At 42.1% G+C, this 57,671-nt stretch carries 57 protein-coding genes (1 of these 57 only partly in view); 26 read left to right on the forward strand and 31 right to left on the reverse strand.

Annotated elements, in window-relative coordinates:
* A protein-coding gene (locus PFZ69_RS18935) for a class I SAM-dependent methyltransferase (RefSeq protein ID WP_442865226.1) crosses the window boundary here: on the forward strand, positions 1-94 show its 3' portion. 668 nt of this gene lie to the left of the window's left edge; the window shows 94 of its 762 coding nt (coding positions 669-762); the start codon falls outside the window, past its left edge; it ends in the stop codon at positions 92-94.
* A 427-nt stretch (positions 95-521) separates the two neighbouring features.
* On the opposite strand, the gene PFZ69_RS18940 is transcribed toward PFZ69_RS18935, so the two are convergent.
* Genes PFZ69_RS18940 through PFZ69_RS18950 form a run of 3 tightly spaced genes read right to left on the reverse strand, consistent with a single transcriptional unit; the run spans position 522 to position 2,669 of the window.
* Positions 522-1,301: an ABC transporter permease gene (locus tag PFZ69_RS18940; protein ID WP_270182750.1), complete on the reverse strand. Its 780-nt coding sequence runs from the start codon at positions 1,299-1,301 to the stop codon at positions 522-524.
* Between the two features lie 2 nt (positions 1,302-1,303).
* The gene (locus PFZ69_RS18945; RefSeq protein ID WP_270182667.1) at positions 1,304-2,248 is read right to left on the reverse strand and encodes an ATP-binding cassette domain-containing protein; all 945 of its coding nucleotides are present in this window, start codon (positions 2,246-2,248) and stop codon (positions 1,304-1,306) included.
* Positions 2,249-2,306: 58 nt separating this feature from the next.
* A complete protein-coding gene (locus PFZ69_RS18950) occupies positions 2,307-2,669 on the reverse strand; it encodes a J-domain-containing protein (RefSeq protein ID WP_270182668.1) in 363 nt (120 codons plus the stop codon).
* Positions 2,670-2,859: 190 nt separating this feature from the next.
* Here PFZ69_RS18950 and PFZ69_RS18955 point away from each other — a divergent pair, with 190 nt between their 5' ends.
* Positions 2,860-2,985, forward strand: coding sequence for a DUF2639 domain-containing protein (locus tag PFZ69_RS18955; protein ID WP_270182669.1), 126 nt, complete (start codon positions 2,860-2,862; stop codon positions 2,983-2,985).
* 32 nt (positions 2,986-3,017) lie between these two features.
* On the opposite strand, the gene PFZ69_RS18960 is transcribed toward PFZ69_RS18955, so the two are convergent.
* Positions 3,018-3,710, reverse strand: coding sequence for a VCBS repeat-containing protein (locus PFZ69_RS18960; protein ID WP_270182670.1), 693 nt, complete (start codon positions 3,708-3,710; stop codon positions 3,018-3,020).
* Positions 3,711-3,821: 111 nt separating this feature from the next.
* Here PFZ69_RS18960 and rarD point away from each other — a divergent pair, with 111 nt between their 5' ends.
* On the forward strand, positions 3,822-4,766 hold the full coding sequence (gene rarD, locus PFZ69_RS18965) for an EamA family transporter RarD (protein ID WP_270182671.1): 945 nt from the start codon (positions 3,822-3,824) through the stop codon (positions 4,764-4,766).
* A gap of 28 nt (positions 4,767-4,794) precedes the next feature.
* On the opposite strand, the gene PFZ69_RS18970 is transcribed toward rarD, so the two are convergent.
* Positions 4,795-5,499 (reverse strand): YqjF family protein, encoded by a 705-nt coding sequence (locus PFZ69_RS18970; protein ID WP_270182672.1) that lies wholly within the window; start codon positions 5,497-5,499, stop codon positions 4,795-4,797.
* A 174-nt stretch (positions 5,500-5,673) separates the two neighbouring features.
* On the opposite strand from PFZ69_RS18970, the gene PFZ69_RS18975 reads away from it, so the two are divergent.
* Positions 5,674-6,705, forward strand: coding sequence for an NADP-dependent oxidoreductase (locus PFZ69_RS18975; protein ID WP_270182673.1), 1,032 nt, complete (start codon positions 5,674-5,676; stop codon positions 6,703-6,705).
* A 136-nt stretch (positions 6,706-6,841) separates the two neighbouring features.
* Positions 6,842-7,570 (forward strand): tryptophan-rich sensory protein, encoded by a 729-nt coding sequence (locus PFZ69_RS18980; RefSeq protein WP_270182674.1) that lies wholly within the window; start codon positions 6,842-6,844, stop codon positions 7,568-7,570.
* Between the two features lie 36 nt (positions 7,571-7,606).
* On the opposite strand, the gene PFZ69_RS18985 is transcribed toward PFZ69_RS18980, so the two are convergent.
* Complete coding sequence (locus PFZ69_RS18985; RefSeq protein ID WP_333489752.1) at positions 7,607-8,458, reverse strand: YitT family protein; 852 nt, start codon at positions 8,456-8,458, stop codon at positions 7,607-7,609.
* Positions 8,459-8,783: 325 nt separating this feature from the next.
* Between PFZ69_RS18985 and ytzI the strand changes: the two genes are divergently transcribed.
* Entirely contained in the window at positions 8,784-8,963 is a 180-nt protein-coding gene (gene ytzI, locus PFZ69_RS18990) for a YtzI protein (protein WP_270182675.1), read from the forward strand.
* Positions 8,941-9,132 carry a YwbE family protein gene (locus PFZ69_RS18995; protein WP_270182676.1) on the forward strand — a complete coding sequence of 64 codons (192 nt, stop codon included), beginning with the start codon at positions 8,941-8,943 and terminating at the stop codon, positions 9,130-9,132. Before ytzI ends, PFZ69_RS18995 begins: the two co-directional genes overlap by 23 nt.
* 19 nt (positions 9,133-9,151) lie before the next feature.
* Here PFZ69_RS18995 and PFZ69_RS19000 read toward each other — a convergent pair whose 3' ends face one another.
* From PFZ69_RS19000 to PFZ69_RS19015, 4 genes are all read right to left on the reverse strand, one after another.
* Entirely contained in the window at positions 9,152-11,251 is a 2,100-nt protein-coding gene (locus PFZ69_RS19000) for a HelD family protein (protein ID WP_270182752.1), read from the reverse strand.
* A 192-nt stretch (positions 11,252-11,443) separates the two neighbouring features.
* The gene (locus PFZ69_RS19005) at positions 11,444-12,766 is read right to left on the reverse strand and encodes an aspartate aminotransferase family protein (protein WP_270182677.1); all 1,323 of its coding nucleotides are present in this window, start codon (positions 12,764-12,766) and stop codon (positions 11,444-11,446) included.
* Positions 12,767-12,791: 25 nt separating this feature from the next.
* Complete coding sequence (locus PFZ69_RS19010) at positions 12,792-14,189, reverse strand: YjiH family protein (RefSeq protein WP_270182678.1); 1,398 nt, start codon at positions 14,187-14,189, stop codon at positions 12,792-12,794.
* 110 nt (positions 14,190-14,299) lie between these two features.
* Positions 14,300-15,664 carry a sigma-54 interaction domain-containing protein gene (locus PFZ69_RS19015; protein WP_270182679.1) on the reverse strand — a complete coding sequence of 455 codons (1,365 nt, stop codon included), beginning with the start codon at positions 15,662-15,664 and terminating at the stop codon, positions 14,300-14,302.
* 201 nt (positions 15,665-15,865) lie between these two features.
* On the opposite strand from PFZ69_RS19015, the gene PFZ69_RS19020 reads away from it, so the two are divergent.
* The 3 genes from PFZ69_RS19020 (at position 15,866) to PFZ69_RS19030 (ending at position 17,838) form a co-directional block, all read left to right on the forward strand.
* Positions 15,866-16,582: a 3-ketoacyl-ACP reductase gene (locus PFZ69_RS19020; protein WP_270182680.1), complete on the forward strand. Its 717-nt coding sequence runs from the start codon at positions 15,866-15,868 to the stop codon at positions 16,580-16,582.
* Positions 16,583-16,713: 131 nt separating this feature from the next.
* Positions 16,714-16,929, forward strand: a complete 216-nt coding sequence (locus PFZ69_RS19025) for a YuzF family protein (protein ID WP_270182681.1) — start codon at positions 16,714-16,716, stop codon at positions 16,927-16,929.
* A gap of 18 nt (positions 16,930-16,947) precedes the next feature.
* Positions 16,948-17,838 (forward strand): manganese catalase family protein, encoded by an 891-nt coding sequence (locus tag PFZ69_RS19030; protein WP_270182682.1) that lies wholly within the window; start codon positions 16,948-16,950, stop codon positions 17,836-17,838.
* A gap of 39 nt (positions 17,839-17,877) precedes the next feature.
* Here the strand turns inward: PFZ69_RS19030 and PFZ69_RS19035 are convergent, their stop codons facing one another.
* Complete coding sequence (locus PFZ69_RS19035; protein WP_442865223.1) at positions 17,878-19,050, reverse strand: endonuclease; 1,173 nt, start codon at positions 19,048-19,050, stop codon at positions 17,878-17,880.
* 257 nt (positions 19,051-19,307) lie between these two features.
* Between PFZ69_RS19035 and PFZ69_RS19040 the strand changes: the two genes are divergently transcribed.
* The 5 genes from PFZ69_RS19040 (at position 19,308) to PFZ69_RS19060 (ending at position 25,733) form a co-directional block, all read left to right on the forward strand.
* Complete coding sequence (locus PFZ69_RS19040) at positions 19,308-20,864, forward strand: ABC-F family ATP-binding cassette domain-containing protein (RefSeq protein WP_270182683.1); 1,557 nt, start codon at positions 19,308-19,310, stop codon at positions 20,862-20,864.
* Positions 20,865-20,978: 114 nt separating this feature from the next.
* Entirely contained in the window at positions 20,979-22,514 is a 1,536-nt protein-coding gene (locus PFZ69_RS19045; protein ID WP_270182684.1) for an FAD-dependent oxidoreductase, read from the forward strand.
* 202 nt (positions 22,515-22,716) lie between these two features.
* Positions 22,717-23,148 carry a MarR family winged helix-turn-helix transcriptional regulator gene (locus PFZ69_RS19050; protein WP_270182685.1) on the forward strand — a complete coding sequence of 144 codons (432 nt, stop codon included), beginning with the start codon at positions 22,717-22,719 and terminating at the stop codon, positions 23,146-23,148.
* On the forward strand, positions 23,141-24,325 hold the full coding sequence (locus PFZ69_RS19055; RefSeq protein ID WP_270182686.1) for an MFS transporter: 1,185 nt from the start codon (positions 23,141-23,143) through the stop codon (positions 24,323-24,325). The genes PFZ69_RS19050 and PFZ69_RS19055 overlap by 8 nt, the downstream gene beginning before the upstream one ends.
* A gap of 94 nt (positions 24,326-24,419) precedes the next feature.
* Positions 24,420-25,733: an alanine/glycine:cation symporter family protein gene (locus tag PFZ69_RS19060; protein ID WP_270182687.1), complete on the forward strand. Its 1,314-nt coding sequence runs from the start codon at positions 24,420-24,422 to the stop codon at positions 25,731-25,733.
* A gap of 42 nt (positions 25,734-25,775) precedes the next feature.
* Here the strand turns inward: PFZ69_RS19060 and PFZ69_RS19065 are convergent, their stop codons facing one another.
* The 8 genes from PFZ69_RS19065 to PFZ69_RS19100 form a co-directional block, all read right to left on the reverse strand.
* Complete coding sequence (locus PFZ69_RS19065; protein ID WP_270182688.1) at positions 25,776-26,387, reverse strand: histidine phosphatase family protein; 612 nt, start codon at positions 26,385-26,387, stop codon at positions 25,776-25,778.
* A gap of 417 nt (positions 26,388-26,804) precedes the next feature.
* The gene (locus PFZ69_RS19070) at positions 26,805-28,136 is read right to left on the reverse strand and encodes an FAD-dependent oxidoreductase (protein ID WP_270182689.1); all 1,332 of its coding nucleotides are present in this window, start codon (positions 28,134-28,136) and stop codon (positions 26,805-26,807) included.
* A 166-nt stretch (positions 28,137-28,302) separates the two neighbouring features.
* Positions 28,303-28,749: a DUF4385 domain-containing protein gene (locus PFZ69_RS19075; protein WP_270182690.1), complete on the reverse strand. Its 447-nt coding sequence runs from the start codon at positions 28,747-28,749 to the stop codon at positions 28,303-28,305.
* A gap of 116 nt (positions 28,750-28,865) precedes the next feature.
* Entirely contained in the window at positions 28,866-29,510 is a 645-nt protein-coding gene (locus tag PFZ69_RS19080) for a DsbA family protein (RefSeq protein ID WP_270182691.1), read from the reverse strand.
* A 12-nt stretch (positions 29,511-29,522) separates the two neighbouring features.
* On the reverse strand, positions 29,523-29,954 hold the full coding sequence (locus tag PFZ69_RS19085; RefSeq protein WP_270182692.1) for a DoxX family protein: 432 nt from the start codon (positions 29,952-29,954) through the stop codon (positions 29,523-29,525).
* Positions 29,955-30,043: 89 nt separating this feature from the next.
* On the reverse strand, positions 30,044-30,493 hold the full coding sequence (locus PFZ69_RS19090; RefSeq protein WP_270182754.1) for a threonine/serine exporter family protein: 450 nt from the start codon (positions 30,491-30,493) through the stop codon (positions 30,044-30,046).
* A 15-nt stretch (positions 30,494-30,508) separates the two neighbouring features.
* Entirely contained in the window at positions 30,509-31,270 is a 762-nt protein-coding gene (locus tag PFZ69_RS19095) for a threonine/serine exporter family protein (protein WP_270182693.1), read from the reverse strand.
* A gap of 132 nt (positions 31,271-31,402) precedes the next feature.
* Entirely contained in the window at positions 31,403-32,785 is a 1,383-nt protein-coding gene (locus PFZ69_RS19100) for a tetratricopeptide repeat protein (RefSeq protein WP_270182694.1), read from the reverse strand.
* A 322-nt stretch (positions 32,786-33,107) separates the two neighbouring features.
* Here PFZ69_RS19100 and PFZ69_RS19105 point away from each other — a divergent pair, with 322 nt between their 5' ends.
* Complete coding sequence (locus PFZ69_RS19105) at positions 33,108-34,526, forward strand: alanine/glycine:cation symporter family protein (RefSeq protein WP_270182695.1); 1,419 nt, start codon at positions 33,108-33,110, stop codon at positions 34,524-34,526.
* Positions 34,527-34,622: 96 nt separating this feature from the next.
* Complete coding sequence (locus PFZ69_RS19110) at positions 34,623-34,799, forward strand: CsbD family protein (RefSeq protein ID WP_270182696.1); 177 nt, start codon at positions 34,623-34,625, stop codon at positions 34,797-34,799.
* A gap of 91 nt (positions 34,800-34,890) precedes the next feature.
* Here the strand turns inward: PFZ69_RS19110 and PFZ69_RS19115 are convergent, their stop codons facing one another.
* The 8 genes from PFZ69_RS19115 to PFZ69_RS19150 all read right to left on the reverse strand — a co-directional run bounded on the left by PFZ69_RS19115 (position 34,891) and on the right by PFZ69_RS19150 (position 46,018).
* Positions 34,891-37,947 carry a carbohydrate binding domain-containing protein gene (locus PFZ69_RS19115; protein WP_270182697.1) on the reverse strand — a complete coding sequence of 1,019 codons (3,057 nt, stop codon included), beginning with the start codon at positions 37,945-37,947 and terminating at the stop codon, positions 34,891-34,893.
* A gap of 27 nt (positions 37,948-37,974) precedes the next feature.
* A complete protein-coding gene (locus PFZ69_RS19120) occupies positions 37,975-39,315 on the reverse strand; it encodes a glycoside hydrolase family 30 protein (RefSeq protein ID WP_270182698.1) in 1,341 nt (446 codons plus the stop codon).
* 19 nt (positions 39,316-39,334) lie between these two features.
* On the reverse strand, positions 39,335-40,681 hold the full coding sequence (locus tag PFZ69_RS19125) for a GH1 family beta-glucosidase (protein WP_270182699.1): 1,347 nt from the start codon (positions 40,679-40,681) through the stop codon (positions 39,335-39,337).
* 14 nt (positions 40,682-40,695) lie between these two features.
* Positions 40,696-41,472, reverse strand: a complete 777-nt coding sequence (locus PFZ69_RS19130) for a carbohydrate ABC transporter permease (RefSeq protein ID WP_270182755.1) — start codon at positions 41,470-41,472, stop codon at positions 40,696-40,698.
* 138 nt (positions 41,473-41,610) lie between these two features.
* Complete coding sequence (locus tag PFZ69_RS19135; protein ID WP_270182700.1) at positions 41,611-42,510, reverse strand: carbohydrate ABC transporter permease; 900 nt, start codon at positions 42,508-42,510, stop codon at positions 41,611-41,613.
* A gap of 66 nt (positions 42,511-42,576) precedes the next feature.
* A complete protein-coding gene (locus tag PFZ69_RS19140) occupies positions 42,577-43,893 on the reverse strand; it encodes an ABC transporter substrate-binding protein (RefSeq protein ID WP_270182701.1) in 1,317 nt (438 codons plus the stop codon).
* Between the two features lie 147 nt (positions 43,894-44,040).
* Positions 44,041-45,054, reverse strand: coding sequence for a LacI family DNA-binding transcriptional regulator (locus tag PFZ69_RS19145; protein ID WP_270182702.1), 1,014 nt, complete (start codon positions 45,052-45,054; stop codon positions 44,041-44,043).
* A 157-nt stretch (positions 45,055-45,211) separates the two neighbouring features.
* Positions 45,212-46,018, reverse strand: a complete 807-nt coding sequence (locus PFZ69_RS19150; protein WP_270182703.1) for an alpha/beta fold hydrolase — start codon at positions 46,016-46,018, stop codon at positions 45,212-45,214.
* Positions 46,019-46,169: 151 nt separating this feature from the next.
* On the opposite strand from PFZ69_RS19150, the gene PFZ69_RS19155 reads away from it, so the two are divergent.
* Positions 46,170-46,547, forward strand: a complete 378-nt coding sequence (locus tag PFZ69_RS19155) for a PH domain-containing protein (RefSeq protein ID WP_270182704.1) — start codon at positions 46,170-46,172, stop codon at positions 46,545-46,547.
* A 52-nt stretch (positions 46,548-46,599) separates the two neighbouring features.
* On the opposite strand, the gene PFZ69_RS19160 is transcribed toward PFZ69_RS19155, so the two are convergent.
* Entirely contained in the window at positions 46,600-47,169 is a 570-nt protein-coding gene (locus tag PFZ69_RS19160) for a hypothetical protein (protein ID WP_270182705.1), read from the reverse strand.
* Positions 47,170-47,357: 188 nt separating this feature from the next.
* On the opposite strand from PFZ69_RS19160, the gene PFZ69_RS19165 reads away from it, so the two are divergent.
* The 4 genes from PFZ69_RS19165 (at position 47,358) to PFZ69_RS19180 (ending at position 51,961) form a co-directional block, all read left to right on the forward strand.
* The gene (locus PFZ69_RS19165) at positions 47,358-49,091 is read left to right on the forward strand and encodes a sensor histidine kinase (RefSeq protein ID WP_270182706.1); all 1,734 of its coding nucleotides are present in this window, start codon (positions 47,358-47,360) and stop codon (positions 49,089-49,091) included.
* Between the two features lie 3 nt (positions 49,092-49,094).
* Positions 49,095-49,826 (forward strand): LytR/AlgR family response regulator transcription factor, encoded by a 732-nt coding sequence (locus PFZ69_RS19170; RefSeq protein WP_270182707.1) that lies wholly within the window; start codon positions 49,095-49,097, stop codon positions 49,824-49,826.
* Positions 49,827-49,959: 133 nt separating this feature from the next.
* Positions 49,960-51,411: a carbon starvation CstA family protein gene (locus PFZ69_RS19175; protein ID WP_270182708.1), complete on the forward strand. Its 1,452-nt coding sequence runs from the start codon at positions 49,960-49,962 to the stop codon at positions 51,409-51,411.
* A 307-nt stretch (positions 51,412-51,718) separates the two neighbouring features.
* On the forward strand, positions 51,719-51,961 hold the full coding sequence (locus PFZ69_RS19180; protein WP_270182709.1) for a hypothetical protein: 243 nt from the start codon (positions 51,719-51,721) through the stop codon (positions 51,959-51,961).
* Between the two features lie 35 nt (positions 51,962-51,996).
* On the opposite strand, the gene PFZ69_RS19185 is transcribed toward PFZ69_RS19180, so the two are convergent.
* Positions 51,997-52,545, reverse strand: a complete 549-nt coding sequence (locus tag PFZ69_RS19185) for a GNAT family N-acetyltransferase (RefSeq protein WP_270182710.1) — start codon at positions 52,543-52,545, stop codon at positions 51,997-51,999.
* 121 nt (positions 52,546-52,666) lie between these two features.
* Here PFZ69_RS19185 and PFZ69_RS19190 point away from each other — a divergent pair, with 121 nt between their 5' ends.
* The 4 genes from PFZ69_RS19190 (at position 52,667) to PFZ69_RS19205 (ending at position 54,826) form a co-directional block, all read left to right on the forward strand.
* Positions 52,667-52,846: a spore germination protein gene (locus PFZ69_RS19190; RefSeq protein WP_270182711.1), complete on the forward strand. Its 180-nt coding sequence runs from the start codon at positions 52,667-52,669 to the stop codon at positions 52,844-52,846.
* A gap of 127 nt (positions 52,847-52,973) precedes the next feature.
* Positions 52,974-53,783 (forward strand): alpha/beta hydrolase family protein, encoded by an 810-nt coding sequence (locus PFZ69_RS19195; protein ID WP_270182712.1) that lies wholly within the window; start codon positions 52,974-52,976, stop codon positions 53,781-53,783.
* A gap of 3 nt (positions 53,784-53,786) precedes the next feature.
* Positions 53,787-54,113, forward strand: a complete 327-nt coding sequence (locus tag PFZ69_RS19200; RefSeq protein WP_270182713.1) for a hypothetical protein — start codon at positions 53,787-53,789, stop codon at positions 54,111-54,113.
* A gap of 80 nt (positions 54,114-54,193) precedes the next feature.
* The gene (locus PFZ69_RS19205; RefSeq protein ID WP_270182714.1) at positions 54,194-54,826 is read left to right on the forward strand and encodes a phosphatase PAP2 family protein; all 633 of its coding nucleotides are present in this window, start codon (positions 54,194-54,196) and stop codon (positions 54,824-54,826) included.
* Positions 54,827-54,885: 59 nt separating this feature from the next.
* Here PFZ69_RS19205 and rlmD read toward each other — a convergent pair whose 3' ends face one another.
* The gene (rlmD, locus tag PFZ69_RS19210) at positions 54,886-56,256 is read right to left on the reverse strand and encodes a 23S rRNA (uracil(1939)-C(5))-methyltransferase RlmD (RefSeq protein WP_270182715.1); all 1,371 of its coding nucleotides are present in this window, start codon (positions 56,254-56,256) and stop codon (positions 54,886-54,888) included.
* Positions 56,257-56,358: 102 nt separating this feature from the next.
* Positions 56,359-57,318, reverse strand: coding sequence for a diacylglycerol kinase (locus PFZ69_RS19215; RefSeq protein ID WP_270182716.1), 960 nt, complete (start codon positions 57,316-57,318; stop codon positions 56,359-56,361).
* Positions 57,319-57,671 lie beyond the last annotated feature (353 nt).

The following is a 57,671-nucleotide window of genomic DNA, read 5'->3' on the forward strand; positions in this document are numbered from 1 at the left end:
TGCGCTGTTTAAGATACACCTGAAGATTCAAGAAGAAGGCTATCTTGATATTCCTTCAAGCCGATTTATTATTAAGGCTAGGCTTAAAGGTTAATTTGAACCCGCATACGGCGAGTTCTCAGCTTGTCGAGAAACCTATGTCATTATTCAGTGCTCCCTATGCCGTAGTCGATGACGATCGCATGCTTTCCGCGGACGAACGTCCAAGCCCGAGGTGAAACCCGCACCCCGGTCTCGGCCGCCCGTACGACCGCAGGAGTCCGCGATCGTCTCTCCTACTTGAAGGAATAAATCCAAAGTCAACACTCCGTCCCAATAGTTTAACAGTCGAATATGGCAATTCTGACCTTCTTTTTATCCATCAACGTTATTTGGAAAGAGGAAAGAATCAACTACTCTTTTTGAACACCGAGTACCCTTTAAAAAAACACTCATCCAACCTGGATGAGTGTCAGCTTGTATAGAAACCCCAATTCGTTCCTCTACAAGCTTTAAACCGCATACGGCGGGTTCTTTTTTGATTAATCTGCACTAACAGCTTTCGAGGCACTGATGGCGGAAAATGTAATGGTTACTGCGCATAGCAACGCGATGACAAGGAATCCTTTAGCGAGGGGCCAGAATTCCCATCCGTCAATAAAAACAGAGCGCATCGCCTCAAATAAATACGTTGTAGGGTTTATGACGGTTGCGATTTTTAACCAATTTGCTTCAATAAGTTCGTATGGAACGAATGTGGTACTTAGGAAGATAAGAGGGAAAAAGATGAAGGTCCCGGCCTGAGCTGACTGAGCATTCTTCGTTCGTAGTGCTATTCCAACAGAATAACCAGCAAAAGCCAGCCCCCATCCGAGCGTTAGCAATAACACAATCAAGATCCCACCAAATCCTGCAGCTATTTCAAGACCAAGGAAATAGGCGATGATTAGAATCAGGATGGTTTGAATCAAGAGCTGAAGCATACCAGCTATGATCGGACCAAGTACGATTGCAAGTCGAGAAGACGGAGTTAACAGCAGCCTCGAGAAAAAACCTGTCTCGAGATCATTCACTAACGCCTGTCCAGCACCACCGGCACCCCCGATCGCAGCAGAGACAATCGACACAGGAAGTATGAAAGCTAAGTAATTAGCTCCATCAAATGCTGGAAGCTCTGAAATCCCACTAAGCCCACCTTCATATACCAACAAGAAAAAAAGACTAATAAATAGGTTCGGAATAAATATGAAAGGATTTCTAAGAATCGTAATGATACTTCTCTTGGAGTAGATCAACGTGTCCAGGAAGAAAGAACTCTTCATTTTCACACCCTCTCCTTTTTCTTATGCGTGACATTGATAAATACGTCATCTAAAGATGGAGGCTTTACATTGAGGGTTTTCGGAGACAGATTTTCTTCATCTAAATTCCTTACAAGTTCAGAAAGGAGTTTCGTGCCGTTTTCTGTATAGATCGTTACTTCATGTTTCGTTTGCTCTATGTTTTCACCGAGTCCATCTAAAACCTTGCTCGCATGATCTGCTTCCTCAAGGTTTTCAAATGTCAGCTGGATCGCATCGAACCCAAGCGTTCTTTTCAATTCTTCAGCACTTCCTGAGGCCACGATCTTCCCCTCATTGATAATACTGATTCGATCTGCTAACTGATCGGCTTCTTCAAGGTATTGTGTCGTTAGGAAAATCGTTGTACCTTCCTCTTTGTTCAATCGTTTGATCTCTTTCCAGATCGCCTGTCGGTTCATTGGATCTAAACCTGTTGTCGGCTCATCTAAAAATAAAATTTTTGGATTATGAACGAGCGTCATCGCAAGATCTAACCTTCTGCGCATACCTCCAGAATACTTTCCTGAAGGACGGTCTGCATCCCCAGTTAAGTCAACGAGGTTTAACAACTCAACTGCCCTTGCCTTTGCTTCTTTCTTCGAAAAGCCGAATAATCTTGCTTGCATTTCAATCAGTTCACGACCAGTCAAAACCGAGTCGATCCCTGTTTCCTGAAGCGCAACACCGATGTTCCTTCTCACACTCTCAGGATTCTCTTTAACATTTATACCTCCAACGAGAATTTCGCCTTCTGTTGGCTTAACTAATGTTGTAAGGATTTGAACAGTCGTCGATTTCCCTGCACCATTCGGCCCAAGAAAAGCAAAGAACTCCCCTTCTTTTACTTCAAAGCTTACACCTTGTACAGCTTTAACCTCTCCTTTATACGTTTTTACGAGCTCATTCACCTTTATTGATCCATCCATATCTCAACCCCCTTTTTGATAAAAAAATACACTTATCATGCGCTGCGATAAGTGTTCATCATGTTAGTCTTCTTCTTATTTTTTCCTCGTATTCTGGTGCTTGCTTCGATAACCTTTCCGTCATGAGCTGATCATATTTCAGTTGTTTTGCAGAGATCTTTTGCTTTATATGCAACCTGTCTTCCTTATCATTACAATTTTCTAGAATTTCTTCTAATGTTAAAAGCTCCTTCTTTAATTGTGTTTCCTCAGGAAGATAGCCACTGTTTTTTAGTATTTTGTATGCAATTCGTAACTCCTCAGGAATACTGGATAGATCCTCAAGCTTCTGCCGCTTTCCTTTTCCGGGTAAATCGTTAAACTCCCCATTCTTGATAGCAGTTCTGATTTTATCCTCCGCTATGAGCCAGGCTATATCCAAGATCCATTCCTCCTTTCATTCATTATCTATTTTTTCAGACGTTTTGTCATGAGTAATGCGTTATAAATTTCTCGAATCGAATTTCTAAAAATCCCTTTTCAGATAAAACACATGATGTTACCATAGTCATCGATTGGGATTTGAAAATGACTCCTTAAACGAAATACTATATAGAGAAAGGATGTTTCACATGCATATCGATAGCAAAGGTTGGTACGTTGAACAACTTAAAAAGCAAGATGTACGTTACATCGAAGGACGTAAGATTGAGAAGTACAAGAAGCACATTCTTAGAAGTCGCCTAGAGCAAGAATAGAACAAAACGGGGGACTTCCCCCGTTTTACATACTAATAGATACAAAGGGTTTGATACATAGGTACAAATTGATCACTCCGCCATTGGAGCGGGGTGGAGAGAACCCCTAACCCATCCGCGTTATACCTTCCAACAACTCGTTGATAGACGAGCAATTCATCGATGCCATCCCTTTGGTAATCGATCGGATACACACCACCAGGTGGATTAACATACCCACTGATCGGTTCTTTTAACTTCCCATCCGAATTATAAATTTCTGCTAGATACTCCTGACCTTTATACAATAAGCTTACGATATATGTCTTATCTAACGTTTCATTTCTAATTTCCGCTTGATAGTAGTCTAAATAGTTTACTTTGTAAGTGAAAGCATTCGTAAAACTTTCATTATCAAATAGCAATCTTAAATTCTGTTGGTAATAGGAGTAAAGAAAATCGTACGTAATTCCTCCGCTTCCACCTGAATCCGTTCTTACGAGTATTTCTTTTACATTCTTATCAGTGAATCTGCCAAGGTATAAAGTTGGGTTATACCCACTACTGCCAGGTAACGAAAACGAGACTTCATTGGATGTTTGCCCATCTTTAATCGAGAGCACCACCTGATCAATTAACGGAGAATCCGGATAAGGTTTCGATCCTATCAGACTCACGACATCTGGATACCCATCACCTGTCACGTCTCCTACCTGTTGGTCGATTAACATCCTATTCCTATACACTCGATCCCCTCCCCATCCACCTCATATATATGCAAGCCTTCCAGTTTCTTTTCGTTGTAATCATATGGAAATAGATATAAACTAAATCAATCAAGGGAAGTGGGGGAAGCTATGAAGTCTGATTTTAATAAAGAACAAGCGATAGGTATCATGAGTGGTGCCGGCGCATATCTTCTTTGGGGAATTCTCCCTCTATATTGGAAGCTTGTTTCTGAGGTACCTTCTGAAGTTGTACTCGCCCATCGCATCATTTGGTCATTTGCATTCATGATCGTTATTTTGCTTATGTTAGGAAAAGCCTCTACTTTATGGAAAGACCTCATTACAATCATAAAACAACCCAAAAAGATGACATCGATCACGTTTGCATCCCTCTTTATCTCGATAAATTGGTTTGCATTCATATGGGCGGTAAACCACGATCATGTGATTCAAACAAGCCTTGGATACTATATCAATCCTTTGATAAGTGTACTTTTAGGCATCTTGTTTCTAAAAGAACGCCTATCATTCTGGCAGTTCATCTCCGTTCTACTTGCTACAATAGGGGTATTAAATCTTGTTTTTCAATTTGGAGAAATACCGTGGGTCTCGTTGATCCTGGCGGTGAGTTTTGGTCTTTACGGACTTTTGAAGAAAACGGCTAGACTTGGAGCCATGATAGGGCTCACCATCGAAACGTTGTTGATCACACCTTTTGCGATCGGTTACCTCGTTTTTACTTATAACAGCTTGCCAGAAGCTTTCTATGCAAGTAACACAACAACAATGCTTTTACTTCTAGGTGCCGGGGTCGTTACTGCGATACCGCTCTTATTATTTGCTACTGGGGCAAACCGCATCTCTCTTTCGATGATTGGCTTTCTTCAATACATCGCCCCAACACTGATGCTTATTCAAGGAATCTTCTTATACGGAGAATCATTTACTTCTCACCATGCAGTAAGCTTCACATTAATATGGGTGGCACTATTGATCTTCACGCTTTCTAGAACGAAACTGTTTCGTCGCATACAGCCAGGTGGGCTTCAGCGGAAACATTCATACGAATCATAAAAAGATCCCCCTCACACGAAGGGGGATTTTACGTATCTGAAACCTTTTTGAACGGCCATAAATGTGTTGTAACAGTCTTAGAAAAGTGAGCGAGTACTCTTTCTTCCTTAAAGAAATAATCATCAGAAAGCGTATCTTCTAAAATCATGAACGCTGCTTTTTGCAACGGCCACTTTTCATGCTTGATATCACCCTGAAAGACGTTGCCATTATGAACCACGAAGAGACGCTCTCTTTCCGTTAACCAAAAATCAAGATTTTCCTTTTCTGATTGATACGGTTCACCTATAGGACGGTAGCTGACCTGAAACTTACTTTGTTTGACGCCTCTATGTGTACGAACACCATTAAAGTAAAACGTTCCATCACGCTCACTCTTCGTTAAACGCGCACGAAAATATGGCAGACGAAAAAAATTTCTGGCGATCCACACTCCTAAATTGTGATTAGCATCAAGGCTAAAGAAGTGTACCCCTCTTTTGTCACCAAACTTAACATACGTTCTTACATTTAATTCGAGTAATGTTGAAGCAAAAGGTACAGAAGGCATTCCTCTAAATCGAATTCCACTCATTTCAAACGGGACAATTCCAATCCACGCTTCACCGTCAAATGTATCTACATCCAATTCCTCTGGAAGGAGTGTCTTTAACCAAGATGGGTCCACTGGCCAATGAAGAAATAGTAGGTCGCTCCAGGTTTGCTTCATGATCCAACCGTTACTGTTACTCATGAGATCTCCTCCTGCTCTATTTACTAGCTTACCCCATATGATGTGAAGCTTTCCATTCATAAACAGCCTCCATAACACATCGAAAGCAAAAACGTTGTATTACGATCCAACGATGTGGTAACGTTCAAATAGAATAATGAATGACCATTCAATCAATTTTTGGAGGGATGACTAATGGCGACACAAAAGCAAATTCAACTAGCGAAACGACCTGAAGGTATGCCATCTGATGAGCATTTTAACTTCGTAGAAACAGAGGTTCCATCACCGAACACTGGAGAAGTACTCTTAAAGACCCTTTATCTAACTGTTGACCCATATATGAGAGGAAGGATGACGGATGCTAAATCTTACGTCGCGCCTTTTCAACTTGATGAACCGATCGATGGTGGCGTGATCGCAGAAGTCATTGAAACACAGTCAGAGAAGTTTAACAAAGGGGATATTGTCATCGGGCATCTAGGCTGGCAAGAATACTCTGTTGCAGCAGAGGACAACTTACGTAAGATCGATCCCGAAGCTGCCCCTGTAAGCACCCATCTAGGTGTTCTTGGAATGCCTGGTCTTACTGCTTATTTCGGCTTACTCGACATCGGTCAGCCAAAAGAAGGTGAAACCGTCGTCGTATCTGGAGCAGCTGGAGCAGTAGGTTCTGTCGTAGGACAGATTGCGAAGATCAAAGGCTGTAGAGTTGTCGGAATTGCTGGTTCAGATGAGAAAGTACAGTATCTAACGAATACGTTAGGCTTTGATGAAGGAATCAATTATAAGACATCAAACGTCTATGAAGCTCTAAAAAGCGCATGTCCTGATGGTATCGACGTGTACTACGAAAACGTTGGCGGCGAAATTGGAGATGCAGCGTTCAGTTTACTCAATAAGTTCGCCCGTATTCCGGTTTGTGGTGCAATCTCTTCTTACAATAAAACTGAGAAAGATCTTGGACCACGCGTACAGACGAAGCTCATCAAATCGAGTGCACTTATGCAAGGGTTCGTTGTGAATGATTTTGCAAAACGTTTCCAAGAAGGTGCAGAAGCACTTGGTAAGTGGGTTAAAGAAGGACAGTTAACTTACGAAGAAACGATCGTGGAAGGATTCGAACGCATTCCTGAAGCCTTCATCGGACTCTTCGAAGGGAAGAACCTCGGAAAGCAAATTGTAAAGGTAGCTGAGCCAGACATCGCTGTATTGCCTCATAATTAAGTAAAAGTCGCCCGCTTTCGTAGAGAAAGCGGGCTGATTTTTATTATTCTTTTTGTCCACGAACCTATCATATTGGTTATCTGTCCTTTTTTCGAGGAATAGTATTAACAACAGACTACTATTTAGGAGGACAACGATGATAAAATTACTCCTTAATATTCTTGCCTACCTACTTGTTATCACTGTGAATGCACTAGCAAATATCCTACCGCTCAACGGACAGACTACTGGAGAAATTTCAAACAAGCTTGACGTACTGTTCACTCCAGCAGGGTATGTCTTCAGCATCTGGAGCCTCATCTATCTACTGCTAGGGTTATGGATCCTTCGTCAATTTCCTAAAGATCGTCGCAACTTACCCATCTATCAAGAAACAAGTGGACTGTTTGTTTTAAGCTGCTTATTGAATAGCCTCTGGATCTTCATGTGGCATTATGAGTATTTTGGAGCTTCCGTGCTCGTAATGATCTTATTACTTCTCACGCTCATCCGACTTTATGTGAAGGCAAAAGCGGCAGACGCCTCGTTTCTCGACCTCTTACCTTTCTCTGTTTATCTCGGATGGATCAGTGTTGCCACCATCGCAAACATCAGCTACTTCTTAACGTATATCGATTGGAATGGATTTGGTCTTTCAGCATCATTTTGGACAATTCTACTTATGATCGTCGCTTCGCTTCTGGCTCTTTATTTCCTGAAATACGAAAACGATTGGGTGTATTCGCTTGTGATCGTATGGGCATTGATCGGGATCGGTGTTCGTAATCAAGGCGATGTACCAGCAGTTGTTTTCACAGCTTATAGTCTTGCGATCGTAATCGCACTATTCACGTTTATCTACTTGGTGAGAAAAGTTAGGAAATAAACGAATCCCCTTTCCGTTTTGGAAAGGGGATTTCTTTTATGCTAGAGATTTAAAGTCTTGTCCTAGTATTTCTTTCATACTATGGACGGTAATAAACGCCTTATGATCAACACTGCCTACATGTTTCTTTAGCTTCAGTAGATCTTTTCTTCCTAGGATCGTCGTGATCACTTCTTTTTCATCTGAAGTAAATGCACCGCGTGCCGTATGAATCGTCGCGCCTTTTCCGATTTCATTAACGATGAACGTACGGATTTCTTCACTCTCTTTGCTAATGATCACAATTTCTTTCTTAGCATCAAACATTTGAATTGTATAATCGATCACGAAACCATTCAGAATTACACCAAAGATCGCATACATACCAATTTCAGGACCGAATAGGAAAATGGAAAGCATTGCAATTGAAATGTCCGAGATCAATACACCTTTACCAACATCGATTGAAAAGTACTTGTTGATGATCATCGCAATGATATCTGTACCACCAGTGGAAGCTTTTTGATGAAAAACAAGTCCCATTCCAGCAGCAGCAATACACTGGCCAATGATAAGTTGAATCAGGATATCCTGACTAAATGGTTCCGTTATTGGAATGAATCGTTCAAGCAACCATACTGCTAAAGATAGAGCAAAGCTTGAATAAATCGTTTTTACTCCGAATTTGGGACCGAGAAACAGAATTCCAACTAACAAAAGCACTGCGTTCAAAATAATCATAAACATACCGACGGACAAGTTTGGGAGAAGATGGTTCATCACGATCGACAAACCGCTGACTCCCCCTGTTGCGAGACTGTTTGGAGATAGGAAAAAATGCACATGGGTAGCTACGCCGAGCGCCCCTAGTGTGATAAGCAGATAAGTTTTGATGTGATGAAGCATCATGTATCCCTCCCGTTGTTTTGTTTTCGTTTCATAAGCACAATCGGGATTATAATAGGGATTCATAGGTTTGTAAACAGCTTAAACCTAAGATTTATTAAGCAAGCGTTTCCAGTTTTAAAATAGGTATATATTACTATGATTTTTTGTTGTTTCGACAATAATTTACATATATTATCATAATTATCTAACTATATCGACAATATTTTTCTCCTTCTTTCCTTGTCTATTTTCTTCAATCAAACGTTTGTTTAACCTTCGCTACGTTCTACTATTTCACCGCAAATCGTGGTAAAGTAGATTCAAAAGACGCAAAAGGAGCCATAGGATGGTCATCATTTCGGTTATTATCGTCGTTGTTATTATGACGATTGTTATAGCTGCAGCCTTCGGTCTAGCTGTTTCTAAAGGATATAGCGTTAAACATACTGTAGATCCACTTCCTGAAGATAAACAACGATATTATGGTAAGGAGGAAAGTGAACATGAACGGACAGAATCGAAGTAATATCGAGCCCGGTAAAGAAGTAGAGATTGTTTTGAAGAAGGACCAACGTACCGGTAAATTAACAAAAGGCATCGTGAAAGATATTCTTACTAAATCCGCTAATCACCCCCACGGCATTAAGGTGCGCCTTGAAGATGGACAGGTCGGTAGAGTAAAAAGCATTCTATAGAAAAGAGATCAGGTTCGCTTTACCTGATCTCTTTTCTTATTAATGGTGACAATTCACCTCTATAAAATACCTTTAACTCATGTAATGCACGTGTACAGCCTACATAAAGAAGCTTTGCATCCTGCGTATTCTCTTTATAGTTCTCTTTTGATGCATCCGCTAGTATAACTGCATCGAATTCCAGCCCTTTTGTGAGGTAGATTGGGGTGATCGAAACTCCCCCAGAGTAAGAACGATTCTCCGCAGTTATAAGGTTTACTTCTACGTGCGCTTTCTCTAAAGCTTTATAAAGAACCTGACATTCTTCATCCGTTCTACCGACGATTGCAATCGTATTTATTCCTCGGCCCTGCATCTCCACCGTTGTCTGGACTAAATCTTGCGTATAATTTTCATCAATAACTTGCTCATCGACACGTTTACCACTACGAAATACCGGTACTGCTGGTCTCACAGGTACATTCGCATGAGAGATAATGTGGTTCGCATACTCAATAACCTCCACAGTAGATCGGTAACTTTGCTCAAGTTCTATATAAAGCTCTTTCCCTTTAAATAGTTCACCGAACTCACTCCATTGATGAATACCCTTGTAACCGTGTATCCCCTGTGCTAAATCTCCAAGTATCGTGAAAGATTGACTTCGGTTAACTTTCTGCAAGATTGTAATTTGGAACGGTGAGAAATCCTGCGCTTCATCGATTACAACATGCTGCAATTTGTCGTCGTCTCGTACTCCAAATAACTTAAATTGCAGGTACAGCAAAGGGGCTAGATCTTCAGTCGAAACTGCTTTTTTCCTAAGCCTCTTCTGTGTTTGCTTCACAATATTCTCTGGTAGAATACTGCTGGCATTGTCGGTGAAACCAGGCTTACTCTGAAATAACGTTTTGTAAAACGTGAGAGCAGTATGCTTAGGCCATTGCTTAAAATAATTCTTCAGCTCTGCGTTCGCTTTTTTACGATACTCTTTCTGAAGATGACTTCCCTCTAGTTTCTTCACTTCGTCTTTAATCCAAAGTTTTATACGATTCATCAACATGTCTCGTTGTTTACCTAAGGGATAAACATGGAGGTCCTTCATCCATTGTGTCATCTTTTCAGCTGTTATGATCGCACCTTCCCATGCTTCAAACGGTCCAGGAGTTCCTATCGAATCTGAAAAATGTGTAAGAGCAGAATCTAGCCATTCCTTAAACCTGATCGATCCCTTTAATCTTCCTTCACTCTTATCAAAAGATAGGTCCTCTCCCTCAGGCTCAAACCACTTACTGAGGAGAAGGTCTGACTCTTCTAACTTTACTGTATCCTCAAGCTTCTGGAGCACCCAATCAGTAAATGTAGACTGTTGGATCCCTCCTACTCCAAGTTCAGGAAGAACGCCTGAAATATAATCGAGGAACATTCTGTTTGGTGCAAATATAATCATACGATCTGCTATGACCGTTTCACGATATTCATAAAGAAGATACGCGAGACGGTGAAGTGCCACCGTTGTTTTCCCACTCCCTGCTACTCCTTGAATAATGAGGGGGGTGGTTCGTTCTGCGCGGATAATATCATTTTGCTTCGCTTGGATGGTTGAGACGATATCTCGCAACCTGTTATCCTTTGCTTCACTCAACCTGTACAATAGAAACTCATCAGATCCAGATAAGTCTTCACTACCTTCTACATAAGAATCAACAACTCGTTGGAGCTCTTGATTTCGTATGACGATGTTTCTCTTAAGTTCAATATTTCCTTCCACTATGCCGTCAGGAGAATCATAGTAAGCTTCTTCCTCTCCTCCGGTAAAGGAGTAGAACATACTCGCGACAGGCGCTCTCCAATCGACCACGAGGGTTTCCTGGGTTTCATCGTCTGCCACTCCGACCTTCCCTATGTAATAAGCCTTCGTATCTTTATGATCTTCTTGAAAATCCATACGAGCAAAGTAAGGTTCCTTAGCGGCAATTTGTAACGAGCCTCTATTTTGTTCGCGAATACTTTCGAGTACTTGCTCTGTTACATCATCCCCTGAGTACTTAGGATATCGATTCAATTTTTCTTTCTGCTGATTGATCTCCGCAGCGATTTGTCTGAGTTGCTGCTTCTCTTCACGATAGGCACTTTGAATTTTTTCATCCAATTCAGTTACCTCCTTTAGAGATATATTTTTTAAGAGACAGAAAACTTATCTTACCATAAAACAGCCTAAAGAACAGCATGTTTTCGGAAAATTTAAAATTAAGGTGCATACCGACGAATAAATATGAGAAGACATAATAAAAGCTCCTGCCACACTGTAACGGGCAGGAGCAAAACTCTTCTATACACTTACAGGCTGTGCTTCATTTTCAAACGCAATGACAGCTTCTTCAAAAATGCGTAAACCTTCGTCGATTTGTTCTTTCGATACAATGAGCGGTGGAATCATACGGATGACTTCCTGATGCTTTCCGCATAGATAAAACAAGACACCTTTTTCAAGCGATAAATCCAGGATACGCATCATGCCTGCTCCATCTGGAGCACCAGTTTTCGGATCGATAATTTCGATCCCGATCATAAGACCAACACCCCTGATTTCACCGATTACTTCGTGTTTAGATTTTATTCTTTGAAGACCCTCTAGTGCGTATTCTCCCATTTGCCTTGAGTTTTCCAGAAGCTTTTCCTCTTCTATTACATCAAGTGTTGCGAGTGCAGCTTCACAAGCGATCGGATTCCCACCAAAAGTTGTGCCATGGGTTCCCATCGGCCATTGGCTCATCAACTCTTTCGATGCCACCGTTGCACTAAGGGGCATACCTGATGCGATTCCTTTAGCGATGGCCATAATGTCAGGATTCACATCGAACGTTTGTGCAGCAAACCATTCCCCCGTACGCCCGAAACCAGTTTGAACTTCATCGAATATCAGCAAGATGCCGTGACGATCACAAATTTCACGCACTTTTTGCAGCCATTCTTTAGGTGGAATAATGTACCCACCTTCACCTAGAACAGGTTCAACGATCATACAAGCGACCTCTTCAGGTGTCACCTGATGATCAAATAATCGCTCCACATCTTTCTCAAGCTCTGCAACACAGTACTCGGCAGGATCGAGACCTTCTGGACAAGCTTTAACATCTGCATAAGGAAGTTGATAAGTCAGTCCGTTCGGTTGTAAAAATTTTCGATATTTACTTTTCGACGTACTCACACCGAGCGCACCGAGAGAACGTCCATGAAAACAACCTGTGAAAGAAACGACGTACTGACGTTTTGTAACATACTTTGCGAGCTTCAACGCGCCTTCGATCGCCTCTGTTCCGCTATTTGCAAAGAAGAAACAATCTAGATTTGATGGCATGATGCCACCCAGTCGTTCAGCTAGTTCTAAGATCGAATCGTACATGATTACGCCAGACGGTCCATGCATGAGTGAATCCGCGCCTCTTTTGATTGCATCGACAACTTTTGGGTGACGATGCCCTGTATTCGCAACAGCAATACCCGAGGTGAAATCTAAATATTTTGTTCCATCAGCACCGTAATAGTAACACCCCTCTTCTTTTACAACAGGAAGGTTAGGATGATCTTTCGCCATACTTGGTGCTAATAGTTCCGACATACGATTGTATCTTTCTTCAAATGATGCGTTCATTGTTTGTCTCCTCCTTAGATGTTAATTAGAAAAATAAATGAGCCATAACGACGATAATAGGTAGTGTAATAATTGTTCTTTGGATGAAAATAATCGCTAATTCTAGCACAGAGATTGGAATTTTTGACTTCACTAGTAATATACCGATTTCAGACATATAGATGAGCTGCGTTAAGGAAACAGCTGCAATCACGAAACGAGTTAATTCACTCTCGATTCCTGTACCGATTACCGCTGGCAGGAACATATCAGCGAATCCAACGAGCATTGCTGGTGCAGCAGAAGCAGCTTCAGGGATCTGCATCCATTGAAGGATTGGAACGATCGGCATTGCTAAATACGTGAAGAACGGCGTAAATTCTGCAATGATCAATGCAATGGTTCCTAGCGCCATCACGAGCGGAATAAGCGCAAAGTAGATATCAAGTACGGTATGAACGCCTTGACGAGCAACGGCCTTTACACCTTTTACTTGAGATGCTTTCTCTAGAGCCTTTTCTAACCCCCATCTGTAGTTTGAAACGCCCTCAGGAACGTCTTCAGAAATTTGCTTCCCTGTTACCTCATAATAGGTATCTTCTTTTCTAGAAAGAGGTGGAATTCTTGGGCAAACAACCGCTGCTACAAGTCCAGCAACGACAACTGTAAAGTAAAATGGAACAAACATGTCCTCAAGACCTATGAAACTAATAACTACTAAACTAAATGCAATGGAATTAATAGAGAAGTTTGTAGCAATAACTGCCGCTTCTCGTTTTGTATAATAGCCTTCTTCATATTGTTTTGTTGTAATCAATACACCTACTGTGCCAGCACCCATCCATGATGCCAGTGCATCGATCGAAGAGCGGCCAGGTAATTTAAATAGCGGTCTCATCACACGTTGCAGTGACGTCCCAATAAAGTCCATCAAGCCAAACTCAAGAAGTAGCGGCATCAACAAGCCAGCAAAGAGAAACCATGCTGCGAGTACAGGTACGAGTGCATATAGCATCGTCCCACCGGATACGTCAGAAATAATGAATTCAGGACCAAACGTATATAATGTCATGACTGCAAAAATTGCTCCTATTGCTCTAGTGGCAATCCAGAACCAGTTCACATAGAAAAGTTGCTTTAAAAACGGTCTTAACATAATAGACTTTGGTTCAAAGATCTTTACAAAAATAGGAATGATTGCAGAAACTACTAAAACGGCCGTCATCAATCCTGGAAGTACTGGCTCTAGACCTGCTTGAATCGATTCAGCCATGATTCCTACACCAATCGTTATCTTCCCATTAAATGGTACGGGAACAAGGAATAAAAGGACTCCGATGAGTGATGGGATAAGAAACCATAAATAATGACTAAGTGGACGAGTCGATACGGTACTTCCCCCTGTACCCTCGTACGAATAATTTTTTTGCTCTTTTGCTTCCATTGGTCACGCCCCCTGTTTTATATTAATACAAATTCTTGCATATTAATAAAAAAGAAGCAAGAAGAGATTTACTCCTTTGCTTCTTTTTAATGCAAGACCCGTGCCAATTATCAGTTTATTCTGTATTTTTTAAGTTTTCTCACCACGCTCGGTTGGCTGATCCCTAGTGCTTCCGCTATTTTTGTCGTTGTTCTAAATTTACGTTTGGCTTCCTCTAACCTCTGTTTTTCTAGTTTTTCTAACGAAGATTGTAGACTCTCACTCGTATTATTCATTTTTGAATAGGAGTCTTGTTGGATTCTATACGTATCTGGTAGATCATCCAGGTGAATAGTAGATGAATTTGAGGTGACCACAACACGCTCGATCAAATTCATTAATTCGCGAACGTTCCCCTTCCAATCAAGCTGACTCAACTCGTGTAAAACCTGCTTATCCATTACTCGTTTTCTTTTATACTCCTCGCAAAACTTGCTAAGAAAGGTATGAATCAGAGGAACGATATCTTCTTTCCTTTCTCTAAGGGGTGGAATGATAATCGGTACAACGTTTAGGCGGAAATATAAGTCTTCTCGGAACAACTTTTCTGTAACGGCACTTTCTAAATCTCGATTTGTTGCACTAATCAGCCTGAAATCCGAATGAATTTCTTTTCTGCCTCCTACACGATAAAAGCATTTATCCTGGATTAGTTTCAACACTTTCACTTGATTTGAAAGAGATAGTTCTCCGATCTCATCAAGAAACAGCGTTCCACCTTCAGCCATCTCAGCTAATCCCATCCGACCGCCTTTTCTAGCTCCTGTAAACGACCCATCTTCATATCCAAAAAGCTCAGCTTCAAAAAGAGCATCAGGTATCGCACCACAGTTTACTTCTATAAAAGATCCGTCTCTCCGCTCACTATTGTTATGTATGAACCGGGCCATCTCTGATTTACCTACCCCTGATTCACCTAATAGTAGAACACTAACATCGACACCACAAATTTGTTTCGCAGTAGCAACTAACTTCCTCATTTCATCGCTACGCCCAACGATTCCATCTTCTGTATGTTGGGACTTCAGCCAATTAAGTTCGGTGCGCACCCGCTCGATTTCAGCAGACATTTCTTCCATTCCAGCTTTTATTTCCATAAGCTCTGTAACATCATGTGAATAGCTAACAATTCGAATCAGCTTCCCGGTCTCATCATGCACCGGCACACCTGTAACAAGTAGTTTTTGACCATCTTGACCCGTTTGGACAAACGTCACTCGCTTATTCGACCGAACTACCATTGGCGTAGCTAGAGGGGTAAACAACCCTTCTTTCTCAAGCTCGTATACTGAGCGGCCCATTAGGTCCTTTGCCTTCACTCCATAAACAGTCCCGGTTCCTTCACTCGCTTTTACAATGATTCCATTTGGATCTGTAACCAAAATATCATCCTGAAGTGAATGGAAAATTGCTTTGTACTCATTCCAAGCATCCATTGTATCCCACCTATTATTCGTTTATGAATAAGTATTCTATTTTTAGTCTCAATCCTTGCCATAGCTGTATTAAGTTAATTCATTTTTGAATAATCTGTACTTTCATCATACCATATCGCTCTGTTTCAAAAGCAGAATTCTTTCCATTTAAAAACAAGAAAGATAAACTATTCTTTTAAATGAAATAAAGGAGGGTTTCCATTGGAAAACCTAAAAGGCAAAACAGCACTTATTACTGGAGCAGCTAGAGGAATTGGGAAAGCAGTTGCAGTGAGATTAGCAGAAGAAGGCGTAAATATCGGAATGATAGCAAGAACGGAAGAAACACTTCAAAGCGTAGCAAAAGAAATAGAAGCCAAAGGTGTGAAAGTAGCGTATGCTGTTGCAGATATTTCTTCCAATGAAGAAGTCACGACCGCCGTATCTCGTATTCGTGAAGAACTTGGTCAAACAGATATCCTGATCAATAACGCTGGTATTGCTAAATTTGGAGGTTTCATGGACCTTGAGGTTTCTGATTGGGAAAAGATTATCCAGGTTAACCTTCTTGGTGCTTACTACGTTACTCGCGCCGTCTTACCAGATATGATCGAGAGAGAAACAGGCGACATTATTAACATTTCTTCAACCGCTGGTCAGAAAGGCGCCCCTGTAACGAGTGCTTACAGCGCTTCAAAGTTTGGTCTGATCGGACTAACAGAATCACTTGCACAAGAAGTGCGCAAGCACAATATTCGCGTTAGTGCCTTAACACCAAGTACAGTTTCTACTGACCTTGCTGTTGAAAACAATTTAACAGATGGAAATCAGGATCATATGCTTCAACCTGAAGATATGGCGGAGTTTATGGTTTCTCAGTTGAAGTTAAACAAACGTGTGTTTATCAAAACAGCAGGACTTTGGACAACAAACCCGTAACTCGCCTTAATCAGCCTATCAGGCTGATTTTTTTATGCTCTCTTTACCCGCCTTACATTTTGGACTATGACAACCCACCAATAGCGTAAGTTAGAAAAGTGTAGAACCTGTTTGGAAGGGAGAGGAAATGTTTGAACGAACAATACCCGACTCTTACAAGCCTCGTTGATCCATATGTATATGAGACGCTCCAATCGATCACAGGAAGCATGGTGACTGTTGAAACAACGAGAGGATCACTTCGTGGTGTCTTACAAACCGTTATGCCAGACCACATCGTGGTGCAAGTAAAGCAGACTCCTTTTTTTATTCGAATTCAACAAATCGTCTGGGTGTTTCCTAACTAATAAGATGGGAGGCCAATTATGTTTAAGCGAATCAATAAGCAATTGATTGAACTTCCCATCCCTGATCACGGTGACGCTAACGCAGCTGCAGCGGTTCAGGATTTATTGGGCGGAAAATTTGGTGAGATGTCAACGCTAAACAATTACATGTTTCAGTCTTTTAACTTTCGACAAAAGAAAAAATTAAAACCCTTCTACGACCTTGTCGCAAGTATTACTGCTGAGGAATTCGGCCATGTTGAGCTCGTTACAACTTCCATCAACCTATTAACAAAAGGAAGCTCTTTCCCTGGTCCACCGGATATCACGCCACTTCAAAACGGGAAAGATGTTCGAAACACCGCACAATTCGTTTCAACCGCTCAAACGGCTCTAGGCGCAGACTCGATGGGAAACTCCTGGCGAGGGGATTACGTTTTTAGTAGCGGAAACCTCGTTTTAGACTTAATGCATAACTTCTTCCTCGAAATTGGTGCCAGAGCGCACAAGATGCGCGTCTATGAAATGACCGATCACCCTACAGCAAGAGAGATGATTGGCTATCTGCTTGTTCGAGGCGGCACGCACGTCCTCGCATATGCAAAAGCGATAGAAATCGCGACAGGCACCGACTTAACCAAGATGCTTCCAGTGCCAAACTTAAGTAATTCAAGTTTCGACTACGCTAGAAAATTTGAGGACCGGGGGTTGAATAACGTCCTTTACACTTGGAGTGATGGAGAGTATCAAGGCATTCGTCAAATTTGGAAAGGCACGAATCCTGAAAATGGCATGCCTTTACAAGTTATTGAAGGCACACCTCAAGGTGCAAAAATCCCTAGTCTAGACGATTTACCAGAAGAATTTGCCCCGGGTATCACTAGGGACCATTATGAAGAGATCGCAAAACGCTTGATGAAGAATATGTAAAAACACCTGCTTTCCATTTTGGAAAGCAGGTGTCCTCTTTTACCAGATCGATTCAACCCATTCAGGATGATCGATAAAAGGGTTTCGATTATGCTGATACTGATTATAAATCACATCATTACGGTTTCTCTCAAAGTCATCTACAGGATCCATCTCATGCCATGCTTTTAATACAGAAACTTTCCCCATGTATGGAGCAGAACCATTGTTAACGAGATCATTAAGCTCAAGATCTAGTTCTCCGCTATCTCCTTCGTAACGTACAGCCATATAAAATATCATTCTAGCTACGTCACCTTTTACACTGTCTCGTGGTTCCCATGAATCACTGTCAGAATAGTTTCCTCTCGCTTCAGTATTCTCTGAACCTCCATTATCAAAGTCTAGGTTACCTCTTGAACCGTTTACAGTTACATCAGTAGGACGTAGATGATGGATGTCTGTCCCTGGTCCCATCGCAGTTCCGAAATCACCGTGAGATTTCGCCCATACGTGTTCACGGTTCCAATCGTCGACATTGCCTCCGTTCTCATACTTACTCTTAGACCAACCGCTATATAGTAAGAGAACGTTATTAGGATTAGCTGGGTCTTCGTCAGTCACTCGAAGCGCATCCCACACTTGACTATATGAAAGCTCTGTATGGTCATCGATAATCATATGGAGTTCTGATTTCAATGCATTTCCTGTTTTTCCTTCAGCAGATTGATAGTACGTACCATAATCCCCTCCAGAACCGCCGTTTCCGTCATTTCCTCCGCTACCGCTACTTGTTAACTCCATTGCAGTAACGCTTTTTTCACCTGGGTGTGCAAAATAATCAGTCAATGAACCCGTTACTTTAATTTTCTCACCCATTAATTCAGGGTTACTCTTCAACCCAAATTCACTTCTAAACTGTGATGGAATTTGGACATACAGCATATCATCCATGTTTGATTCGCCCGCTTGATCTGCGATCGCCATCGCATAGTCATCTTGAAAGTTACTTGTCGAAACAGAAGTCGTCGATTCAGGCTTTCCAACGATGTATCCCTCTACCGTTACACCTGACTCCCCTTGATTCGCTATTCCCTGAGCTACTGAATACGGTGATGCAGCCGTTCCAGAACCAGACGCGTTTGAAGGTGTGATTGACATGTACAAAGAGACAAGTGAAAGAGCGACCATGATCAACACAGTGGTTAGTACACGATTTCTAGCAGTAGTCATATAATATCCTCCCCGGTTTAATAGCCCGCTTAAGGCTACTACTAGATTAAACGTACCGTATTAAGGTGAATGAAACACGATGTAAATGTTACTTAATTTTATCGTGACTTTAGAACTAAGCGCACGTTTTAGAAGACTATCGACCTAGATAACTTCATGAAGTTACCAAAGATTTAACCTGCCTTCACCTTTCATCAAAGCGTTTTGTCATATATAATCAATGAAGATTGTTAAACATTAAATAAAGGGTGTTTCCTATGAGTATATTAACCGTGAAAAACCTTACTCACGGATTCGGTGACCGAGCAATTTTTGATGATGTTTCATTTCGTCTATTAAAAGGTGAACACATTGGACTGATCGGTGCCAATGGAGAAGGTAAATCTACGTTCATGAACATTATTACAGGTAAACTTGAGCCTGATGAGGGGACCGTCGAATGGTCTAAAAACGTAAGAGTCGGCTACCTCGATCAACACACTGTGTTAGAACGAGGCATGACGATTCGCGACGCATTAAAAGGTGCGTTTCAATACCTGTTCGATTATGAAGCAGAAATGAATGAACTGTTTGCAAAGATGGGAGACGCTTCCCCTGATGAATTAGAAAAACTTATGGAGGAAACAGGTACTCTCCAGGATGTGCTAACAAACAACGACTTCTACGTCATCGATGCAAAAGTTGAGGAGATTGCGCGTGGACTTGGTCTCGATGAAATTGGACTTGAAAAGGATGTTCAAGATTTAAGTGGCGGTCAAAGAACGAAGGTTCTTCTAGCAAAGCTTCTCCTAGAGAAGCCTGAAATCCTTCTTCTCGATGAGCCAACAAACTACCTTGATGAACAGCATATCGTCTGGCTTAAGCGTTATTTGCAGGAATATGAAAATGCGTTCATCCTCATTTCACATGATATTCCTTTCCTGAACAGTGTAATAAACCTGATCTATCACATGGAAAATCAAGAGCTAACAAGATATGTCGGTGACTACAATAACTTCCTTGAAGTATATGAAGTGAAAAAGCAGCAATTAGAAGCAGCTTACAAGAAACAGCAGCAGGAAATTTCACAGCTTAAAGATTTTGTAGCACGAAACAAAGCTCGAGTAGCAACGCGGAACATGGCGATGTCGCGTCAGAAAAAACTCGATAAGATGGATGTCATCGAACTTGCAAAAGAAAAGCCAAAGCCTGAATTTAATTTTAAGCAAGCGCGAGCATCAGGTAAATTGATCTTCGAAACGAATGATCTCGTTATCGGATACGAAGAACCTCTATCTCGTCCTCTCAATTTAACGATGGAGCGTGGACAGAAAATCGCGCTCATGGGGGCAAACGGTATTGGGAAAACCACTCTTCTCAGGAGTATCCTTGGGGAGATTAAGCCGATAAGTGGATCAGTTGAAAAAGGCGACTACCTTTATATCGGATATTTCGAACAAGAGATCAAAACGAAATCCAATAATACATGTATAGAAGAAGTGTGGAAGGAATTCCCTCACTACAGCCAGGCACAAATTCGAGCAGCGTTAGCAAAGTGTGGACTTACAACAAAACACATTGAAAGCAAAGTAGAAGTACTGAGCGGAGGCGAAAAAGCCAAAGTTCGCCTTTGCAAACTGATGAACAACGAATCGAACCTGCTCGTGCTCGATGAGCCGACAAATCACCTTGACGTAGAAGCAAAAGCAGAATTAAAACGTGCTCTACAAGAATATAAAGGCAGCATTATCTTGATCTCACACGAACCTGAATTTTATCAAGATGTTGCGACTGACGTTTGGAATTGCGAAGACTGGACGACCAAACTTGTGTAATGCATTTAACGAGGCTTACCCCATTTAGGGGTAAGTCTTTTTTTATTGGTTTCTGAATGAATGAAAACATCTTGGAAAAAATAGGAACGTTGAATACGTTAGGAGGTTATTGAATTGACTGATAAGAATGCGTGGCCACAGTCTCCAGAACCCATTTGGCGGGTAGGGAAGCAACAAAGTCCTCACTCTGCTCTCACTGAGAATATAGAAACAGATGTGGTTGTTGTTGGTGGTGGAATTACAGGGATTACTTCGGCTTATCTTCTCGCAAAAGAGGGACTACGCGTTGTACTTCTTGAAGCAAACCAGGTATTGAACGGTACAACAGGACATACCACTGCAAAGATTACAGCGCAGCACGACCTGATTTACGATGAATTTCTAAATCACTTTGGAAAAGAAAATGCACAGTTGTATTACCGTGCTAATGTTGAAGCATTGAAATTTATCAAACAAACGATTGATCAAGATTCCATTTCTTGTTCATTTTCAGAGGAAGATGCTTATCTTTATGCGACTACCCCAGAGTACGCAAGAAAATTAACAAATGAAATGCGTGCGTACCAACAGCTCGGCATTCATGGAGAGTTCGTAAACAGCCTGCCACTTGACCTTCCAATAAAAGCTGGCATCAAGATGCCAAACCAAGCTCAATTCGATCCAGTTGCTTATTTAACGCCTCTTCTCAATTCGTTCCTACAAAATGGCGGGAGGATTTATGAGAAGACTGTCGCGGTCGATGTTCAAAAAGGGACGAATCCAGTTGTTGTGACGAAGAATGGCTCAACCGTTACATGCAAACACGTGCTAGCTTGCTCACATTTCCCTTTCTATGATGGAAATGCCCTCTATTTTTCTCGCATGTATGCTGAAGCTTCTTACGTTGTAGCAGCATCCACGAAATCTGAATTCCCTGGTGGAATGTATTTAAGTGCAGAAGACCCTAAGAGATCGATGAGAAGTCATACCTTTAATGGTGAGAAGCTTGTACTCTTCGGAGGTGAGAGTCATAAGACCGGTCAAGGAAACAGATTGAGTGATCATTACAAAGCGCTTAAGTTCTTTGCAGAGGAAACGCTTGGAGTGAAGAATGTACTCTATCGCTGGTCGGCCGAGGACTTTTATACGCTAGACAAGCTTCCATACATAGGACCTGTTACATCCAAGCAGGATAACATCTTGATCGCTACTGGGTTTCACAAATGGGGCATGACGAACGGCACTACGGCTGCTCTTTTGTTCAAGGACTATGTAATGGGGAATACGAATCCATATCAAGACCTGTTTTCCCCATCACGCTTCTATGCGGATCCGAGCATCAAAACATTCCTCGTACAAAATGCGGACGTGGCTGGTCAATTTGTGAAAGGGAAATTGTCTGTTCCAAAAAAGAAAATCTCAGAATTGAAGCAAGATGAAGGAGCCGTTGTCCGTATCAACGGAAGAAGGGCTGGAGCATACAAAGATCAAGAAGGATCCGTTCACCTCGTCGATACAACTTGTACCCATTTGTATTGCGAGGTCGAATGGAATGATGGAGACCGAACGTGGGATTGCCCTTGCCACGGCTCTCGATTCGGGGTTGATGGTAAAGTGATCGAAGGACCGGCTGACAGACCTCTTACCAACTTAACAGATGAGCTCGAATAGTTTTTAGCTAGGAGGATTTCCTTCTGGCTTCTTTTTTTATGGAAAATTCGAGTGAAACACTCTATTTCCGCGGAAATAATTCAACAATCGATTCGGTTCGACTCTATTCTTAGAAGCTACTATTCTTTACATTCCTCTCCTCAGCCGTTAGACTGGAGTTTATGATTTTATTTACCTAGGTAAATAATGTGCGGAGGGCTCTATGATCACAACTAATGACATCTTTCATTCACTAAACCAAAAAATGCGTTTCATCATAAAAGAAGCAAATGAGAAACTGAACGAATTTGATCTCTACACATCTCAGTGGGCAATTCTTTATTGCTTGGATCAGTTTGGACCTATGAAGCAAACAGAGATCTGGAAATACTTAAATGTTGAAGCACCCACCACCACTCGAACGCTTACTAAAATGGAAAGCAACAACTGGATCGAACGCGCTGAGGGTGAAGACAAACGTGAACGTATCGTTTGCTTAACGGATTATGCTAAATCAAAACTTCCAGAAATCAAGGCTTCGATTCAGGAAATGGAAGAATCGCTGCTGCAGAATTTATCAAACGAGGATCAAGAACAATTCATGACCCTGCTTAATAAGATTGGGTCAGAGAAAGAAGTGGTTACACATGGCTAACAAACGTCCTATATGGTCAAAGAGTTTCATTAACATCTTTGTGAGCAATTTATTTATTTTTGTTGTTTTTTACGCACTCCTAACCCTACTGCCGATTTACGTTACAGATGCAATGGGGGGATCTGAGTCTCAAGCAGGGTTGATCATCACCATCTTTCTACTCTCAGCAATTTTCGTTCGTCCTTTTTCTGGTAGATTAATAGATCGATTTGGAAAGAAAAAGATGCTTGTCGCAAGTGCCGCTATGTTTGGAGTCGCGACGTTTCTTTATCCGATAACCGATCAGTACATTCCGCTGCTATTACTCCGTTTTTTCCATGGTATGTGGTTTAGTATCGTTACAACAGCTGCCGGTGCGATCGCTGCAGATTCCATACCACGAGAACGACGAGGTGAAGGCCTTGGATATTTCGCAATGAGTATGAATGTAGCGGTTGTAGCAGGTCCATTCCTAGCATTGACGCTCCTTCAATTCGTTTCATACCTTACGATCTTCTTAGTCCTCAGCGGCATCATGATCATAGGGTTATTGTGCACAATTTCGGTTAAAACAATTGAACATGAGACGATTAAAAAGAAAAGTTTAACAATGGAAGACTTATTCGAACGTCGCGTGATTCCAATCGCGCTTGTTGGATTATTTCTAGCTTTTTCATACGCAAGCGTCATTTCGTATATTTCTCTATATGCCAAGTCTTTAGGGTTACTTGATGCTGCTGGATTCTTTTTTGCAGTTTTTGCTGTCGCGATGCTCGTTTCACGACCATTCACTGGAAGAATGTTTGATACGCTTGGACCAAACACTGTGATTACGCCAGCGTTTCTGTTATATGCATTTGGTCTTTTGACGCTAAGCTTTACGGATACGTCATGGATGCTCCTTGCTGCAGGTGGCCTCATCGGTCTCGGCTATGGCTCGATTGTTCCTAGCTTTCAAACTCTAGCCATTCAGGCTGCTCCTGACTCTAGAAGCGCTCATGCGACGGCTACCTTTTTCACTCTGTTCGATATCGGAATAGCTACTGGATCATACGTGCTTGGTCTCATCGTTCATTCATTAGGATATTCAAACCTATATCTCTTCCTTTCTGTTTTTGTAGCTGGCATTCTAGTGTTTTATCAGTGGGTTTCAAAACGACAGCCGAAAAAACAGCTTCAATCACAAGCAAATTATTAAGTAAATAGTTACCATACCGTGTTAAAGGGTTGAAGTCCTCAGAAAAAATAGCTATTATTGGGGAATCTAATTTTTCTGAGAGAGAGTGACAACCATGAATATTATAGAAGAAATTAATTCCATATTATGGGGACCGATCATGATATCGCTTCTTTTAGGAACCGGGCTATTTTTTACGATTAGACTTGGTTTCATCCAATTCACTGGATTAAAGGAAGGATTTCGTCAAACATTTGGCCCCCTTTTTTCTAAGAAGAAAAAAGATGGGATCTCATCCTATCAAGCCCTATCCACTGCCATTGCCGCACAAGTCGGCACAGGAAACTTAGCTGGTGTCGCAACGGCTATTGCTGCAGGAGGTCCTGGCGCTATCTTTTGGATGTGGATCTCATCTTTCCTAGGGATGGCCACAATTTTTGCTGAAGCCGTATTGGCACAGAAATACCGGAAGAAAGAAAATGGTGTCGTCAAAGGCGGACCAGCCTACTATATTCGCGATGGACTCGGCAGTAAAAAGCTAGCCGTCTTTTTCGCAATCGCCATCATTGCAGCGCTTGGTTTTGTAGGAAACATGGTTCAATCGAATTCGATCGCTGACGCTTTCAATACTGCCTTTAACATCCCACCGCTCCTAGTCGGAATCATTGTTGCTGTTCTGATAGGGCTGATTCTTCTCGGTGGTATAAAGCGAATCGCTACGTTTGCAGGAAATGTTGTTCCTGTCATGGCTCTTCTCTATATCATTGGAGCGATTGCCATACTAATCTTAAACTACGAATCGGTACTACCCGCACTCGCTCTTATCGTAGAAGCAGCATTTACACCTGAATCTGCAGGTGGCGGTGTGCTCGGAGCTTCCATTAAAGAAGCGATCAGGTACGGCGTTGCACGAGGCCTTTTTTCAAATGAAGCAGGTATGGGTTCAACCCCACACGCACATGCTGTCGCAAATGTGAAGCACCCCGCTCAGCAAGGATTCGTTGCAATGGTCGGTGTGCTCATCGACACGGTCATCATCTGTACCGCTACTGCACTTGTCATCCTTGTTACGGAAGGCGCAGGGTCTAATTTAACCGGTATCGAGCTTACCCAAGCTAGCTTTTCTAGTGGACTAGGTGGCTTCGGTATTTACTTTATTGCATTTAGTCTACTATTCTTTAGCTTTACGACGATTCTCGGTTGGGCGTACTTCGGTGAGACGAATGTGAATTTCTTATTCGGAGAGAAAGGGGTACCGATTTATCGCGCAATTGTTCTTCTATTCATTGTGGGAGGTACAGTGCTTAACGTTCCATTCGTATGGCAGCTTGCCGATACGTTCAACGCCTTTATGGTGCTTCCTAACTTAATCGCACTTGTTGCACTAAGTGGCGTTGTAAAGAAAGCCTATAAAGAGATCAAGACCTAATACAGCAATTAAAAAAGCTAACCTCTCAGCGAGGTTAGCTTTTTACAATTCTAGATGTGTAGTGATATTCATGCTTTTTAAGACGATCTCATCTCCAGACACATCTACTATATTGATCCCAGTATTATCTTGAAAGATCTTACGATAATTTGAAAATGGCATCCCTAGTACTCCTGCAAGAAAGAATCGAATGGTATTGTTATGAGCTACAACAAGAATCGTATCGTCTGGGTGCTTTTTCGCCATCTCTTTAAAGAAGGCTGAAGCTCTTTCATACATTTCTCTTGCCGTTTCTCCAGTTCTTCCAGCTCTTGTTTCCCTAGGATTAGCCATCCAACTATGCCAGGAATCTGGGTCTTCTGCTATAAATTCCTTCTTCGCTCTACCTTCCCACTCTCCAAAATCTCCTTCAAAGATTCGTTCGTCAGATTCAACGGGTAGACGTTCGCCTAGAATTAGTTCCGCTGTAACACGTGCTCTAATTAATGGAGAGGCATAAGCAGCATCAAACGTCACTTTTCTTAAAAAGTCACCGGCAGCAGCTGCCTGCTTCCTACCAAGAGAAGATAATCCTATATCTGTTCTGCCGCAGTATAAATCTCCTGCTGCGTTCCATTCACTTTCTCCATGTCTGACGAGATAAATACGCGTCATTCTTTAAGTCCTCCTAATTTATAAAACGGTATTCAAGATTGAGACACAAATCGTCTCATTCGAAAGGCAGCGCTTGTCGAGCCTAGACGCCCACTTCCGCTTTTATCTATCCAGCTGCAGTGGGCAGGCTCTCGATCGCTTCACCTTTCAACTAAACACAAAAAACGTGTTCCTTTTGAAAGGCTCCAGCGCTTGTCGAGCCTAGACGCCCACTTCCGCTTTTACTCTATCCAGCTGCAGTAAGCCAAATCCTCCGGTCGTTTCACCCTTTCGATTGAGACACAAATCGTCTCATTCGAAAGGCTTCCAACGCCCTGCGGATTTAAACGGCTTACTTCCGCTTTTACTATTATGCAAAAGCTGGTTCTATGATGCAAGTTACAAAAAATCCGCCAGCTTTTCACTGGCGGATAAAATTTATTGAGCGGCTTGTAGGCCTGCTTGGTTTAAGAAGTTCCATGGTTTGTTGAAGTGTGGTTGGAAAAAGAAATCTACAAATCCAAGTTCATCTACTGTCATGTTGTTTTGGATACATACTGAAAGTGTATTTACAGATTGAGTAACGTCCGCTTTCGAGATGACTTGTGCCCCTACAATACGACGGCTGCCTTCTTCGTAAACAACTTTTAGCGTGATCACTTCATAATCCGGCATAAATTCAGGACGGTTATTTTCTTCTATTGTGATTGTTTTCACATTCATGCCCGCACGAAGCGCTGCTTTTTCAGTTAAGCCTGTTGATGCCATACTAAGATCAAAAAGATGTAGACCTGACGTACCTTGCGTTCCCATATACTTAATCGTAGGCTTCACGATATTTCTACCGACTAACGTTCCCATTCGAACTGCATTTGTTGCGAGCGGAATATAAGCGTGCTCCCCAGTTGGATTGTATTTGATCGCACAGCTGTCTCCCGCAGCAAAAATGTCTTTATTGCTTGTTCGCATATACTCGTCGACGATGATCGCACCGTTATCAAGCATATCGACCTGACCTTTTACAAGTTCAGTATTCGGGCGGAAACCTACACATAGTATGACAAGATCAGATTCGTATTCGCCTTTATTTGTATAAACCTTTGTTACGTTTCCATCATACCCTTCAAAACGTGTTACCGTTTCATTTAATGCAAGGTTGATTCCTCTCGTTTTAAAATCTTCTTCGATAATATCAGTAAATTCAGGGTCCAAATATTTGCTCAAGATACGATCCTCACCATCGATGAGCGTTACTTCTTTTCCGTACTTCTGAAAAGCTTCTACAAGTTCAACACCAATATACCCAGCGCCAATCACTGTTACCTTCTTAGCATTCTTCGCTCGTTCAATGATGGTATTGGCTTGGTTATAGTTCTTTGATAAAAGGATGTTATCGAGCTCTATCCCCTCGATTGGAGGAACGACTGGCCAAGACCCTGTTGCCATTACGAGCTTATCAAAGTTATCTTCTAGTTGTTCACCTGTTTCTAAGTTTCTTACTGTGATTGTTTTTTGTTCTGTATCTATTGAAAGCACTTCATGCTTCATCTTCATCGTAACACCCATGTTTTCTAACTGTTCAGGAGAAGAGTAGAATAACCCTTTTGGATCTTTTACAACGCCACCAACATACAGTGCGATACCACATGATAAGAAAGAAACGTTATCGTTACGTTCATAAACGGTAACCTCAGCTTCAGGATAGAGATTTGCTATATTTGAAACAGCTGCTGTTCCAGCGTGTGTACAACCTACTACTGCTACTTTCATTTAAAATTCCTCCTGTTTTTTGTGAAGGTATTCACATGTTAGTTATCAGTTATGTGAAATGTTTCACATTAACCTTAACCATAGTATACGACAGGACTTATACGTTGGCAATGATTATGCTCAATATTTCACAATCAGTTCACTTTTACTAAACATCCCCGCCCTTTTACCCATACTTGTTTTGGTGCTCCTTCTTCTTCTCTAAGTACTCTTCATCTGTTCTTACAATTTTCCACTTCTCTTCAAAGATACGTGCCGACTCAGCCTTCTCTTCATCTATGTTTCTTTCCTTCACATTACCATCAGAATCATATTTCTTCCCACCTTTATAATTTGCATATCTTCTAGATCTCGTGTATCCCATCTGTATAAACTTTCTCGCCATATCCATTCCAACAAAATCATTTTCTTTCTTATATTGTTGAAACATTTGATAGATTTTCTCCGAAGATTCTTTTGCGATTTCTGGCGTTTTAAATCTCCAATGAGGCAAAATTTCACTTTTGTAAGGCTCTACCAGCAAAACTCCCTGTTCTCCACGACCTACTCGATACTTTTCTGGGTTCTCACGAAAATCTACCTTCTTAAAATCTACATCATAATTAAAGCTCATCTCGACGCCCTCCTCTTTCATTACTCTTTCCCCAATTTGATAAAAGATAACGAGTTTTACTCTTAAACAAACGTTTGATTGAACAAAAAAAGGACACCCGTTTAGGTGCCCATCGTTTAATGCGTGGCTTGTTCGACCATCTTTTTTAGTTCAGCAAGGCTTTCACCTTCAAATCGTTTACCATCGACATACAAAACTGGTGTATCTGAGACATTCATCTCTTTTGCATAACTGATGTCATCATCAATTGCGTTACTTCCAGTACCGTCATTGTATGCCTTCATCACTTCTTCTGTCTTTTCTTCGCTTACTAATCCGTTAAGGGTTTGCTTTAAATACGCATCAGTGTAACGCTGTTCTTCACCCTTATCCTGGAGGTTATCGAACACGACATGGTGAAACTGCCAGAATACGTCATTGCCAAGGACTTGATAAACAGCTTCAGCAAACCTCGCCGCTCGTTTAGAATCTTCTTGGATAACAGGATGATGAACATAGTAGAACTTCACTTTACCCGTGGCGATCAGCTCTTCTTGCATTTGTAAGAATAAATTATCATTGAACTTTTTACATGACGAACAGTTGTAATCCCCGAATTCAACGATCTCAACTGGGGCTGAAGCTTTACCAAGACTCGGCTGTTGATCACGATCAAAGCTTCCAGCCTCGGACGCCCCGTTTGAAAGGATAAAAGCAATGAGACCAATAATAGCAAGTCCTAAAACCCACATTATTGGTCTCCGTATTGACCACCTCATCATGCCACTCTCCTGTTAGTCTCTTGTTTCTACCTTTTGATCTGTCATTTCAAAAGTCCAGCCTTTCTTTTTCAAGAAGTTCCATAGGCTGAACGGACCTCCGCCTCCTAACATTAACGAGATCGACATAGCTAATAGAGCAAGGTCCAATTCATAACCACCCAACATTCCTGTTGAACGCTTTACCGTGAGTAACGCGCCGATAAGAATGATAGCGAATAGCACACTCACGATACGTGTTCCGAGGCCAAGTATCATCAGTACACCACCAGCTAACTCAATGATTCCTACTACATAAGCGAGAAATCCTGATAACCCGATCGTTTCAAAGAATGCTACAGTATTTTCAATTCCGTCCGAAAACTTAAAGAACCCATGTGAGAAAAAAAGGATTCCAAGAGCAAGTCGAATCATTACTAACCCTATATGGGGGTAGGTCTTCATCATCGTTCCTCCCCAAGATATATTTTGACATCGTTCGACATAACTAGTTATATCAAAGGTATCATAGCAAGATTACTTATTGCAAAGCTATTTCACTTCTTTTCCTGGCGGATCATGGTGGCATTTCGAATAATTTGATTGATAACTTCAGAGAAAACGAGTCCGACTGCGATCGATCCAGAAATCATAAATGCCTTCGCTGCCAAATTGATTGCCGTATTATAATCATTCTGCACAAAGTTTCTCATCGCATCATAAGCGAGCCCTCCTGGAACGAGAGGGATGATTCCTGCAACACTAAAGATAATCACAGGTGTTCGATATACCTTTGCAAATACTTGACTCATAACTGCTATGAAAAATGAAGCTGTTACAGTAGCGATCACGGCATCGATACCAGACTTCTCCATAAAGAAATAGATGAGCCAACCACACATACCAACAAATCCACCTTTTAACAAAGAAGGTTTTGGGGCGTTAAAAATCACACCGAATCCGGTGCTTGCGATAAAACTCGTAATAAGCTGTGCAAGGAACGTCATCAACTTTCTTCCCTCCTATAAAAACGACACGACAACTGCGATTCCAGCTCCGATTGCAAAAGCAGTTAAAAAGGCTTCTGCTCCTTTTGAAAGACCTGATATCAGGTGTCCCGCCATAAGGTCCCTTACAGCGTTTGTGATCAACAGCCCTGGTACAAGCGGCATCACAGATCCAATAATGATTTTATCAAGCTCGGTACCAAGTCCTGTATAAACAAACAAAACAGCAAGCAGCCCAATAACAAACGATGCAAGGAACTCTGAGAAAAACTTGATCGGGACAAGTCGATTAAACCACGTCACACTAAAAAAGCCTCCTCCACCTGCTAATACCGCGGGAAAAAAATCATCCCAGCTTCCTTGAAACATAATGAGAAAGCACCCACTCGCTATAGCGGCTGCAACGAGTTGCGTTGGAAAGGTATAACGTTCGGACTGATTATCTAGTCTTTCAAGCTCTAGATACGCTTCTTGTATCGTTAATTCTCCGGCACTAATTTTTCTAGAGATGCTATTCACCTTAGTCACTTTATGAAGATCTGTTGTTCGTTCAATGATTCGAATCAGCTGTGTTTTTGATGGCTCTGGTCCCTCTACAGAGAAAAAGATTCCCGTTGGTGTAACGTAACTATTGGAATTTGCCGCGCCATAAGCTTGCGCTATTCTTCTCATCGTATCCTCGACTCGGTAAGTTTCACCACCGTTTTGAAGCATAACCTTGCCTGCAAGTAGACATACTTGAATGACATCGTAGGTATATGTAAGTTGTTTTTCCATGAATTTCTCCTGACAAGTAATAAAATCACCTTTATATTACCATTAGTTTATATGAACAGGTTATTCTTTATCAAATGACCATCGTCGTTATTTTATCGAAAACAAAAAACAAGCGCAGGAGTTACCTGCGCTTTAATTCGATACCCTCTGCATTTGCGTATAAATCGACATATATGCATCAGACTCTTCAATCTTACCCATTTCTCTGTACACTTTCGTTAACCACTGAACTGGTGTTGGATCAGTTGGATGCATCTCCATCTCCCAGTCAAAACACTTTATCGCTTCATTGTACTGTCTTAATTTATGATAAAGCTTCCCTAGCTGAAATTGTTTGTCAGGATCATCGTGAATCTCTGCCATCGTCTGAATCGTCGTTAAGATAGGTAACTCTTTATTATCTTCATAAAGCGGCTTGAGCCATTCGAAGACAAAATCGATCTCATACCTCTCTAAGAGTTTCGGTACAAGCGTCTGAAGGAGCAGAGGAAGGTGTCGGCGATTTTCTTCTATGCACAAACAGTTCTGTAGAAGCGGAAGCTCGATTTCATCTAGATGTGTCTGTGGAGATTCAAACACTTTTAACAACTGTTCACACTCTCGTTCTGATATTTCATCTTGTCTAGAAAGTAATAGGTTTATTGCTTCAGTGTTCTTATTTAAATCAATAAGGGATTCAAAAACCCGTTTACGAAGGGCAGGTATATGTGGTGCTTCGGAATACATATTCCATAGCAGGAGTGCTCGTTCATGGTTAGTGAGAGGGATATCTAAAGAGGGAAGTTTTTTCTCATTTTCATCGTGTGGAGATACGAGGTAATGATGTAAGCTGAGAGCAGCGTGCTCAATCCGTCGACCATCGCGTTTATATAGGGACGCAAGGTATGGCGTGCCCGAAACAAGGTCTTCATACGTAGCTATCTCAGCGTATAACGAATCGGCTGCTTGAAGCTCTTGACCACCCCACTCGTACATAGACTTCACTTTTTGAAAGTCTAACTGGTTGGATAGATCCTGAGCCCACTTTGATGTGGAGTCCGCATAAAGCGCAATCATAAGTATTTTGAATGCAAGACGTAGCTGGCCGTTCCTTCTATATTCATAAAAGTACTTCTTCTGTAGATGAATGATTTTTTCTTTTTGAAGAAAGGATTCGAAATAAGAAAAGATGAGTACGACTTCTTGAGGAGAGTATTTTCGTTGAATGGACTGTAAGACATGCTTGGTGGATTTTAATACAATGGTTTGAGGGTCTAAGAATTTTGTGATCAACGGATGGGGTGCATTGAGAACGATACCTTGTTGAAAGGCTTTCTCTATAAGGGATTCAGGTTTCACTTCTATACTTTTACCAGTGATAAAATCATCTTTATAAAAGAACAGATAAAATTTACTGCCGTTCGACTTCACTGCTTCTAGAATTTTCATCCGATGATGAATCGCCAAACGTTCGATGCGTAGTTGGACAGGCTTCTGATTCGAGATGAGTGTGACGCTTTGTTTTTGCTCGATCATTCAAATCCCTCCGGGCAGAGCTGATTTTATTCCTACCCTTATTCTACCACTCAATCGTGACGGAGAAAAGAACGTGAAGAACGCTTCCTGTTCCTTTATTTGGATAAAGTTTCAATGTCAGGTTTTCTGACATGATTTCTAGAATATTTTCTGTTCAGCATGTATAATAAGACTTTGCGTTTCAGAAAAGTCAAGCCGAACTATCTGAAAAATTAAATTTTTATAAAAATTTCCAGTAAGTGAGTTATTTTTTACTTCATAATGGGAAGATGGGTAATATATCATACTCTTCTCAAAATCTAATAAATAGGAGGAAATACATATGGATATATTGGAGACTATTGTATCCGCCGGGAACGACCTCGTCTGGTCAAATATCTTGATCTTTGTCCTAATTGGTGTAGGATTGTATTTCACGATTCGCTCACGATTCGTACAATTCCGTCTTTTCGGTGAAATGTTCCATGTTCTTGCAGAAAAGGACACGATGAAAGGAAGAAAGAAATCCGTTTCCAGTTTGCAAGCGTTCTTCATCAGTACCGCTTCTCGTGTTGGTACTGGTAACCTTGCAGGTGTTGCATCAGCTGTCAGCATCGGTGGCCCAGGGGCAGTATTCTGGATGTGGCTCATCGCATTACTAGGTGCTGCAAGTGGATTTGTTGAAAGTACGCTTGCTCAGATTTACAAAGTACGTGACGGAGACGACTTCCGAGGTGGTCCTGCTTACTACATGCAGCGTGCGCTTAAAGCGAGATGGCTTGGCATTATCTTCGCAGTGCTCATCACGTTTAGTTTCGGTCTCGTGTTTAACTCCGTACAGTCAAACACGATTGCCCTTGCTTTTGAGAATTCCTTTGACGTTAACCGTTGGGTTCTAGGTGCAATTCTTACAGTAGCAACTGCAATCATTATCTTTGGTGGCGTTCGTCGAATCGCTGTAGTTTCTCAAATCATCGTTCCGATCATGGCAGGTATTTATGTTATCGTTGCGCTTTACGTATTGATCGTGAACTTCGCACAGGTTCCTGACAAGTTCGCACTTATTTTCCAGCATGCTTTTGGTCTTAAGGAAGTGACTGGTGGTGGCGTTGGTGCTGCCATGATGCTCGGGATCAAACGTGGACTCTTCTCTAACGAAGCAGGTATGGGTAGTGCGCCGAACGCTGCCGCAACTGCAGATGTCTCACACCCTGTTAAACAAGGTCTAATTCAAGCGTTAGGCGTGTTCGTCGATACACTTTTAATCGCTACAGCTACTGCTTTTATGATTTTGATGTCTGACGGGTATGTCGATTCTAAACTCGACGGTGTTCAGCTAACACAGGAAGCAATGAATCAACATCTTGGCAGCGGAGCAGGTATCTTTGTAGCCATCGCCGTTCTATTATTTGCCTTTAGTTCGATCATCGGGAACTACTATTATGGTGAAACGAACATCGAATTCATCAAATCTAGTCCAACAGCGAAATTTATTTATCGTCTTGCCGTTCTCGGCATGGTAATGTTCGGAGCGAATGCCGGATTCGGAATCGTTTGGAGCATGGCCGATTTATCTATGGGACTCATGGCACTTCTTAACTTAATCGTCATCGCGATTATTGGTAAGATCGCATTCACTGCCCTGCAGGATTATCGAGAACAGCGAAAAGCTGGTTTGGACCCTCAGTTCTACAAAGATACGATCAAAGGGTTAGAATCTGACATTTGGACAGATAAACCAGTACAAGATAAATCTAACTAATACACACTATACCCTCTGAGGAATTTGGTAGTTTGGCCAATCCCTTCAGAGGGTATTTTTGATTATGAGTTAACTTTGAAAGGAGCGTGCTACAAGATGAGCAATAACAAAGGCTTAAGTGACAAAGTAAAAGGTGCCGTTTCTAAAACAAAAGGTGAGCTTAAAGATCAAGTAGGAAATGCAAAAAACGACCCTAAGATGCAAGAAGAAGGTAAAAGAGATAAATCAAAAGGTGAATACCAGGAACGTAAAGGTGAAGTGAAAGACCATTAATCGTTTCACAGTATAAAACACCCTCTCGATTCTCATTCGAGAGGGTGTTTTATTTCGACAATAATCTAGCTAAAGCGGGTGGTGACAGGCACTATTTCACTTCTTCGATTTTCACGTTATCTAGTGTGATTGTTGCAGGTACTGATTCACCATTTACCATACCAAGTTCAAATACGAGTTTTCCGTTCACATTTGTATCTTGATTCATGACAAACTCCAACGTATGAGTTCCCATGTCTTCTGTAATGGAGATTATTTTAGGCTCTGTAAAAGTGTTAAACCAAGGGTCGCTACTTAAAGGCTCACCGATTACGAGCTTAATATCTCTTGCTATTGAAGATTCAGCATCAAGGGATACTCGATACGTCTTCCCTTTTTCTAGTACTAAATTCTCCTGGTATACCTGTGGGCTATAGGATTGTGCACCTGTTTTTGAGATGAGCACTTCAAGTTGTCCGTTAACAACCGAAGCGTCTCCTTCAGCAACGCCGCTCCATTGGTCTCCCCACCATGTTCCCCAGTATTCCTCACCTTGTTCAAAATCACCGTTCGCTACAATCTCATCTGTAGAAGATTCAGTTGCAAACGAAAACCAATCCACATTCACATTAGGAGCATTTATCTGTAGCGTTTGGATACCTTCATGTAAATAAATCGTATCGGTTACAGTTTTGAATGCACCCCATCCGCCTGTTCGAGCAACATTAATCGATGTTTTAACATCAGCGTTTTCAGGAGTAATTTCACCCCTCCCACGTGTACCGTTATAAACGTTGCCTGCTTTACTCAGTAATGTGACACTTCCATTATCTCGATCAGTCGCAACATGATAACGTACTGTATAGTCGCCTGCTTCCTTAACATCTACGGCATATTGCATCCAATCGCCTTCATCGATCCACCCAACGCTGCCGCCGTCCTCGCCAACTTGGACGCCAGACATCGCTTGGAAAGTTTCTGCTTCTAGCCTTGTTGCGCCATCAATCGTTACAGGTGCTGAAATACGCTTTATTTCAACATTATCGATTGTTACCGCAGAACGTTCACCGCCAAGTAAGAACTCAAACGTACTTTTAGGATCAGAGTCAGCCAACTGAAGCGTTCGTTGGTACGATTTCATTTCGCCACTTACGTTGATATCATCTTCCCGAGCTAAATCTGTATTAAGATCTTCGCTTCTGACTCGAACACCGATCGACCTTGCTTCATCCGCTTTTGCATCGAAGGTCAGGACATAAGTCCCTTGTTCTAGGTTCAGCTTATCCTGAGTAAGACGTACATCATCTAGATTAGTAGATTTTTTAACATCAACTTTCATTTCTCTATGATAGACAGCTGAATCGACTGAAGTATGGGCCTTTACCTTCTTATCTAAGTCGAGATCCCAGTACACCATACGGTCCTCTCCTTGATCGAACGTACCGTTATAAATGTAATTACCGTCAGGAAGAACTTTCTTTGATGCATTAAGATCTTTCGGTAGCTTCGTTAAGCTGACGTTATCGATCCAAACAGGTAAGTCTGAGCTTTGTCCCATATTGAATTCGATGCGAGCATTTGGATCCGTTGAATCTTCCATGTCAAATTCAAACGTGAACGCCTCTGACTCTGAAGTAAGTGCAATCGTTTTGTCTGCTAGATACCTTGTAAAACTTCTTTCTGGACTAGAAACGTTAACTACCATATTTCGATTTTCAGTAGATCGTGCGTTAAATGTTAGTTTGTAACGTTCTCCCTTTTCAATTGGAAGATTCGATTGCACAAGTTGAATTCCATATGTCTCGGAACCAGGTTTTGAGATTTCAACCTTCACTTCACCGTTATCCACAGTGGCTGATCCTTCTCCTGCAAAACCAGCTTCCGGGTCGAACGGCTGAAAATCCCAGTATTCAAGATCAGAATTGAAATTCCCGTTATATACATAGTCGCCATCAACAGCTGGTCGTAAATCTCCTGCGTTCTCTTCCGTAACTGGACGCGGCCCAGCTTCACGATATTCACCGTCCAACTCATATACTTTTACGTAATCGACTAGCATCTGATTAGGAAATGAAGTAGTTGCATCTGGGTAACCTGGCCAGTTCCCCCCAACAGCTAAATTAAGCTGCAAGAAAAAGTCTCGATCAAACGGAGCAGGGTACGTGTATGCCGCAGCTTCATTCTCACTCTTTGTAAACCAATCGTTCTGCTTTGCATAAAGAATACCATCTACATACCATCGAAATTCTCCTGGCTCCCAATCAACGGTAAAGGTATGGTAGTCTTCTGAAAAATCACCGGCTGGAAGTTCAAATTCTTCGCCAGTATTCTTCCACGGCTTTCCATAATGAAGCGTTCCATAGATCGTATTCGGATCATGACCTAAAAGCTCCATAATATCGATTTCTCCTGTTGCAGGCCAACCCGAATAAAGATCATAATCCGTAGGCATCATCCAGATCGCTGGCCACAACCCCTGTCCTTTTGGAAGCTTTGCACGAATCTCATAACGACCGTATGTCCAGTCACCTTTATTCTGTGTGGTCAACTTTGCAGACGTATAGTCGCTTCCTTCATACTTTTCTTTATGCGCTTCAATAACAAGCGAGCCATCTTCTACTCGAGCATTTTCCTCGCGATCTGTATAGTTCTGCAGCTCATTATTGCCGTACCCTCCAGCACCTTCAATGAAATTCCACTTCGTTCGGTCGATCGCATCACCATTAAACTCATCTTCCCAAACGATGCTCCACTCTTCTTTTTGAATCTGATTTTTCTTTAGCTTCACTTGTTTATACTCTACAATTTCTTCATTTTCGTTTAGAACATACACCATCACATACTTGTTAATTTCTGCATCCACTCCAGAAATATCGTCGCCCGACTGATAAGGGTTCGTTACAGTACGGTCCTTCGGAACAGCTTGTCCTGCTTCAGCTTGGATCGGTTGATGAGATACCTTCACCGCAAGATGCAAGTCTTCCCCAACTTTTGCTTTCACTCTCGTTGTACCATGAATCTTTCCTTTTGTTGCAACTGGTTTAAAAGGGGCATTAACAGTCATCTCACTTTTTTCACCATTTCCTTTATCTAGGCTGGTTGCAGCAGTTGGAACAGTTGGACTTAGAATCAGAACGCCAGCAAGCATGACAGACAATACATTTCGCATAATGAACGTGTTCCTCCTCATATTGTTCTAAATTAAGAATGTAGAGATAGAATGACGCGGCATTTCCACACTAAACTTCTCACTATTCAAGTCAATGTTTACAGCTACTGACTCGTCGCCCTGATTCATCATGACTACTACAATTTCACCGGATGGATTGCGGAAGGTTGACGACTGGATAAGGTTACTTGATTTTGTATGATCAATTCTCACTGCTCCAGGCTTTACATATTTGCTAAAGTGCCCGATGTAGTAAAACGAGCTATTATAGTGAACTTCATCTTTCTTCGTATCCACGATGACAGGAGCATCACAGTAGTTCCCGACATGATTTGGTCCACCTTCTTCATTCAGAACGATGTTCCAATCGATCCATGCTTCTAGGTAATTATTGATGTCTCCCATAATATTACGGGCATAGCGCTCGCCAGTATGCCAAGCTCCTAGCTGGACGCCGCCTTCGATACACCCTTCTGTGAAAATAAGGTGCTTATTAGGAAACGCATGGTGTACCTTTGAAAGGTTCTCAAACTCCTCAGACACGTACCAATGAAGACCTGTTCCCCAGACGTACTTCGCTGCTTCCTGATCAGAAAGAACCGTCTTTGCTCTTTCATAAACGACGTCACGATTGTGATCCCAGATGATGACCTTGAGATCGCTTTTCCCATGCTTTTGTAACGTTGGTCCAAGATGATCTTTAATAAAATCGCGCTCATCTTCAGCTGTGTAGAGACATGAATCCCAAACCTGCTTCGCTTCAGGCTCATTTTGGATTGTGATTCCCCATATCGGAATCCCCTCATCTTCCATCGCCTCTATGTACTTCACATAATACTCAGCCCAAACAGGCATATATTCTTTGAGAAGTGACCCACCGTGATTCATTTCTTTGTTACTCTTCATCCAGTGCGGAGGGCTCCATGGAGAGGAAACAATCGTTATGTTTTCACCCGCGATTTTTGCTGCATCTTTAATGAGTGGAATGACGAGCTCTTTTTCTCTATCGATCGAAAAGCTTTCGAGCGATGTATCTCCCTCTTCTACATACGTATAATTTTCTAAGGAAAAGTCACAGCTATTGATATGAGTTCGACCAAGTCGATAGCCAAGACCCTCTTCAGGATCAAAATAGTTGTGAAGGATTTCTTGTCTCTTTTCTTTACTGATCAAAGAAAGAGAATAAGCGGCTGCTTCTGTAAAAGCACCGCCAAAACCTACTATCGTTTGAAACGTTTTATCTGGATTGATTGAAATGTCGACAGCACTTGGTGAGACTGCTGAGGAAAAGGAAACGGGTTCCTTTTCCTGCAGTCGATCTCCTGTATCTCTTGCCGTTTGAACATGCGTTATCGTCTTTGTCTTCACACCGATCTACTCCTTTCTTTTAAGCGTTCAAAGGTAGGACAGTTCCTCTGTTCTTAACGATTTCTGCGTACCAAAGTGCACTGTCCTTCCAGATTCTTTGTTGCGTCTTGTAATCTACATAAATGATTCCGAATCGCTTATCATATCCGAAGCTCCACTCGAAGTTATCGAGCAATGACCATAAGAAGTAGCCTTGAATGTTCATGCCCTCTTCATTCAAATCAGACACTGCTTGAAGATGCTTATTCACATAATCGATTCGCTTCTGATCGTGAACACGGCCGTTCTCGAGTTTATCATCGTACGCAGCCCCGTTTTCAGTTATATAGATCGGTAGATTCGTATAATCACTGCGCAATCTTCTAATAAGATCTTTAAACTCTTCAGGTGCAATGTCCCAGCCCATTCCTGTTTTTTCATAATCAGAGTGTGCGCCTGCTGTTAGAAAATCGTTTGCGGCGTTAAATTCTACGAGTCCTCGACTATAGTAGTTGATTCCGAAGAAATCGCAAGGAGTAGAGATCTTCTCCATATCTCCATCTTTAATGAAATCGTATGAATGAACATACTTAGAAAAGAGATTCATCATATCTGCCGGATAACTGCCCTTAAATACAGGATCAAGGAACCAACGGTTAGAATATCCATCAGAATTGTTCGCAGCAAGGCGATCATTCACAGAATCCGTTTTCGGGTAGACAGGTGAGAGGTTCAACGTGATTCCGATCGATGTTGTTGAACCAAAACGTTGTTTCAGCATATTCACAGCTTCTCCATGAGACAGAAGCATATGGTGAACAGCACGAACTGCTTCATCTAGATTTCTATGTCCAGGTGCATGAACGCCAAGGTGATAGCCAAGGAATCCTGCACACCATGGCTCGTTATGAGTAATCCATGAATCAACTAACTCATCGAGTTCACGGAAGCAGACTTCAGCGTAATCAAGAAACCACTGTACAGAATCTCGATTCACCCATCCGCCTTCTTCGTGGGCCCACATTGGGAGGTCCCAATGGTAAAGCGTGACAGCTGGCTTAATCCCTTCTTCTCGCAAACGCTTTGCTAGCGTCTTATAAAATGCCATTCCCTCTTCGTTATACTCGCCTTTTGCTGGGAAGATTCGCGGCCATGCGATGGAAAATCGATAAGAGTCAACGCCAAGATCTTTAATGATCTTGATATCTTCTTCGTAACGGTTGTAATGATCACACGCTACGTTTCCATTGTGACCTTCATGTACTTTTCCTGGAATATCACAAAACATATCCCAGATAGACGGTGTTCTTCCCCCTTCTTGGTGTGCTCCTTCGATCTGATAGGAGGATGTTGCCGTACCGAATGTAAAGTGTTTATCAAATTTCATAACTATTCACTCCTCTATTCCTTAACAGCTCCAGCAGAGATGCTATTAATGATGTATTTCGATAAGAATAAGAATGCGATCATGATCGGAACAACTGAAATCGCAATTCCAAGGTACATAGAACCAAGATTCTGCGCTACCTGAGATCCTTTTAAGAAGCCCATCAGTACAGGCAACGTATATTTCTCTGGTGAGAACAAGATAACGAGCGGCATGATGTAGTTATTCCAGGATCCGATGAACGTAAAGATCGACATCGTTGCAACAGCTGGCATCATGATTGGAATCGCTACCGTATGGAAGATTCTCCATTCACTTGCTCCATCGATTCGAGCTGCTTCGATCAAACTCGGATGCAGCGTTGTTTTGATGTATTGACGTAAGAAGAACACGACGAATGGACTCGCGATCGCAGGGACGATAAGTGGAATAAACGTATCCAGAATCCCAAGCGTTTTGCTAAGCTCGTAGAATCCGATGAGTCCTAGCTGTCCAGGCACCATCATCATGACCAGCATGAAAACGAAGAGAAAATTTTTACCTTTGAACTCGTAGAAAGCAAATCCGTATGCAGTCAGTGCAGAGAAATATCCAGTCAGCACAGTTACAAGTACAGAGATGATTAGACTGTTTTTAAAACCGTTCCAAATATTCACGTACTCCATCATCGTTCTGTAGTTTTCTAATAGTGAACTACCTGGGATCAATGTGAAGCCTGTTAAGATTGCATCGTTCGAGCGAGTAGCGTTCACAAGCATCATTAAGAAAGGAATGAAACAGACGATCGCCATTAAAATCAGGAGCGTATAAATAATTCCTTTAACGAGCGCTCGGCGTTTTTTGATTTTCGCTTCATGAGGCAGAAGCGTTTTCTCTGGCAATTTCTCCTGAGGGACACCTTTTTCGATTTCAGTTCTGTCTATCATCGTTTACACCTGCCTCGCTTGTTTACGTTCGTTTCGGTACATCGATTTAAATACGATTGCTGAGAAGATAATGGTGATAATAAATAGTCCATACGCAACAGCTGCTGCATATCCATAGTTGTTATACTTGAAAGCCTGGTTGTATAAATAAAGAACCATCGTATTTAACGAGCCATCTGGAGAACCAATTCCATCCGTTAACAGCATCGGTAAATCAAAGAGCTGAAGACCACCGATTAATGATGTGATCATGATGTATAAAAGAATCGGCTTTAACAATGGCAGCGTAATCTTAAAGAACGTCTGCGCACGATTCGCTCCATCGATAAGTGCAGCTTCGTAGTAATCGTTTGAAATCCCGGAAACACCCGCCATCACAACGATGAAGGAGTGACCGAACCACATCCACGTTAAGATAAGAGACACGGATAATTGAGCCGTCGCTGGCTGGTTCAACCAGTTGATCGGTTCAGAGATAAGTCCGAGGTTCATTAGAACCATGTTTAACGATCCATGCTGCCAATCAAGTAGAATTCCAAATAACAATGCTACTGAACTAACCGTAATTAAGTTTGGCAAGTAAAAGATCGAACGAAAGAATGCTAGACCTTTCATTTTTACACGCATATCTGAGAAGATCGCTGCAAGAACGAGCGCGATTGCAATTTGGAGTGCGAAGTTAATCCCCCAGATCTTCCAGGTGTTAAAAAATGCCTCAACGAAAAAGGTATCAGTGATCAAACGTTGATAATTCGCTAGTCCAACTACTTCAGCTACTCCACTTCCACTGTAATTCGTAAAGCTGTAGTAAAACGTTAGAGCGACAGGATATATATTAAAAACGAGAAAGATGATCCAAAACGGGGCAATGAAGAGATAGCCATACCGGTTTAGGTTCTTCATTTCATCGCACTCCTTTCAAAATTAAGATAAGCGGTATAAGGATGTTATACCGCTTATGAATGGTTACTAGTTTTTAGGTACTTGTAATTCTGGGTAGGCATTCTGTGCCTTACGATAAAATTCTTTGATCGCTTGTTCTTTTGTTTTCTTTCCATCTACATATTCTGAAACAGCATTTCCATAAAACGTATCTAGCTGCTGGTCATACTTCGTTACGATACCTGGTTCAATACTCTTTGCTTGCTCAAGGAAGAACTGATAGTTGTTTTGTCCGCCAAGGAATTCATCACTAAAGTCATCTTTGATTTCATTCGTTACAGGAAGGTAAGAAAGAACGTCACCCGTTTCTTTCGCCCAGTCAGTTAAGAACTCATCGTCTTGCGTCATCATTTTTACGAAGTCATATGCAAGTTCTTTGTTTTCAGACTTGTTGTAAACACCTAACCATGTACCACCCCAGAAGTAAGGGCTTGGACCACTCGTAACTGCCCAGTCACCATTTGGTTCTTTTACATTTGTCTTAAGTACGCTGTGAAGACCCCACGTTGGAAGAACGTAAGAGAATACTTCTGTTTCAGTCTCTTTACCATTTTCTTTTACTTTAATTGGCTTCTCCATCGCTTCGAACCAAGAAGGAGACCATTCTGGTGCAAGAGCCGTGTAGCTGTTTTCGCGAAGTTTCTTTGCATGATCCATGAACTCGATCTTCTGATCTGTAAGCTTCAACTCACCATCTTCACTCACCCATGGCTGAGGGTTGTCACCTTGAGAGAACCAGCGAATCGAACCTTCATCAGGGAACATACGATAGCCAGCTTCTTTCAGCTTCTCAGAAACTTCGAATACTTTGTCCATTGAAGTAAGCATCTCGCCAACTTCTGTTGGGTCGTCAGTTCCAAGCACTTCTTTTGCGATGCTACGCTTGTAGAAAAGTCCACCTGGCGTTGTTTGCCAAGATAGTGCACGAACATTTCCATCCTGGTCTTTCCCAAGATCGAATACATATGGAACGTAGTTATCAGCTAGCTCATCTACGCTATAAGGTTCTTCCGAAAGGTTTTCCCAGTAGCCAGCGTTTACCCATTGCTTCAGGAATGCAATTTCACCAGTGAAAACGTCAGGTGCTCCTACTCCGCTTTCTAGTACTGGCTTTAATTTAGTAGGGTAATCTGCGATCGGAACGATTGTTAGTTCGACTGTAACCCCATTCTTTTCTTCAAACTTTGTGATTGGTTTCTTCAATTCATCTGTGAATGACCAGACCTTTAAGTCAGCTTTCTTCTTTCCTTCTTTCGCTTCACCCGAAGACTCTGAATTAGAACAACCTGCAATGACTCCAAGCACCAGAACAAGTGACATCAGCAGACCGACAAATTTCTTCATGCTTTTTCCCCCTAAGGTTTAAGTTTATTATTTTCGAAAGCGGTTTCGAAATAGGTTTAAAAATATTCGAAAGCGGTTTCGATTACCATAAAATAAAAAGGCATTTCATTTCGAAAGCGGTTTCGTGTTGGGTTAAAAAAATTTGTTTTATTTTTTTAATGGTAAACAGGACTCTCTTTCAATCAACTGTACTGGAATGATCTCTTCTGTTACGATCTTCTTTTTCTGAATCATCTGCTTGATTAAAATCTGTGCTGCTCTAACCCCTAGCACATCTGTATCCTGTCGTATCGTTGTGAGCTTTGGCGTTACATAGCTAGCCATCTCTATATCATCATAGCCGACAATCGAGACGTCTTCAGGAATTCTAACTCCTCTCGATTTCGCAAGCTCCATAGCACCGATTGCCATATGGTCTCCAGCTACGAAAACAGCTGTTGGCGGATCAGGTAGATCCAGTAGCTTCGACATGGCTTCACTTCCCTCTTTAATGGAAAAAAGGCCGCCATTCACAAGATAGTGATCAGGGACAGGTAATCCCAATTGACTCATTGCTTTCTTGTAACCTTCAATTCTTTCTTTCCCTGCATGAATTGTAGGGTCACCTGAAATATGAGCAATCTTCGTGTGTCCTAATGAGTGAAGATAGTTGATTGCAAGTTTTCCTCCAGATAGATCATCCGATAGGATTACGCTGCAATTTTCATTTGTCATATCGATTACGACGATTGGGATGTGATTGTTAATCATTTCTTGAACTTGTTCATCGTTAGGATCAGAGCTTATGACAACAATGCCATCGACTCCACGGTAGAGAAAGTGTTCAAGGTAGCTCGTGTCTCTGTTCCTCAGATTCCTAGAAGCGAGGATCAAATCATAGCCCTCTTTCTCAGCATGCTTTCGAAAACTCTCAATCACTGCACTAAAGAACGGATGCTTCATGCCGACTTCATTTGCTTCTGAAAACATCACACCGATTGTCCAGGATTTCTTCGTAGAGAGAGACTGCGCATGTGCATTAGGTAAGTATCCCATATCAGCTGCGGTTTGAAGTATAGCTTGTCTTGTTTTTTGACTAACATCAGGATAATTATTCAAAGCTTTAGAGACCGTCGTATAAGAAAAGCCAGTCTTTTTCGCAAGGTCATAGATTGTTATCATGATTATCTCCTCTTTTTCGAAAGCGCTTTCGTTGAAGTCATTATATATCACTTAATTTGACATAGCAATACTTTTTCAGAGAATCTTTTGAATACTTTTTTCCAATGAGAAGAGGCATCCTTGAAAAGGTGCCTCTCCTCATTACTTATGAAGAACATTATTTAAGTGATCTTATAAATTGATCTACAACTTCATTAAACCGCTCTGGTTCTTCCAAGAAAGGACAGTGACAGCTATCCTCAAATATTTCTAATTTAGATTGTTTGATTTCTTTATTTAAATGTTCGCCTGCTGCAACTGGGATCAGTTTTTCTTCCTTACCGAAGCATAACAGCGTCGGCTTTGTTATTTCATTAAGATAAGGACGACAATCCACAATCGATTGATCGAATAAGATGGCGCTAGCAATCGACGCTGGAAGCCTCGTTGTTTCCTCAAGCATCCACTCTAACTCTTCTTCTGAAACTTCCTCTTTGAACATTAGCGGTAGGAATCCCTGTAGCAATCCTCTCTGGTCAGTTTGAATTTGCTGCATCATTCCTGATAATGCAGGAAGATCGAACGCACCGATTTCGAAATCTGGCCATTTGAAGTCTGAGGCGAGCTCATCTACAATAACAGTTCCTTTTATTCCATCTTCACCAAACTGATGGATATATTCCCAAATAACAAACGCTCCCATCGACCAGCCGACTAGCGTCACGTCTCTAAGATCGAGCTTTTTGATAAACTCCTTTAAGTCCTTCGCATAGGTGGCGACTGTGTGACCAGAATCTGCATGAGACGATTGCCCATGTCCTCTTAAATCGATGGATATTGCTCGATACTTCTGTCTGAAGTATGGAAGCTGTTTCTTAAAGAAACGACTGCTCATCCAGACGCCATGAATAAAGAGAATCGGGTCTCCCATCCCAACATCTTCATAGTATAGCTCAACGCCGTCTTCAAGCTTTAGGAATGCCATAGCTTCTCCCTCCTTACACACTCTCACATAGATTGGATTCACTTAACACAATACGCTCGTATCGTTTAAAACATTCCCTATTCCTTTCGACACCAATCGAGTGGTACCTGTCACCACGTTTGATAAAATACGATTGAAAGGAGGAATAGCAATGGGTATTCTCAGCGGATTCATGGGTAACGCATCGACGATGGATAAAGGTGAGGTAAAGAAAGAACTATCAAACATCCTTGCAGAGGCAGAAGAAGTTAATGCGGCGTTCAAACTTGTACGTGACTTGATTGTTTTCACAGACAAGCGGCTACTGTTTGTTGATAAACAAGGCATGACTGGAAAGAAAATCGAGTACCATTCCGTCCTTTATAAGAGCATTTCACACTTCTCAATCGAAACAGCGGGACACTTTGATCTCGATGCAGAACTAAAAATATGGATATCAGGCTCGCAAGCTCCTACAATTTCAAAGCAGTTTAAGAAGGATGACAGCATCTACGATGTACAAAAAATCCTCGCAGCATTATGCGGATAATACTTAACTATGAAGCAGGCCAATGGCCTGCTTTATATGTATGCTCATCGGCTCATCTGAACGTTTTCCCTGACACCTGTTCCATCAACCCACAAAACTCTTCCCACGTTTCTGGATAGGCATTTGAGCCGTGCTTTCTGATGACCTTATCCTCTGTTCTGATTTCCACACTCCAGGAGGTGCCGTCTAACACCATTTCTTCTGGTTGATAGTTACGTTTCCATCTTAAGAGGTTTGTAGATTGAAAAGCGTTTATGGATGGAACACAAGTTGTGTTCCATCTGATGGGCTCTTCATCTCTTGAATTCTCCCATTGTAAATGCGTTACCTCGCCTGTTGGTAAATGCCAGTCGATTTCATAGCTATTCCCGAAGAAGCCGCCAACATTTGCTTTGATGCTAGTAATCTTCTGGTAAGCGTGATCCACCGCTTCTTCTCTCGACCATTCAAATCCACAGCTCTTACAGTGGTAATCCTTGCTCGATTTAGGGAGGGAACACCCGCCTAGCACGACTTCTCCCCTCTCTACCTTTGGTTTCACGTCATGCGTTGGCATTCCATATATGATTTTTGCTGCTTGTTTCGCACCACATTGAAGACAAACGTTGTATTTAATCGCCATCGAATCACTCCTCGATATTCTCACTAGACTACAATTCTCACTTTATCATAATTGTTAAATTTAGGATGCTGTTTCACGCTCGTTTTCCCTCACTCGTAAAAACCAGTATAATGAAAAGAAACCGCTCTATTATTCGACACTCTTCGAGCCAATACGGGTGGTGACAGGCACCAGAAAGGAGCTTCGAGATGTTTGAACTGCTATTAACGATGCTTGAGCGCCTTGGGATCATCGTAACGATCGCATTTGTGTTGACTCGCTTTCGCTTTTTTAGAGACATGATCTACAGTGAGCGTCTTGCTAGAAGACAGCAGTATGTTGCGATCGGCTTCTTTGGTTTCTTCGGCATCATCGGTACATATACTGGACTTACGTTCAATACAGAGTCCTTCCAATTCAATGCATGGCCGCTCGATGTCTCTTCAGATGAAGCCATCGCGAATTCAAGGGTCATCGGCGTGGTGCTCGCAGGATTACTGGGAGGTTATCGCGTCGGAATCGGTGCTGGTATTATCGCAGGTGCGCACCGGTACTTCCTCGGAGGCTTTACAGCTCTTGCATGCGGATTAGCGGCCATCATCGCTGGGTTAATCTCAGGAGCTCTTCATAAACGAAATCGTCACGTCAAACTTCAGTCTGCCTTCATGATCGGTGCTGGTGCAGAAGCAGTTCAGATGCTCATCATCCTTGGACTATCTAAGCCATTTGAGAACGCATTAGCGCTAGTTGAAGTCATCGGCCTCCCAATGATCTTAGCGAACGGAATCGGCTGCGCCCTCTTCTTACTGATCATCAAGAACGTCGTGAACGAAGAGGAAAAGGCTGGCGCGCTTCAAGCTCAAAAAACACTTCGCATCGCAGATCAAACGCTCGGCCATCTGCGAAAAGGGCTTACAACGGTCTCCGCAACAGAAGTTTGCCGAATTCTTCATCGAGAAGTCGAGGGAAGCGCTGTAGCCATTACGGACAAAACTCATATCTTAAGCCATGTTGGGATGGGAGACGATCATCATCAAGCAGGAAACACGATTCAAACGAGCATTACGAGAGACGTAATTCAAGATGGCGACATGATGATCGCAAACGACCGCACAATCCATTGTGCCGACAAAAACTGTCCCCTTGGCGCGGCGATCGTAGCTCCATTGAAGCAACGGGGCGAGACGATCGGAACACTAAAGTTTTATTTTCAATCTGAAAAAGAGATAACGAATGTTATCACTGAACTCGTTACAGGTCTTAGTGTTCTATTAAGTAACCAGCTCGAAATAGCTGAAGCGGACAACGCCTATCAGCTTGCAAAAGAAGCAGAAATCAAGGCGCTGCAAGCTCAGATTAGTCCTCATTTTTTATTTAATTCATTGAACACCATCGTTTCCTTAGTTAGAACTGAACCAGCAAAGGCTCGAAAACTCTTACTATCGTTATCTCATTTTCTTAGACAAAACTTATCAGGGACAACAGCTGATATGACCACACTCAACCAGGAATTGAAACATGTAAAAGCATACCTTGAGGTTGAAGAAGCACGTTTCGTAGACAGACTTCGTGTAAACTATGAGATAGACGAACAAACGCTGTATCGGAAACTTCCACCGCTAACGCTGCAGCCTATTGTTGAAAATGCAATTAAGCACGGAATTAAAAACAAAAACACGAACTGCATCGTTGAAATCAGCATCATCTGCCAACAGAACGAAACCCTTGTTAGCGTGAAAGATAACGGAGCAGGAATTCCGCAGCACAGAATAAAAGAAATCGGTAAGGCTCCATTGTACTCAGAGAGTGGAACTGGACTCGGTCTTTATAATGTGAACCGCCGTCTTACCATGCTCTACGGAGAACGAGCCAGCCTTCAGATTTCTAGTGAACAAGACAACGGAACAATCGTCCGTTTTTTGATCCCATCTATGGAGGAGTAACGAATGAACGTAATTAAAACCTTAGTTGTCGATGACGAGCGATATAGCCGCGAGGAACTCGTTCACCTTCTTGGTGAATTTAATTCGATCGAAATTACTGGCGAAGCAGACTCAGGGCAAGAAGCTGTCGTAAAAGCGATCCAGCTTCAGCCTGATGTTGTGTTTCTAGATGTAGAAATGCCAGCGATGAATGGAATGGACGCCGCTAAAGCACTACTTGAGCTTAAGAAGCCTCCTTTCATCGTATTCGCGACTGCTTATCCTGAATTTGCAGCTGAAGCGTTTCGTTATGAGGCCGTCGACTATTTGTTGAAGCCCTATGATGAAGAACAGCTCGAACAAACGATCAAGCGTCTTGAAAAACTGGTAACTTCCAACACTGAAGTGACTTCACCACAAATGAGAAAAGGGAAATTATCCATCGAAACTGATGGCGACATCCATTACATCGATCCGACCGATATCCTATACATTTGCCGGGACGACCGCGTGTCCCGAATTTATCTTAAGAACAATGCCTTCGAAGTCAAAATGACACTGAAAGAATTAGAAAACCGATTATCTACACACCCATTCTTTCGCATTCATAAAAGCTATATCGTTAATCTGATGTATGTTACAAGGCTGACACCATGGTTTAACGGCGCTTACCAACTCGAATTAGAAGGTGTAGAAGAAAAGCTTGCTGTAAGTCGAAATTATGTGAAGTCTCTTCGGTCACGTCTCGAATTATAGATTGCATGTTAAACGCTTTCACATACATCTTACCCGCTTTTTTCTACATCTTGTTCAAATCTTCCCCACTTTCGTCCTATCTTTCCTATAATTTATGTAAACGCATACAAAGAACGGAAAGGTAGGAGTTATCATGATTACATTTTTAGTAGGAATCGTACTTCTCGTAATAGGCTACTTTACTTACGGTAAATTCGTTGAAAAAACGTTCGGTGTGAACAGCACGCGACACACACCGGCATATACTCATCAAGACGGTGTCGATTACCTTCCGATGAACACACCTAAAAACTCACTCATCCAGCTCTTGAACATTGCAGGAGTAGGTCCAATTTTCGGACCGATTCTAGGCGCTCTTTATGGTCCAGTGGCATTTCTATGGATTGTGTTCGGGTGTATTTTTGCCGGGGCCGTACATGACTATTTAACCGGGATGATTTCGATACGAAATCGCGGCGCTCACTTACCAGAGCTCGCAGGGAAGTTTCTAGGAAAAGTCATGAAACATGTCGTGAACGCTTTTGCTGTACTCCTTCTCTTACTGACGGGTACAGTATTCGTTACCGCACCAGCAGGACTACTAAACAACATGATGAACGGCTGGGTCACGATGGGACTCATCCTTGGAGCAATCTTCATCTATTATATTATCGCGACTCTATTGCCGATCGATAAAGTCATCGGGCGCTTTTACCCTATCTTTGGTGCACTACTATTGATCAGTGCCCTAGGAGTTGGCGCAGGTCTAGTCTTTACTGGCGCTCCAATTCCAGAAATCAGTCTTACAAACTTACACCCTGACAGCGCACCGATCTTCCCACTACTATTCTTAACGATTTCTTGTGGTGCTCTATCAGGTTTCCATGCGACGCAGACTCCGATCATTTCAAGAACAACTCAAAACGAAAAGCAAGGACGTCGAATATTCTACGGGATGATGATCGCAGAAGGAATCATCGCGATGATTTGGGCAGCTGCTGCTATGAGTCTATTTAATGGACCAGTTGGATTGAACGAACTACTTGCAAGCGGTGGACCAGCTGCTATCGTAAGTGAAGCTTCAACACTTATGCTTGGCGCGATCGGTGGAACACTAGCAGTACTCGGTGTAATCGTGCTACCGATTACCTCTGGTGATACAGCATTCCGAAGCGCTCGTATGATTATCGCAGACTACTTCAAGTATTCTCAGAAAAAGATCACGAACCGCCTATGGATTGCACTACCATTATTCGCTGTCGCATTTGCTTTAACTAGAATCGATTTCACGTTGCTCTGGCGCTATTTCTCATGGGCAAACCAATCCACCGCTATGATCGCATTGTGGGTAGGGGCGATGTACCTCTTCATCGCTAAGAAAAACTACTGGATCGCGATGATTCCGGCAGTATTCATCACGATGGCAACGACAACGTATATTTTATATGCCCCGATTGGCTTTAGTCTACCGATTAACATTGCCTATATCGGTGCAACGATCATCACGATCGGTGTAATCATCAGCTTCTTCTTCGCCGCTCGTAAACAACGTGCAGCAAACATTCCATTAGAAGAAGACATCACAGGATGGGACAGTGTTGCTTAATGGGATGCTGCAATCCTAAATATAGAGAAACAGTTAATGAAGAGGAAGAACGAATCAATACGAACGGCAAGGAGACCCTTCCTCTCGCAGGAAAAATTTTTCTCGCTAGTATCTTTTTGTTCGGATTAGCTTTAATCGGAATACTTTAGTCAAAGGAGCTCAGGCATTTGCCTGGCTCCTTTTCGTTTAAAATTGACTACCATTCACCCCAGATTGAACGCTTTCCCTATTCCTTTCATATTCTAATCGTACAGTGGGAAGTAGTGCTCTCCCTGCTTTTCAACCTCTATTAGAAATGAGGAGAAGCATGTCCTATTATGATGTGTTCACAAACAACATTGGAAAATGTGTAAAGATCCTCTGTTACGATGATTATGTTTATCATGGCTATATTGACCAAGTAGATGAAACACACGTTTACCTACGCCCTCTTGGTAGTAAGCAAAAAGAAGAAGAAGATACGAGCTACTTCTTTCTTGGAGCTGCCTTGATCTCAATTCCTTTTACAACGATCGAGGATATCTCTTTTAATCCGTTTCATTATTGGTAGAGTGACATAAAAAAAACGCTCAGCGACTGAGCGTTTTAACCGTTATCAGAAGTTTTCTCAAAAACCGCAAGCTGCAGATACTCCCCACTCGGCCCTTTTTCAGAGATTGTCTTTATCTTCGAAAAGCCACACTTTTCTAATAATGAGATCGAACGCTGATGATCTTTATTCGTATACGCCTCGATTGTTTCGAGCCCCATCGTATGAAATCCATAATGAAGCACTTCTTCAAGAGCTTCTGCCATAAGTCCTTTTCCAGTATGAGCTGGATGTAACCCATAGCCTAGCTCTCCCTTTCGGTCATCTTCTGAAAGGTTCCATAAGGAAATCGTACCGATGATGCTATTCGTAGAAGCTTCTGTTATTGCCCAGATCACCCATTTATTCTCATCAACACCTTTGTTCATCTTGTTGATATAGTGACGGCTGTCTTCAACGCTTTGGTGTTCAGGCATGTCCACGTATGGAAAATGTTGTTTCGTGCGATGGTACTCATAAATCCCATCGACATCGTTCATCGATAACTTTCTAAGACATAGACGGTCGGTATGTAATAGTGGAAACGGGTTAAAGTTATATGACATAAACGCTTTCCTTCCTGTATGTAGTATTTCGCTTAATTTAGGCGATTACAATAGGTCTCTTGTCCAAGCACTCTCACGGTTTGTCCATATACTATTATAGATAAACCAGGAGAGTGAGACCATGCCTTGTATAATTAAAGGACCAGTTATCATTGAGAACAACAGTGGTACCGTTGTCCAATGCGCTCATACCATTTCCCCGATCTCTGCTAGTAAAACAGTCTCTGGCTCAGGCGGAGGCAACACGGGTTCATTTATGATTATAAATAACTTCATCAGTATTACTATTAAGTGTAAATAGCCTCATCTATATTTTATAACCTTAAATCAGAGCTCCTCAATCGTGATACGGTTGGGGAGTTTTATCGTGAACCGATTGGCCCCGATATGAGATAATAATAGGAGTACAAACATAACGAGGTGACATGATGGAGAAGTTATTTTATGGAAACGATGAAAACCAGTTTGGAGAACTACGCATACCTGAAGGCGATGGCCCTCACCCGGTTGCGATCGTTATTCACGGAGGGTTTTGGCGAGAGCCATTCAAGTTAGATTTAATGACAAACGTTGCTGAAGCGTTGACCAAAAAAGGAATCGCAACTTGGAACATTGAATACCGCAGAGTATCAGAACGTGGTGAAGCATGGCCAGATACGTTAACAGATGTCGCGAAAGCAGCTGACCACCTCTATGCCCTTAAGGATAAACATGCGCTGGATCTAAGCAATGTTATCACGATTGGTCATTCTGCGGGAGGTCACCTTGCGACCTGGTTAGCTGCTAGGCATAAGATTAGAAGCGAAAGCCCGCTACATATGGACAAGCCCTTACCAATCGCCGGCGTCATCAGTCTTGCAGGTGTGACCGACCTCGAACTGATGCACGAAGTTCATGAATACCGCGATGAAACGTTATCACTCGAGCCGAACAATCCTACAGCTGACTTAATAGGAGGATCTCCGAAGGAATTCCCTGAACGATACAAAGATGCGTCTCCTATCGAACTGCTTCCTTTGGATATTCATCAAGTTCTCATCCACGGCTCACTAGATATTCATGTGCCAATCGGCATCAGCAGTCAGTATCATAGAGAAGCTCAGGAAGCAGGAGACTTCGTGAAATTGGTAGAACTACCTCAAGCAGAACATTTCATGCTGACAGATCCAACATCTCTAGCATGGGAAATGGTAATGGAAGAAGTTGAGCTATTGTATACAACGATTAAGGGAGGCTAAAGAATGTCTGAACCAACAGTTTCTATCGCACTCTATCGCCCTCATCCGGGTAAGGAAGAGGATCTACAAAAGGTAGTGAAAGATCACTTACCAACATTACGAAGAGAAGGTCTCATTACAGAACAAACACCTCTTCACTTACAAGCAAACGATGGAACCATTTTAGAAATATTCCAATGGAAATCCATCGCTGCTAAAGATGAGGCTCATCAATCAGATGTCGTGATGGAAGTATGGGAAAAATTTATGGCTGTCGCAGAAATGACCACCCTCTCTTCACTTGAGGAAGCGAATCAACCGTTCCCTAACTTCAAACCAATCACGTTTTGAAAAGGAAGCAGCACGCTACTTCCTTTTCAAACAAACGTTTGATTAACTGTTAAAAGTGCTACATCATCCAGGAGGAACACATGAAAAGAAAACTTCTATATCCGGTCCTATTCATCAGCTTGATCAGCATCGGAATCATTCTAGCATTCATCGTCTCAAACAATCGCACTCCTGCAATCGATGAAGGTATTGCTAACATTTTTGCAAAATCACCAAGTACTACCGTTGAAATCTTAGAAGCTGTCTCTCACATCGCCTCTAAACCTTTTATCGTGACACTATTAGTTTTATTTGTAATCGTGTTAGCGTTTAAAAAGAACATCCTAGGCTTGATCACAGTAACCTTTGCTGTGGTCATCGGTAACTATTCTTATAAGTACGTTAAGGTCCTTATTCAAAGAGATCGCCCCACAGTGGAAGGTACCGTTGCGGAAGGATATAGCTTTCCGAGCGGACACGTAACGATGGGCGTCATCTTGTACGGATTAATCGTCTACTTCCTTTTTCAGTATGTGACGCGTTCAACATTCAAGAAAATCAGTTTGATCGTCGCACTCATTTTAGTCGTGGTCATCGGATTAAGCCGTCTGGTTACAGAAGAGCATTATTTTACTGATGTCATTGGTGGATATTGTTTGGGAGGAGCGATCTTGGTTGCAGCTATGTATGGGTATGAGTATTTCAGGAATAGATTGAGTCGAAGTGTTACATAGAAATGTGATAAACATAAAAGAGCACCTGTCATACAGATGCTCTTTCACATTATAGAAGTCTATTTTAATTCTAAGGAAGCTACACACTCCACGTGCGTCGTGTGAGGAAACATATCGACAGGCTGAACTTCCTTCGTCTCATACCCGCCATCTTCAAGAATTCTAAGGTCTCTTGCTAACGTAGCAGGGTTACACGAAACGTAAACGACTTTCTTTGGCTTCATTTCAAGAATAGTCTCTAAAAGAGACTCATCGCAGCCTTTACGAGGTGGATCCACGACGAAAACATCCGGTTCAATGCCCTGCTTTTTCCACATCGGTAAGATGGTTTCAGCTTCGCCTACTTCAAATTCTGCGTTCGTAATGCCGTTCAGTTCGGCGTTTCGCTTCGCATCTTCAATCGCTTCAGGCACGATCTCTACCCCGTACACTTTTTTTGCTTTTTGAGCTAAGAATAGGGAGATCGTTCCGATGCCACAATACGCATCGATGACCGTTTCTTCTCCAGTTAACCCTGCATACTGCAACGCTTGATCATAAAGTACCTTCGTTTGGTCAGGATTCACCTGATAAAACGAGCGCGCGGAAATCGCAAACTTAATATCACCGATCGTATCGTAAATGTAATCAGTTCCCCAAAGAACCCGTGTTTCGTCACCAAAGACGACGTTTGTACGCTTTGGATTAATATTTTGAACGATTGATTTCACGCCAGGGACTTGTTTCGTAATATCACGAATGATGTTCTTGCGGTTTGGTAAATCTTTTTGCTTTGTAACGAGAACAACCATGACGTCCTTCGTTTGTTTACCATACTTTGCAACAACGTGTCGTAATGTCCCACGGTGCGTGCGCTCATCGTATGCCCGTATGCCATATTTTTCAGCAATTCCCTTGACCACTTTTAGTACATGATCATTTTCTTGCTCTTGAATCAGACACTGATCCATGTCGATGATTTTGTGGCTGCGCTGCTGATAGAAACCGGCAACGATCTTGCCCTCTTCTTCCCCAACAGGGACTTGCGCTTTGTTTCGGTAACGCCACGGATCCTCCATTCCGAGTACATCATGAATAGGAACGTCGATTTTTCCGATACGCTCCATGACGTCCTTTACTTGTTTATGTTTAAACTTCAATTGACTATCATACGTAATATGCTGAGTTTGACATCCTCCACACTTATAAAAAATCGGACACGGCGGCGTGTTTCGTTCTTCACTTTCTTCTATTACATCGAGAATCTTACCGAATCCGTAGCCTTTCTTCGTTTTGACTACTTTCACTCTAGCTTTTTCTCCTGGGATGCCATAAGGAACAAAGAGCGTATAGCCTTCTACTTTAGCAACACCAGCGCCATCATGGGAAAGATCCTTAAACTCAACTTCGACTATGTCGTTTTTTGTTACGGGTGTTTCCTGGATACTCATATTTTCAGTCCTTTTCCGTTCAATGTCATGTACAAAAATTGTACCACAGTGTGAATCGATATAGAAATTGGGTAGTTTTGCACCAAGTAAAAAAGCCAGAGATCAACTCTCTGACTTCTCCTCCTCAGGTAAGGTGTTTCTCATCGCTTCTTCATCTGTCGAATGTTTCTTATTCGTTTTTGATGGGACGATCATCGTGATATGGCGATAGAGATTTGTAAACTCTGCAGGTAGAGGCCCACCATACTCACCATCAAGATTAAGCTGCATTTTATCAACGGCTTCTACTTTAATACGGCTCGCTTTTTTATAAACGACGTTTGGATCATTGATATGATCCCCTCGTAGTGCACTGCTCGCGATTCTAATAAACTCTGCGATATTGGTTTTCTTCAAAATCATTAGATCGAATAGGCCGTCATTGAGAGACGCATGCGGCGCTAGCTTCTCAAAACCGCCGATCGAGTTCGAGTTCGATACGAGGAATAGCATGATTTCATCTTCGAATAGTTTTCCGTCATACTCGATTCTAGTCTTTGTCGGACGGATCGATGGAAGCATCTCGATACCCTTCATATAATAAGCAAGCTGACCTAGCATCGTTTTCAGCTTACTAGGCACTTCATATGTTAATTCCGTTAGACGTCCACCACCGGCAATATTAATGAAATAATGATCGTTTACGCGACCGATATCGATCGGCATTTCAAGACCTTCGCATAGCACATCCATCGCACCTTCAACCGTCCTAGGTACTCCGATCGCACGAGCAAAGTCATTCGTTGTCCCAACAGGAATAATACCGAGTTTCGGCCTGTACGGCTGCTCAGCAATGCCATTGATCACTTCATAAATCGTTCCATCACCACCAGCTGCGATGACAAGGTCAAACCTTCTTTCAACTGCGATACGAGCCGCTTTCGTCGCGTCTCCCTCACAAGTCGTCGCATGTGCAGATGTTTCATATCCGTTTATTTCAAGACGTTCTAGTATATATGGTAACGAACGCTTCACCTGTTCTCTTCCGGACGTGGGATTATAGATCAGTCTAGCACGTTTCATCCTTCATCATCCTATCTTCTATATCTCTATTCTATGCTACCATTATAACCCAATAGTAGTCTCTTTTATCTTATTTGAAAAGCCTTAACCGCTCGACAAATTCGAACGAAAAGACTAATAAAAAATGTTTAACAAACAAAAAACGCCCACATCACCGTGACCGTCTCAACCCGATTAACCTCAGATATGATTATATTCGTTTAAGGTGGAAAAAGCAATGAAAAGCGGAAGTAGCCGTTTAGGTCCGACAAGCGCTGGAGCCTTTCAATTTGAACACGCTTTTTGTGTTCGGATTGAAAGGTGAAGCGATCGAGGACCTGGCTACTGCAGCTGGACAATGAAAAGCGGAGATG

The sequence above is a fragment of the Alkalihalobacillus sp. CinArs1 genome (assembly GCF_947387515.1).
Classification (GTDB): Bacteria; Bacillota; Bacilli; order Bacillales; family Guptibacillaceae; genus Guptibacillus.

What these genes read in the sequence shown, in the direction of transcription:
- PFZ69_RS18940 (WP_270182750.1), bottom strand. Translation starts at nt 1,301, where the DNA reads ATGAAGAGTTCTTTCTTCCTGGACACGTTGATCTACTCCAAGAGAAGT.
- PFZ69_RS18945 (WP_270182667.1), bottom strand. Translation starts at nt 2,248, where the DNA reads ATGGATGGATCAATAAAGGTGAATGAGCTCGTAAAAACGTATAAAGGA.
- PFZ69_RS18955 (WP_270182669.1), top strand. Translation starts at nt 2,860, where the DNA reads ATGCATATCGATAGCAAAGGTTGGTACGTTGAACAACTTAAAAAGCAA.
- rarD (WP_270182671.1), top strand. Translation starts at nt 3,822, where the DNA reads ATGAAGTCTGATTTTAATAAAGAACAAGCGATAGGTATCATGAGTGGT.
- PFZ69_RS18970 (WP_270182672.1), bottom strand. Translation starts at nt 5,499, where the DNA reads ATGAGTAACAGTAACGGTTGGATCATGAAGCAAACCTGGAGCGACCTA.
- PFZ69_RS18975 (WP_270182673.1), top strand. Translation starts at nt 5,674, where the DNA reads ATGGCGACACAAAAGCAAATTCAACTAGCGAAACGACCTGAAGGTATG.
- PFZ69_RS18980 (WP_270182674.1), top strand. Translation starts at nt 6,842, where the DNA reads ATGATAAAATTACTCCTTAATATTCTTGCCTACCTACTTGTTATCACT.
- PFZ69_RS18985 (WP_333489752.1), bottom strand. Translation starts at nt 8,458, where the DNA reads ATGATGCTTCATCACATCAAAACTTATCTGCTTATCACACTAGGGGCG.
- ytzI (WP_270182675.1), top strand. Translation starts at nt 8,784, where the DNA reads ATGGTCATCATTTCGGTTATTATCGTCGTTGTTATTATGACGATTGTT.
- PFZ69_RS18995 (WP_270182676.1), top strand. Translation starts at nt 8,941, where the DNA reads ATGAACGGACAGAATCGAAGTAATATCGAGCCCGGTAAAGAAGTAGAG.
- PFZ69_RS19005 (WP_270182677.1), bottom strand. Translation starts at nt 12,766, where the DNA reads ATGAACGCATCATTTGAAGAAAGATACAATCGTATGTCGGAACTATTA.
- PFZ69_RS19010 (WP_270182678.1), bottom strand. Translation starts at nt 14,189, where the DNA reads ATGGAAGCAAAAGAGCAAAAAAATTATTCGTACGAGGGTACAGGGGGA.
- PFZ69_RS19015 (WP_270182679.1), bottom strand. Translation starts at nt 15,664, where the DNA reads ATGGATGCTTGGAATGAGTACAAAGCAATTTTCCATTCACTTCAGGAT.
- PFZ69_RS19030 (WP_270182682.1), top strand. Translation starts at nt 16,948, where the DNA reads ATGTTTAAGCGAATCAATAAGCAATTGATTGAACTTCCCATCCCTGAT.
- PFZ69_RS19035 (WP_442865223.1), bottom strand. Translation starts at nt 19,050, where the DNA reads ATGACTACTGCTAGAAATCGTGTACTAACCACTGTGTTGATCATGGTC.
- PFZ69_RS19040 (WP_270182683.1), top strand. Translation starts at nt 19,308, where the DNA reads ATGAGTATATTAACCGTGAAAAACCTTACTCACGGATTCGGTGACCGA.
- PFZ69_RS19050 (WP_270182685.1), top strand. Translation starts at nt 22,717, where the DNA reads ATGATCACAACTAATGACATCTTTCATTCACTAAACCAAAAAATGCGT.
- PFZ69_RS19055 (WP_270182686.1), top strand. Translation starts at nt 23,141, where the DNA reads ATGGCTAACAAACGTCCTATATGGTCAAAGAGTTTCATTAACATCTTT.
- PFZ69_RS19060 (WP_270182687.1), top strand. Translation starts at nt 24,420, where the DNA reads ATGAATATTATAGAAGAAATTAATTCCATATTATGGGGACCGATCATG.
- PFZ69_RS19065 (WP_270182688.1), bottom strand. Translation starts at nt 26,387, where the DNA reads ATGACGCGTATTTATCTCGTCAGACATGGAGAAAGTGAATGGAACGCA.
- PFZ69_RS19070 (WP_270182689.1), bottom strand. Translation starts at nt 28,136, where the DNA reads ATGAAAGTAGCAGTAGTAGGTTGTACACACGCTGGAACAGCAGCTGTT.
- PFZ69_RS19075 (WP_270182690.1), bottom strand. Translation starts at nt 28,749, where the DNA reads ATGAGCTTTAATTATGATGTAGATTTTAAGAAGGTAGATTTTCGTGAG.
- PFZ69_RS19080 (WP_270182691.1), bottom strand. Translation starts at nt 29,510, where the DNA reads ATGATGAGGTGGTCAATACGGAGACCAATAATGTGGGTTTTAGGACTT.
- PFZ69_RS19085 (WP_270182692.1), bottom strand. Translation starts at nt 29,954, where the DNA reads ATGATGAAGACCTACCCCCATATAGGGTTAGTAATGATTCGACTTGCT.
- PFZ69_RS19090 (WP_270182754.1), bottom strand. Translation starts at nt 30,493, where the DNA reads ATGACGTTCCTTGCACAGCTTATTACGAGTTTTATCGCAAGCACCGGA.
- PFZ69_RS19095 (WP_270182693.1), bottom strand. Translation starts at nt 31,270, where the DNA reads ATGGAAAAACAACTTACATATACCTACGATGTCATTCAAGTATGTCTA.
- PFZ69_RS19100 (WP_270182694.1), bottom strand. Translation starts at nt 32,785, where the DNA reads ATGATCGAGCAAAAACAAAGCGTCACACTCATCTCGAATCAGAAGCCT.
- PFZ69_RS19105 (WP_270182695.1), top strand. Translation starts at nt 33,108, where the DNA reads ATGGATATATTGGAGACTATTGTATCCGCCGGGAACGACCTCGTCTGG.
- PFZ69_RS19110 (WP_270182696.1), top strand. Translation starts at nt 34,623, where the DNA reads ATGAGCAATAACAAAGGCTTAAGTGACAAAGTAAAAGGTGCCGTTTCT.
- PFZ69_RS19115 (WP_270182697.1), bottom strand. Translation starts at nt 37,947, where the DNA reads ATGCGAAATGTATTGTCTGTCATGCTTGCTGGCGTTCTGATTCTAAGT.
- PFZ69_RS19125 (WP_270182699.1), bottom strand. Translation starts at nt 40,681, where the DNA reads ATGAAATTTGATAAACACTTTACATTCGGTACGGCAACATCCTCCTAT.
- PFZ69_RS19130 (WP_270182755.1), bottom strand. Translation starts at nt 41,472, where the DNA reads ATGGCGATCGTCTGTTTCATTCCTTTCTTAATGATGCTTGTGAACGCT.
- PFZ69_RS19135 (WP_270182700.1), bottom strand. Translation starts at nt 42,510, where the DNA reads ATGAAGAACCTAAACCGGTATGGCTATCTCTTCATTGCCCCGTTTTGG.
- PFZ69_RS19140 (WP_270182701.1), bottom strand. Translation starts at nt 43,893, where the DNA reads ATGAAGAAATTTGTCGGTCTGCTGATGTCACTTGTTCTGGTGCTTGGA.
- PFZ69_RS19145 (WP_270182702.1), bottom strand. Translation starts at nt 45,054, where the DNA reads ATGATAACAATCTATGACCTTGCGAAAAAGACTGGCTTTTCTTATACG.
- PFZ69_RS19150 (WP_270182703.1), bottom strand. Translation starts at nt 46,018, where the DNA reads ATGGCATTCCTAAAGCTTGAAGACGGCGTTGAGCTATACTATGAAGAT.
- PFZ69_RS19155 (WP_270182704.1), top strand. Translation starts at nt 46,170, where the DNA reads ATGGGTATTCTCAGCGGATTCATGGGTAACGCATCGACGATGGATAAA.
- PFZ69_RS19160 (WP_270182705.1), bottom strand. Translation starts at nt 47,169, where the DNA reads ATGGCGATTAAATACAACGTTTGTCTTCAATGTGGTGCGAAACAAGCA.
- PFZ69_RS19165 (WP_270182706.1), top strand. Translation starts at nt 47,358, where the DNA reads ATGTTTGAACTGCTATTAACGATGCTTGAGCGCCTTGGGATCATCGTA.
- PFZ69_RS19170 (WP_270182707.1), top strand. Translation starts at nt 49,095, where the DNA reads ATGAACGTAATTAAAACCTTAGTTGTCGATGACGAGCGATATAGCCGC.
- PFZ69_RS19175 (WP_270182708.1), top strand. Translation starts at nt 49,960, where the DNA reads ATGATTACATTTTTAGTAGGAATCGTACTTCTCGTAATAGGCTACTTT.
- PFZ69_RS19180 (WP_270182709.1), top strand. Translation starts at nt 51,719, where the DNA reads ATGTCCTATTATGATGTGTTCACAAACAACATTGGAAAATGTGTAAAG.
- PFZ69_RS19185 (WP_270182710.1), bottom strand. Translation starts at nt 52,545, where the DNA reads ATGTCATATAACTTTAACCCGTTTCCACTATTACATACCGACCGTCTA.
- PFZ69_RS19190 (WP_270182711.1), top strand. Translation starts at nt 52,667, where the DNA reads ATGCCTTGTATAATTAAAGGACCAGTTATCATTGAGAACAACAGTGGT.
- PFZ69_RS19195 (WP_270182712.1), top strand. Translation starts at nt 52,974, where the DNA reads ATGGAGAAGTTATTTTATGGAAACGATGAAAACCAGTTTGGAGAACTA.
- PFZ69_RS19200 (WP_270182713.1), top strand. Translation starts at nt 53,787, where the DNA reads ATGTCTGAACCAACAGTTTCTATCGCACTCTATCGCCCTCATCCGGGT.
- PFZ69_RS19205 (WP_270182714.1), top strand. Translation starts at nt 54,194, where the DNA reads ATGAAAAGAAAACTTCTATATCCGGTCCTATTCATCAGCTTGATCAGC.
- rlmD (WP_270182715.1), bottom strand. Translation starts at nt 56,256, where the DNA reads ATGAGTATCCAGGAAACACCCGTAACAAAAAACGACATAGTCGAAGTT.
- PFZ69_RS19215 (WP_270182716.1), bottom strand. Translation starts at nt 57,318, where the DNA reads ATGAAACGTGCTAGACTGATCTATAATCCCACGTCCGGAAGAGAACAG.